This is a genomic window from Paenibacillus sp. FSL P2-0121 (genome assembly GCF_037975345.1).
GTDB lineage: Bacteria > Bacillota > Bacilli > Paenibacillales > Paenibacillaceae > Paenibacillus_AQ > Paenibacillus_AQ odorifer.
Map to the genome: position 1 here is coordinate 3,688,523 of NZ_CP150245.1, position 57,671 is coordinate 3,746,193.

General features: G+C 43.4%; 42 protein-coding genes (1 of these 42 cut by a window edge). 39 read left to right on the forward strand and 3 right to left on the reverse strand.

Translation table 11 applies throughout. The features are described 5' to 3' along the window. The first annotated feature begins 154 nt into the window (after positions 1 to 154). Together MKY54_RS16300 and MKY54_RS16305 are read left to right on the forward strand one after the other, a co-directional pair. Positions 155 to 748 carry a sigma-70 family RNA polymerase sigma factor gene (locus tag MKY54_RS16300; RefSeq protein ID WP_339187095.1) on the forward strand — a complete coding sequence of 198 codons (594 nt, stop codon included), beginning with the start codon at positions 155 to 157 and terminating at the stop codon, positions 746 to 748. 85 nt (positions 749 to 833) lie between these two features. Next, positions 834 to 1,658: a hypothetical protein gene (locus tag MKY54_RS16305; protein ID WP_076190278.1), complete on the forward strand. Its 825-nt coding sequence runs from the start codon at positions 834 to 836 to the stop codon at positions 1,656 to 1,658. Between the two features lie 202 nt (positions 1,659 to 1,860). Here MKY54_RS16305 and MKY54_RS16310 read toward each other — a convergent pair whose 3' ends face one another. Then, a complete protein-coding gene (locus MKY54_RS16310; RefSeq protein WP_076190277.1) occupies positions 1,861 to 2,883 on the reverse strand; it encodes an MBL fold metallo-hydrolase in 1,023 nt (340 codons plus the stop codon). A gap of 165 nt (positions 2,884 to 3,048) precedes the next feature. On the opposite strand from MKY54_RS16310, the gene MKY54_RS16315 reads away from it, so the two are divergent. The 32 genes from MKY54_RS16315 (at position 3,049) to MKY54_RS16470 (ending at position 50,218) form a co-directional block, all read left to right on the forward strand. Next, complete coding sequence (locus tag MKY54_RS16315; RefSeq protein WP_339187098.1) at positions 3,049 to 4,059, forward strand: fumarylacetoacetate hydrolase family protein; 1,011 nt, start codon at positions 3,049 to 3,051, stop codon at positions 4,057 to 4,059. 91 nt (positions 4,060 to 4,150) lie between these two features. After that, entirely contained in the window at positions 4,151 to 4,732 is a 582-nt protein-coding gene (locus tag MKY54_RS16320) for a TetR/AcrR family transcriptional regulator (RefSeq protein WP_076126541.1), read from the forward strand. A 462-nt stretch (positions 4,733 to 5,194) separates the two neighbouring features. Further along, the gene (locus tag MKY54_RS16325) at positions 5,195 to 6,142 is read left to right on the forward strand and encodes an ABC transporter permease subunit (RefSeq protein WP_036677080.1); all 948 of its coding nucleotides are present in this window, start codon (positions 5,195 to 5,197) and stop codon (positions 6,140 to 6,142) included. A gap of 13 nt (positions 6,143 to 6,155) precedes the next feature. After that, positions 6,156 to 7,025 (forward strand): carbohydrate ABC transporter permease, encoded by an 870-nt coding sequence (locus MKY54_RS16330; protein ID WP_036677077.1) that lies wholly within the window; start codon positions 6,156 to 6,158, stop codon positions 7,023 to 7,025. Between the two features lie 66 nt (positions 7,026 to 7,091). Then, positions 7,092 to 8,678 carry an extracellular solute-binding protein gene (locus MKY54_RS16335; protein WP_036677074.1) on the forward strand — a complete coding sequence of 529 codons (1,587 nt, stop codon included), beginning with the start codon at positions 7,092 to 7,094 and terminating at the stop codon, positions 8,676 to 8,678. A gap of 261 nt (positions 8,679 to 8,939) precedes the next feature. Further along, on the forward strand, positions 8,940 to 10,607 hold the full coding sequence (locus tag MKY54_RS16340) for a histidine kinase (protein WP_339187101.1): 1,668 nt from the start codon (positions 8,940 to 8,942) through the stop codon (positions 10,605 to 10,607). Positions 10,608 to 10,609: 2 nt separating this feature from the next. Then, the gene (locus MKY54_RS16345; protein WP_248548647.1) at positions 10,610 to 12,229 is read left to right on the forward strand and encodes a response regulator; all 1,620 of its coding nucleotides are present in this window, start codon (positions 10,610 to 10,612) and stop codon (positions 12,227 to 12,229) included. An 84-nt stretch (positions 12,230 to 12,313) separates the two neighbouring features. Continuing rightward, complete coding sequence (locus MKY54_RS16350; RefSeq protein WP_339187103.1) at positions 12,314 to 14,545, forward strand: FAD-dependent oxidoreductase; 2,232 nt, start codon at positions 12,314 to 12,316, stop codon at positions 14,543 to 14,545. Positions 14,546 to 14,562: 17 nt separating this feature from the next. Then, positions 14,563 to 15,771: an SGNH/GDSL hydrolase family protein gene (locus MKY54_RS16355; RefSeq protein ID WP_076302966.1), complete on the forward strand. Its 1,209-nt coding sequence runs from the start codon at positions 14,563 to 14,565 to the stop codon at positions 15,769 to 15,771. A gap of 295 nt (positions 15,772 to 16,066) precedes the next feature. Next, on the forward strand, positions 16,067 to 21,673 hold the full coding sequence (locus MKY54_RS16360; RefSeq protein ID WP_339187106.1) for a hypothetical protein: 5,607 nt from the start codon (positions 16,067 to 16,069) through the stop codon (positions 21,671 to 21,673). A gap of 341 nt (positions 21,674 to 22,014) precedes the next feature. Further along, entirely contained in the window at positions 22,015 to 22,956 is a 942-nt protein-coding gene (locus MKY54_RS16365) for a hypothetical protein (RefSeq protein WP_339187109.1), read from the forward strand. A gap of 108 nt (positions 22,957 to 23,064) precedes the next feature. Then, positions 23,065 to 29,862, forward strand: coding sequence for a stalk domain-containing protein (locus tag MKY54_RS16370; protein WP_339187111.1), 6,798 nt, complete (start codon positions 23,065 to 23,067; stop codon positions 29,860 to 29,862). Positions 29,863 to 30,069: 207 nt separating this feature from the next. Then, positions 30,070 to 30,747 carry a response regulator transcription factor gene (locus MKY54_RS16375; RefSeq protein ID WP_076126558.1) on the forward strand — a complete coding sequence of 226 codons (678 nt, stop codon included), beginning with the start codon at positions 30,070 to 30,072 and terminating at the stop codon, positions 30,745 to 30,747. Further along, complete coding sequence (locus MKY54_RS16380) at positions 30,744 to 31,751, forward strand: HAMP domain-containing sensor histidine kinase (RefSeq protein WP_076279713.1); 1,008 nt, start codon at positions 30,744 to 30,746, stop codon at positions 31,749 to 31,751. The genes MKY54_RS16375 and MKY54_RS16380 overlap by 4 nt, the downstream gene beginning before the upstream one ends. Positions 31,752 to 31,834: 83 nt before the next feature. Continuing rightward, positions 31,835 to 32,557, forward strand: coding sequence for an ATP-binding cassette domain-containing protein (locus MKY54_RS16385; RefSeq protein ID WP_339187113.1), 723 nt, complete (start codon positions 31,835 to 31,837; stop codon positions 32,555 to 32,557). After that, positions 32,554 to 33,327, forward strand: a complete 774-nt coding sequence (locus tag MKY54_RS16390; protein ID WP_076309489.1) for an ABC transporter permease — start codon at positions 32,554 to 32,556, stop codon at positions 33,325 to 33,327. Before MKY54_RS16385 ends, MKY54_RS16390 begins: the two co-directional genes overlap by 4 nt. Then, positions 33,324 to 34,082, forward strand: coding sequence for an ABC transporter permease (locus MKY54_RS16395; RefSeq protein WP_339187116.1), 759 nt, complete (start codon positions 33,324 to 33,326; stop codon positions 34,080 to 34,082). The genes MKY54_RS16390 and MKY54_RS16395 overlap by 4 nt, the downstream gene beginning before the upstream one ends. A 190-nt stretch (positions 34,083 to 34,272) precedes the next feature. Beyond that, positions 34,273 to 34,857, forward strand: coding sequence for a TetR/AcrR family transcriptional regulator (locus tag MKY54_RS16400; protein ID WP_249267693.1), 585 nt, complete (start codon positions 34,273 to 34,275; stop codon positions 34,855 to 34,857). A 156-nt stretch (positions 34,858 to 35,013) separates the two neighbouring features. Then, positions 35,014 to 35,883: an NAD(P)-dependent oxidoreductase gene (locus MKY54_RS16405; protein WP_339187119.1), complete on the forward strand. Its 870-nt coding sequence runs from the start codon at positions 35,014 to 35,016 to the stop codon at positions 35,881 to 35,883. A 63-nt stretch (positions 35,884 to 35,946) separates the two neighbouring features. Next, on the forward strand, positions 35,947 to 36,999 hold the full coding sequence (locus MKY54_RS16410) for an LLM class flavin-dependent oxidoreductase (RefSeq protein ID WP_339187121.1): 1,053 nt from the start codon (positions 35,947 to 35,949) through the stop codon (positions 36,997 to 36,999). 60 nt (positions 37,000 to 37,059) lie between these two features. Then, positions 37,060 to 38,001 (forward strand): alpha/beta hydrolase, encoded by a 942-nt coding sequence (locus MKY54_RS16415; RefSeq protein ID WP_339187123.1) that lies wholly within the window; start codon positions 37,060 to 37,062, stop codon positions 37,999 to 38,001. A gap of 306 nt (positions 38,002 to 38,307) precedes the next feature. Further along, positions 38,308 to 39,234: an ADP-ribosylglycohydrolase family protein gene (locus MKY54_RS16420; RefSeq protein ID WP_339167951.1), complete on the forward strand. Its 927-nt coding sequence runs from the start codon at positions 38,308 to 38,310 to the stop codon at positions 39,232 to 39,234. A gap of 44 nt (positions 39,235 to 39,278) precedes the next feature. Then, on the forward strand, positions 39,279 to 40,928 hold the full coding sequence (locus MKY54_RS16425) for a DUF6138 family protein (protein WP_339187125.1): 1,650 nt from the start codon (positions 39,279 to 39,281) through the stop codon (positions 40,926 to 40,928). Next, positions 40,925 to 41,137: a hypothetical protein gene (locus tag MKY54_RS16430; RefSeq protein ID WP_339187128.1), complete on the forward strand. Its 213-nt coding sequence runs from the start codon at positions 40,925 to 40,927 to the stop codon at positions 41,135 to 41,137. The genes MKY54_RS16425 and MKY54_RS16430 overlap by 4 nt, the downstream gene beginning before the upstream one ends. Before the next feature lie 397 nt (positions 41,138 to 41,534). Next, positions 41,535 to 42,215, forward strand: coding sequence for a nicotinamide riboside transporter PnuC (pnuC, locus tag MKY54_RS16435; protein WP_248548662.1), 681 nt, complete (start codon positions 41,535 to 41,537; stop codon positions 42,213 to 42,215). Continuing rightward, positions 42,212 to 43,222, forward strand: a complete 1,011-nt coding sequence (locus tag MKY54_RS16440; RefSeq protein ID WP_339187132.1) for an AAA family ATPase — start codon at positions 42,212 to 42,214, stop codon at positions 43,220 to 43,222. The genes pnuC and MKY54_RS16440 overlap by 4 nt, the downstream gene beginning before the upstream one ends. A 26-nt stretch (positions 43,223 to 43,248) precedes the next feature. Further along, positions 43,249 to 44,136 (forward strand): NUDIX domain-containing protein, encoded by an 888-nt coding sequence (locus MKY54_RS16445; RefSeq protein ID WP_339187135.1) that lies wholly within the window; start codon positions 43,249 to 43,251, stop codon positions 44,134 to 44,136. A gap of 2 nt (positions 44,137 to 44,138) precedes the next feature. Next, positions 44,139 to 44,690, forward strand: coding sequence for an NADAR family protein (locus MKY54_RS16450; protein ID WP_339187136.1), 552 nt, complete (start codon positions 44,139 to 44,141; stop codon positions 44,688 to 44,690). Between the two features lie 595 nt (positions 44,691 to 45,285). Continuing rightward, positions 45,286 to 47,241 carry an AraC family transcriptional regulator gene (locus MKY54_RS16455; RefSeq protein WP_339187138.1) on the forward strand — a complete coding sequence of 652 codons (1,956 nt, stop codon included), beginning with the start codon at positions 45,286 to 45,288 and terminating at the stop codon, positions 47,239 to 47,241. A 158-nt stretch (positions 47,242 to 47,399) separates the two neighbouring features. Further along, complete coding sequence (locus tag MKY54_RS16460; RefSeq protein ID WP_312149973.1) at positions 47,400 to 48,341, forward strand: iron ABC transporter permease; 942 nt, start codon at positions 47,400 to 47,402, stop codon at positions 48,339 to 48,341. Further along, a complete protein-coding gene (locus MKY54_RS16465) occupies positions 48,338 to 49,351 on the forward strand; it encodes an iron ABC transporter permease (RefSeq protein ID WP_339187140.1) in 1,014 nt (337 codons plus the stop codon). The genes MKY54_RS16460 and MKY54_RS16465 overlap by 4 nt, the downstream gene beginning before the upstream one ends. A 9-nt stretch (positions 49,352 to 49,360) precedes the next feature. After that, a complete protein-coding gene (locus MKY54_RS16470; protein WP_076126587.1) occupies positions 49,361 to 50,218 on the forward strand; it encodes an ABC transporter ATP-binding protein in 858 nt (285 codons plus the stop codon). Between the two features lie 545 nt (positions 50,219 to 50,763). Here MKY54_RS16470 and MKY54_RS16475 read toward each other — a convergent pair. Next, positions 50,764 to 51,675, reverse strand: a complete 912-nt coding sequence (locus MKY54_RS16475) for a YafY family protein (protein WP_076126589.1) — start codon at positions 51,673 to 51,675, stop codon at positions 50,764 to 50,766. 99 nt (positions 51,676 to 51,774) lie between these two features. Between MKY54_RS16475 and MKY54_RS16480 the strand changes: the two genes are divergently transcribed. From MKY54_RS16480 to MKY54_RS16490, 3 genes are all read left to right on the forward strand, one after another. Continuing rightward, on the forward strand, positions 51,775 to 52,716 hold the full coding sequence (locus MKY54_RS16480; protein WP_076179403.1) for an alpha/beta hydrolase: 942 nt from the start codon (positions 51,775 to 51,777) through the stop codon (positions 52,714 to 52,716). Beyond that, positions 52,692 to 53,282, forward strand: a complete 591-nt coding sequence (locus MKY54_RS16485) for a YdeI/OmpD-associated family protein (RefSeq protein WP_232061375.1) — start codon at positions 52,692 to 52,694, stop codon at positions 53,280 to 53,282. Before MKY54_RS16480 ends, MKY54_RS16485 begins: the two co-directional genes overlap by 25 nt. A gap of 226 nt (positions 53,283 to 53,508) precedes the next feature. Further along, the gene (locus MKY54_RS16490) at positions 53,509 to 53,697 is read left to right on the forward strand and encodes an alpha/beta hydrolase (protein ID WP_053781983.1); all 189 of its coding nucleotides are present in this window, start codon (positions 53,509 to 53,511) and stop codon (positions 53,695 to 53,697) included. Positions 53,698 to 53,717: 20 nt separating this feature from the next. Here the strand turns inward: MKY54_RS16490 and MKY54_RS16495 are convergent, their stop codons facing one another. Continuing rightward, positions 53,718 to 54,053 (reverse strand): hypothetical protein, encoded by a 336-nt coding sequence (locus MKY54_RS16495; protein WP_339187145.1) that lies wholly within the window; start codon positions 54,051 to 54,053, stop codon positions 53,718 to 53,720. A 328-nt stretch (positions 54,054 to 54,381) separates the two neighbouring features. Here MKY54_RS16495 and MKY54_RS16500 point away from each other — a divergent pair, with 328 nt between their 5' ends. Both MKY54_RS16500 and MKY54_RS16505 read left to right on the forward strand, forming a co-directional pair. Continuing rightward, positions 54,382 to 55,875, forward strand: coding sequence for an SMI1/KNR4 family protein (locus MKY54_RS16500; RefSeq protein ID WP_339187147.1), 1,494 nt, complete (start codon positions 54,382 to 54,384; stop codon positions 55,873 to 55,875). Between the two features lie 366 nt (positions 55,876 to 56,241). Further along, positions 56,242 to 57,671, forward strand: the 5' portion of a protein-coding gene (locus MKY54_RS16505) for a serine hydrolase (RefSeq protein ID WP_339187149.1). Its footprint extends 49 nt past the window's final position; only the first 1,430 of its 1,479 coding nucleotides appear in the window; its start codon is at positions 56,242 to 56,244; its stop codon lies beyond the right edge, outside the window.

Genomic DNA, 57,671 nt, shown 5'->3' on the forward strand with positions numbered 1-57,671 from the left:
TGTTTATTAATATTAAAGTTTGAAAAGCAATATGTGCCAGGGGAGATGCTAAAAAACGAGGGGTTAATAAAGAAGATTTATTCTTGAGATTTTTATTGCAGTCACATTTTAGGTTGAGCTCTTCGTTGTATAGAGTGAAAGGGGGGGAGACAGCTTGAATGATACGGAGTTAAATCAGATCATTGTAGATGTGTTGGATGGGAACACAGAACAATTCGAGAAAATCATGGAGATTTATCAAAAACCGATTTTTCTCTACTGTTATCACATGCTGGGCAATTATACCGAAGCCGAGGAAAACGCACAGGAGGTATTTTTGAAGACCTTCAGCACCTTGAAAAAATATACCCAATATCAGATGGATTTTGGTGCCTGGGTATACAAGATTGCCTACCATCAATGTATCGACATCATCCGTAAGCGAAAGTTGGTGAAATATTTGCCTTTCTTTTACCAAGATGAGAAAGAAAATAATGAAGTCGATTTGCATATTGAAGCCAACTATTTTGATGAATCCGTACATCAAGCCATGGCAAAATTATCGGCGGAAGAGCGTAATTTGTTAATCTTACGTTGTGTCGAGGATAAAAGCTACCAGGAGATCGGATTGATTCTCGGCAAAAACAGTGCCAGCCTTCGTAAAAAGTACGAACGTGCATCTGCAAAATTTCGAAAGTATTATGCTCAAGTGAAGGGAGTGGGAGTGTATGAATATGGACAGGGATCGGGATTTGAAAAGACTGTTTGATGACCCGAGCATTCCCGACGCCGACTTGACAGGAAAAGTAATGAGAATATTACATGCTAAGCCAAAAGAAAAGGAGAGGTTTTTTATGAAATATAAAGTTGTTTTGACTGCGTGTGTAGGGATGATGTTAATGGCCTCCACAGGTTATGCGGCAGTTCAATATCATTCTTTGACGAATAAGGATGGCGAAGTCGTATATGAGACTAAATCGACGAAAGATTACGGAAAAACAGAATCGAAAGATGAGATAGAGCGTTACAAGGCATTTTATGAACTTAAGGATAAGGTGCTAAAGAACGGGGAAGCTGGGCTGTTCTATATGGTTGCCAATAATCCGAATCATGAAACAATTCTTGGAACGAAGGTGACTATCTTCCAAGATCTTTCTCAATTGAGAGATAAGATTACGGATAAATCCATTAAGATCGCAGACAAAGTCAATGGAAATTATACATTCCAAAAGGCGGACGTAATCTTTAAAAATGCTCAGGAAGTGAATCCTCCTTCTTCGGAAGAAAAAAAGAAAATGGCAGAAAAGCTGAGAAGGCAGGCGGAAGAATCCAATCAGGGATATGCCATGATGCCGGTTGAAATGACAGATCAGTTTTTCCTTCTCTTTGCTACGTATCAAAATGGCGAAGATAAAATCGGGGTTAATATCACTAATCTGAGTGGAAAGAGCGATCCTACAATGTATATTGACGAGAAGGTTGAATTTAAGCAGGAGAAGGTTCAAGTGAAGGGAGTAGAAATGCTGCATACAGAATTTGCTCCTTCGCAGACGCACGAGCTGAAATGGGTATACGAGAGCCCAGACAAAAAGGTGAAATACGCCTATACTTTACGTGGAGACATAAATAAAGTAAGCAAAGAAACTTTGATGAAAATTGCAAAAGGCTATTTGGAATAATAAATATTAAAAACAACGGGAATCTTCTCCCATCCAATTGGGGGGATTCCCCTCTAGTAAACCATAGTCCTTCTTCATTTTTTATCATAATCGTTTCTAAGCACCGATTTTAATTCCGTGGAACAATGCAAAAGAACGGCCGCTGTTCGCATCATTTGCGACAGGGCCGTTTTTTTGTTTTTCATAGGTTAGCTGTAAATTGCTATTCTTGCCAAACACTCATAGGGTCCCATGGCTTGATCTGATTGTCATATTTTCCAGCCAAAAAAGCTTTCATGTCTTCCAGCTTAGCAGGCACCTCATTCCAAACTGGATGGGGTGGTAACCCTCGTTTGCTTTTCAATAGGATATCCACTGTAACATACAAGCGTTCTGGCTGAATCCAATGAAGGAAGCGGGAAATATCCATTTGCTTGGTCAGGGACAAGGAATCGATTTCGTCATTGTAATGCTTGTTGAACTCGCTGATCAGGTTCAAGAGGTAGTCTCTCTGCTCCTTCACGAAATCCAAGCCGCAAATGGCGCCATGCCCTGGAACAACGATTTCGGGTTTAATTTCATCAATAATGCGATCAAGCACTTTAACCCAATTGAGGGTTCCCTCTTCGCTGTATGCCGTACAACCATTAAACACGACATCGCCAGCGAACAGCACTTTTTCTTTTGGCATCCACAACAGTAAGTCACTATCAGAGTGGGCTGGAGCTACGTTGTGAATCATAACTTCTGTATCACCAAGACGGATGTTGATATCGTCCTTTATCTCAATATTCGGGAGCACCCATTCTACGCCTTCCAGGTCAAATCCTTCAAATTCCGCTGCAAAAAACCGTTCGCCCGGAGTCGATTCCGAAGAATTTTTTCCTCTTCTGATGACGCTGTCCATCCAAGCGATATTTTCGGTGAGACGCTCTCTGGAGGCTTCCTTGTGCATAATAATACAAGCATCTTCAAACACTTTGTTTCCCCAGGCATGGTCGCTGTTATAGTGCGAGTTCACCACATATGCGGGAGAGCCGCCATTGCTTACTTCCATAAAAGCCTCCCGCATTTCCCGCGCATGGAACAAATCGAAAAACGTGTCATACACCAACCCGTCACCCTTGTTGATGAATCCGGCATTGGCCCAACTGATCCCGCGATACGGCGAAATACCAGCAAAGACGCCATCTGCGACTTCAAAAAATTTAACGCGAGGTTTTTGGATAATACGTCCATACTTCATAAAAATTCTCCTTTACGTATATGTTTTTAGGATAAGGCATACTGACTATGGCTTTATTATAGAGAACGGAAAACATAAATGCAAGCATGTACTTGCATGCATTTATGCTGTACGATATGATAGTAACAGAACAACATCACACTACATGTATGGAGGCGCTGCAACATGAAGCTAGTAACCTTTCAAACCAAAATATCCCAGGAACCTTTGTTTGGGCTTGTAATTAACGAGAAATTTGTCGTGTCTTTTACCGCAATCATGAAAAAGCAGGGAACATTCGTTGACAGTCTTGAAAGTATGGACAGCTATCTTCATTATTTGCCGGCAAGTTATGATGCCGCTAAGGAGTTGATGCAATATGCTGTCGAACAGTCGCATCAATTTAATGAAAATGAAATCTGCCCGATTGTAGCGGTAAAACTGCTGCCGCCAGTTCCAAATCCGGCTGCGCTTATCGATTTCGGGCTGACGCCAAGACATCTGAGAAATGCTGGCGTAAATCTGCTGCAAAGAGAATATACAGGGCCGGAAAGAGAAGAGCTTAAACAAAAAATCGCTGAAAAATTCCAGCAAGATCCGAATAAAGTAACTTTCAGTTATTACAAATGTAACCATAATGCATTAATTGGCGATGGAGATACGATTCATTGGCCTTCGTACTCTTCCTACCTGGATATTGAGCCGGAGCTGGCCTTTGTTACAGGGATGGAGAACTGCATTGCAGGTTATGTTATTTTTAATGACAGTACTGTCCGCGATGTGCAATGGCCGGATTTCCAGGGGCTGACCGGACCGACGCGCTGCAAAGATTTTGATCGCAGCAAAGGCATAGGGCCATTTCTGGTTACGCCGGATGAAATCGACAATCCGCTGGTACTGGATGTGAATGTATGCATCGGGGAGAGACTGCACTGGAAGGGGAGCACATCCGAGTATTCTTCACACCCTGCAAAAGTGATGGAGGAGGTTCTCAAAGTTTTCACGCCGCTCCCGGGCACGATTATTGGAATGGGGACGATACCGGATTGCTGCGCAATCGAGACCGAAGAATGGCTGTTGCCCTCTGACCGAATCCAGATTACATTTGATAAATTAGGCACGCTCACGCAATTGGTGCCTGATCATGTCAAGATTACGGAACCAAGCCGCTGGGAAAAAAGAAGCGATTTGCCTTAAAAAACGTTTATCAAAATGATGAACCCCGACCCTGCTGCATATGCAGAACTTGTAGTAGAATAGGATTAACATATGCAAAAGGAGAACTACAATGCAAACTTCAGACAGAATCATTGAAGCCGCGACACAGCTCATCAAAAAGAATGGCTATCGGGGAGTAAGCACCAAAGCCATTGCAACGGAAGCTAAAGTCAATGAATCTACGATTTTTCGGCAATTTGGAAGCAAGCAAGGCATATTGGAAGCCATCATTGAAAGACATTCGGATATTCCGCAATTTGAGAAGCTGTTAAAAGAGGAAGCGACCGATAATCCGGAAGTCGATCTGCTGAATGTAAGTCAGCAGTACCGTTTGTTTTTCCATAAAAATGCGGACATCATTTTGATTGGCATCCGCGACAAAGGAATGCTTCCCGAATTAGACAGAGTGCTCGCCGATCCGCCGGCGAAGCTTCACTCCTTGCTGGTTGAATATTTTGAACGATTGCAGAAGAAAAAAGTTATCGCCAGACAGGATGAGCGTCTTGTCGCAATGTCTTTTCTCTCGATGTGCTACGGATTTCAGATGAGCGAGCTGATTCACCGGCAATATCAATCCCAATTCGTCACCGAGGAAGAGTTCTACAAGCATAGTGTCTCATTGTTTGTTAAAGGAATTTTAGCCCAGTCATAAGCATTATTGATTTATCCCATTCATCTAATGGAAGAGCATGCAGCGAGGGTTGATGATGTGGTAATTATTAAGCATGGAACAATCGTTGCAGATGGAACATTGGAGAAGTAAAAGGTAACCCTTCCACGATGGAGGATACCTTTTTTTTGCTCATGAATGTAGTTTTTAGTAATGGAAAATAAAATACGTGGATGCATTATATAAAAAACATGACTCATTAAATTAAGCCCAATTTTTTCTAGGGCTTTTTTTGTTTGGGTCCTCAGGATTGTATTTGGTCTATACTCAAACTTTCGAGCCAGAGTTATTGTACAGCTTTAAATCAAGACAATCATGCCTATTGCATTGGAATTATCCAGGGCTGTACTTACTTAATATCTTATAAGAAATTCTTGAAATTACAGAAATTTATCCAGTAGGGGGATGCTATTATACAAATACAAATAAAGACGAGGTGATGATATGCAAGCAAAATTGGCAGCGGACGCCATTCCCCTCCCCAAAAAACGGAACTCATGGATAAGGACGATAAAAAAGTATAAAGTGATGTACGCTCTCTTGTTCCCGGCATTAGTTTACTTTGCCGTATTCAAATACATTCCTATGGCGGGAATCATTATTGCCTTTAAAAACTATAATCTGGCTTTGGGACTATGGGATAGCCCATGGGTGGGATTTAGAAATTTTACAGATTTTATGAACGGCGTTTATTTCTGGGACATCATGAGAAATACGATTATCATATCCCTGTATAAGCTGTTGTTCGGTTTCTCAGCTCCTATCATACTTGCTTTGCTGCTCAATGAAGTTTATACCCAATGGTTTAAGAAAATCGTTCAAACGATCACTTATTTACCCCACTTTCTATCATGGGTCATTGTTTATGGAATGATGGTGGCATTATTAGCCCCAGGGGATGGTCTTTTTAACATGATATTGAAGGAAACTGGAGTTGAACCCATCTCATTCCTAACGGAACCTGCCTGGGGCAGACTGCTGATCATCTTATCTGAAATATGGAAGGATATTGGATGGGGAGCGATATTGTACCTTGCAGCATTAGCAGGAATCGATCCAAGCTTATATGAAGCGGCTAGAATTGATGGCGCTTCCAAGTGGAGACAGCTATGGCATGTAACACTTCCCGGCATTCGAGGCGTGATGATTCTGATGCTGATCCTTAAGTTAAGCCATATTCTGGATGCTGGTTTTGACCAAATATTCATGTTTGCCAACAGCTTTAATCAGGAGAAGATCGACATTATCGACACATGGGTATACCGTGAAGGGCTCGAGCGACTTAAGATTGGCTTGGCTACTGCTGTGGGATTATTTAAAGCGGTCATCGGATTTGTTTTAGTGTTGGCAGCGAATAAGCTCGCCAAAAAATTCGATGGGCAAATTTGGTGAGGTGGTTATCAAAATGATCAATTTGACAATCGGAGAAAAGGTCTGGCAAGCATTCGTTTATTTTATTCTTATTTTGCTAGCTCTACTTTGCTTACTACCCTTTCTATATGTGGTTGCTGTTTCAGTAACGCCAGAATCGGAAGTGCTAAGAAGAGGAATTGTTATTATACCAGAAACCTTTACCTTTCTAGCCTATAAAGAAGTATTCATTTCTCATGGTATTGGGCAGGCGTATAAAATCACATTGTTTCGAACGATTGTAGGCACTGCTCTCAATGTGTTCTTTACGGTAATCGCGGCATATCCGTTATCCAAAAAATATTTGCCGGGTCGCAGCCCATTTTTACTATTCATTGTCTTTACCATGATGTTTGGGGGAGGATTAATTCCGACTTATTTACTAGTCCGCTCTCTGGGATTGCTAAACAGTCCGTGGGTATTGATCATTCCCAATCTCATTAGTGCATTTAATCTGGTGATCATTAAAGGCTTTTTCGAGCAATTGCCTGCTGAAATCGAGGAATCAGCGAGGGTAGACGGTGCAAGTGAACTTCAGTCGTTATGGCGGATCATTTTACCTCTGTCCTTGCCCGTCCTTTCCACAATTTCATTATTTTACGCAGTCGGGCATTGGAATAGTTACTTCGATGCTATTGTTTATATCAATGATTCCAACTTAATGCCGCTCCAAGTGATCTTGCGCAACATCCTGCTTAACGTCGCAACACAAAGTGCTGATTCGCTTGCCAATACCGGAGCTGTTAGTACGTTCGCTATACAAATGGCAGCAGTTGTCGTGACTACAGTTCCGATTTTGATCGTTTACCCATTTATGCAAAAGCATTTTACCAAAGGTGTGCTCTTGGGATCGGTTAAAGGTTAAAAAGATATTCCAACCTGAGTTGTTACGGGGAAACCGTGATAATATAGAAGCAAAGGAGAGGTCATTATGCAACGTAAAGCGATTACATTTGCTATTCTGACAGCAATGGTCGGTGTGGGAACAGTATTGTCAGGCTGTGGGGAACAAAAAGAGGTTACATCGACAGCTTCGGGTAATTCACAAGGCCAGTCTAGTCCCTTTGAAACCAAATTGAAAATTTCGATGTTTAACCAAGGAACTTTCAATGCTGCTGCTCCGATTCCTCCCCGTGAAGAAGATATCCAACGCCAAATGTTGGAGAAAGCAGTAAATATCGACTTGGAAATGATGATTCCTCAATCAGGGCAAGCAACGACTAAATTAAATACGCTCATTGCTGGCGGAGATATTCCAGATTTGATCTTTTTGAAGAGCCGTGCTGATCTCGCGCAATATTATGACCAAGGCGTTCTTGCGGATTTGACACCGTATCTGGATCAATTTCCTGAATTGCAGAAACGTTTTAGCAACGACTCCTGGGAGGCGATGTCCTATCAGGGAAAAACCATTGGAGTTCCAGGTTATGATAATGTAAACGGTATTAGTCGAAGCTTCTTTATCCGTAATGATTGGCTGAAAAAGCTGAATATGGAAGTGCCAACAACACCTGACGAGCTATTTGAAGTTATGAAAGCCTTTACAGAGAAAGACCCGGACGGCAATGGCAAAAATGATACGTACGGATTCATAGGCGGTATGAATAAAGAAGGCAATCTGCAAACCTATGGCTTCGATAGTTTGATGTGGATGTTTGGAGTCAATCCTCCCTCAGCCATTGATGTGAAAGACAATGAACCGGTGTTCCTGTTTACCGACCCAAAAATGAAAGAAGCGCTCGCTTATATCAATAAAATGATGGAAGCTAAAGTTGTAGATCCAGACTGGGTGACGATGAATACTCCCGATTTATTGGACCAAAAGCTATTTAAGGGTAAAGTTGGCTTCATGATAAGAGATGCCCGCAGGCTGGAACCAGATTATCAGCAAAAAATGAAAGAAATCAGTGGAGAGGTGCCGGAATGGATCGTCATTCCTCCAATGACAGGTCCTTATGGTGATCAAATTGTAGAGAGAAAATCGTTCCAAGGCAATTCATGGGCCATATCCAAGAAAGCGGATAAGGACAAAATCATTCGGATCTTGTCCATGCTGAATTATCTCTTTACGGACAAAGAAGCATATCCGAATTTTGCATACGGAATTAAAGGGATTCATTGGGATTTGGTAGACGGCAAGATCAAAAATAAAACCTCCGAATTATCTAAGGAAATGAAAGAAAAGTACTTATGGGTCGATCATTATAGAATGCCGCGTCGTGGTGATGATGCTGAGTACTTCAGCTTCCAGAATCCTAAGACGGCAGAAGCTTTTGAGAACAATCAGAAATACGTGGCGGCTACGTTGCCCGGGAATTTATTGACTGAAGACCCGAACGATTCCTTGGCAGCTGACCGCCAACGTTACATTAATGAAAGCTTGGTCAAATTTATGACTGGCAAAGAACCTCTTTCGAACTGGGACAATTTCCTCAATACATTGGAAACTAAGTTTGACATGCAGAAGTATAAAGACTCAGTAATCAAGCAATTTAAAGAAGCAGGCTTAATCAAGTAAATCAAACGAAGAGAGCGGCTATAATTAGCCCCTCTCTTTATTGAAATATAAGAAAGTATAAGTTTTACTTTATACTTATCCTTCTATTTTTCGAAGAAACGCTTATCGTCCTTAAAAAGGACGCCGAAGGCGTTTCTTCTTATCATATGCTATTATTTGTTTATTACAGATTTAAAAGGAAGATGATCGATGCGAAGAAGAATCAGCTTGCCTTTAAAACTATTTTTTATCGTATTTGCATTTGTATTAAGCTGCATAATCTTGATAAGCCAATTGTCTTATCGTTATGTCCAAAAGGAAATAAGAACCTCTGACATTTATTACACCAACCAAATACTTGATAAGATTGATCAGTATTTCACAGTTAATTTTTCCTCCTTCCAGACGATGCTGTTCTCGGTCGAGTCATCGGTGAAAGCCAACATTGACAATCCGGACGTGATTAAAAAGCAATTAAGAGAGCTCTATGAACTCAACAGTAATTACGTCAGTAATATTTATTTGATCAAAAACGATTTATCTATTCTAGGCGGAAGTACACCTACCCGAATATTTGATGAACCTTTAGCTGAAAGAGAACCATTGTTTGATGCAGCTGACAAGAATAGAAGGATTACATTTGTCAGTGATCCTTACAAATCTAAATATTCCGGCTGGACAGTTACGATGGTCCGATATCTGAACAGTGCTCCGTTTCCTATGGCCATTGCAGTAGATTTAGATCTAAATGCCATTGAAGATACCTTGTTCAAGATTAATAAAAAAGAACAAATGAATTTGGCTCTAATCACCGCATCGGGAAAAATCATTGCCGGATTTTCGGAAAATAAAGGCCCCCTGAATGTTCAAGATCATACTTTTTCAATCGGTGAAACGTCAGCAGAAGAAATTCTGGATACTACAGAAACAAACCTTCAACTGCACACCAAGGAGGGGATTCAAGTTTCCCTTCTAAAAAAACCGACTGAAAAATTCAACTGGACCATCATCTCAATCAACGATGAATCACGCTTGAAAGCTGCTTTATCCAGATTGGAAACCTATTATATCGAGCTTCTAGCTGCTGGTTTTCTCTTAAGTCTGTTCGTTTCCTTCTTTATTGCCAAATATATAAGGAACCCGCTCTATGCACTCAAAACAAAAATGAAGCGGGTGGAGCAAGGCTCCCTCACAACTACAATATCGATTAACCGAAATGATGAGTTTGGAGATCTCTCCCGAGCATTCGATCGTATGCTGCAGCAAATTGTGGAACTGATTCGGGGAGCAGAGCTTCATAACGAACTTGAACGAAAGCTGGAAATTCAAGTGCTGCAGTCTCAAATAAACCCTCATTTTCTGTATAACACGCTTGGTTCTATCAGTAATGTCATACGACTCGGACAAATAGAGAAAGTAGATGTGGTGATCGAGTCTCTCATTTCAATATTGGAATATGGGATAGCTGACGCTTCGGAGAAGGTATCACTGCGTCAGGAATTGCAGAATGTATCAGACTATATCGCGATCCAGAACATCCGCTATAACCGAAACTTCCAATTAATCGAAAATATCGAAGCAGGGCTAATAGATTTTCCGGTTTTTCGAATGCTGTTGCAGCCCCTTGTGGAGAATAGTATCTTCCATGGTTATAACGGAGGGGGGATCGAAGGCCCTATTACTATTCATGCGTACAGGGAGGGTGGCAACGTCATCATAGAAGTAGTTGATCAGGGCGAGGGAATTCCAACTGATAAAATAAAGCATATTTTAATTTCAGAACCGGGGGATGTGGAATTGAAAAGGAAAAGAATCGGGTTAAACAATATTCATGACCGAATCAGACTTCACTACGGAGAACAGTTCGGGCTCCAAATCATAAGCATACCTAAGGAAATAACCCGGGTTCGCGCCTTATTCCCAGCAGGCTTGTTTAAAGGAGATGCATGATGATGAGAGACTACACCTGCTTCATTGTTGACGATGAAGATCTAATCATTCAGAGATTGGAATTGTTTTTTCACGAGCGCTCCCTTAGGGATAAGCGATTTCATTTAGTGGGAAAAGCGAATAATGGGCTGAAGGGGATAGAGGAGATCGTAAAGCTTAAGCCGGATATCGTAATATCTGATATCGTCATGCCGCGAATGGATGGGATTTCCATGATTGAGCAGCTAAAGCCAAAGCTTCCCCATACCCAATTCATTCTTTTGACCGCTTATTCATCCTTTGAATACGCCCAGAGAGCTATTCAAGCCAACGTATTGGAGTACATTGTTAAGGTTCCGCTCAGAGATGCGGATTTGGATCGAGCTTTAGATAAGGCAGCCGGGATTTTAAATGAAGTTAAGAAAAAAGAAGCGGAATTTCAATCTTTAAACGTATCCGTGCTTGAAAATAAATATAGAGTCCGCAAGCAATTTTTTAACGAGCTTATCAGAGGCGAAATCCCTTCTCATCGGGCATCAGATTTTGCCAATCGTATGCAGTTCCATTTCTTTCAAGCCAACTATCGCTGCTTTATTGTCGAAATGAATATGTATGAAAGTTTCCGAAATGATTATTCAGCGTCTGATCAGAACATATTGAGGTATGCGATTACAAATATAATCGAAGAAACGGTGATGAATGGTGGCAGTGGTGTAGCTGCGGATCTATCCGATAATCGGTTTATTGGCTTTCTATCCTGGGAAAATAATCGTAGTGATCTGGAAACGGAATATGATTGCCAGACATTGGGGGGGCAGATCGTCTCCCATTTGCATCAATATTTGAATCAAAGGGTATCCGTCGCTTTTGGAGGTCCACACCGAGGCTGGGAATCCATCAAACAAGCTTACACGGAAGCACAAAATGTGAGTGATGATTTCTATTATCATACAGAGAAAGTAGTAAAAACACCCATGCATCGGTTCCATTACCATAATGACAGAAAAGAAGAATTTCAGCAGAAATTGGCTGATTTTCTTGCTGGGGTGAAAAGAAAGGTTTCCAAGGAAGAGCTGGAGAAAGCATTTGCTGATCTGAACCAATTTGTTACGGACCATAAAATCCATAAGTCCATCATGGCGCCTATGTTAAGAGACTTGTACAGAGACATTATTGTGAAGTTTAAATCGGGAAACAAGTTGGCTACGGAAGTAGCAGAGTTTCCCATAGAATTTTTAGCTTTTCGGGAGCAGCTTGCCTATATCGGCGACTTTACCTTCGAATATGTACACGCCGGCCAACTTTTACATCGTATAGAAATCATGAGTGCTATGCGGTTTATAGAGAAAAACCTGAAACAGCGATTAACGCTCGAGGCGATTGCCGAGGAAGTGAATTTAGCTCCATCGTATTTTAGCAGCTTATTCAAAAAAACAATGAACGAAGGCGTTATCAGCTACATCAATCGTAAAAAAATCCAATTAGCTCTCGAGCTGTTAAATATTCAGGATTATTCTATATTGGAATTGTGCGAAGAAGTAGGAATTGTGAATGAAGGTTATTTTTGCAAATTATTTAAAGAATATACGGGTGATACTCCTAAGCAATATCGGATAAAAATGACACGGTATGAATCCAATTAAGGTTGCAAAAAATGTGTGATTTTTTCGCGAAATCATGTAAAAAAAAAGGGAGCAAAAGGATTACCATGATAGAAGGATCTAATCATGGAGGTTATCAAAATGGAGCTTATTAAAGGAGATGTAACCGTCGTCGGCGGAGGTATTGCTGGGATATGCGCTGCCATTGCTGCCGCACGCCAAGGGCTGCAAGTGTCACTTATTAATGATCGACCGGTTCTTGGGGGAAATGCGAGCAGCGAGGTCAGGGTTCATATCAACGGGTCGGCATATCTCGGAAACAGTCCATCCTATTATGCACGCGAAGGAGGGTTGGTGGAAGAACTCAAGTTGAAGATTTTCCACTATAATCCGTTATACAACAAGAAGCTGATGCTTTCGCTTTCGGATACGGTCTTGTTGGATATGGTCTATGCTGAGCCTAACATTTCTCTATTTCTGAATACATGCGTGCATGAGACGGGCATGGAGAACGGCAGAATTAAATGGGTGGATGGTCTTCAATTGGCTTCCGAAAGGAAATTTCGTTTTGAAAGCCGAACCTATATCGATTGCTCCGGAGATGGAGTTGTCGGATATCAGGCAGGTGCTCTCTTCCGATGGGGGAGAGAAGCGAAACATGAATACAAGGAAGAATTGGCTCCTGAAGTGGCGGACCATTACACCATGGGTGATACGATCCTGTTTCAAGCCCGTGACGTAGGGTATTCCGTTCCATACAAAAGACCTGGCTTTGCGTATGATATTACGAAGTTGGCCTTTTTCGATAGTATCAGAAAAGGCTTAAACCATCGGGCTTTTCCAAGAAAAATCAACGGGCTTGGCGGATTGTGGTGGCTGGAATACGGCGGACATATGGATATTATCAAAAATAATGAAGACATCGCGTTGGAGCTGCGGAAATTGGTATACGGGATTTGGGATTATCTCAAAAATAGCGGTGAATTTGATGATGTAGACAATCTCATTTTGGATTATGTATGCCCGATCCCGGGAAAGCGGGAGTCGAGGCGGTTTATTGGGGATCACATGTTGTCTCAGAACGATCTCACAGCAAAGCCGCATTTCGAAGATGCTGTATCCGTCGGTGGATGGTATATGGATTTACATGCTAATAAGGGCATCTACGATGAGGGACCGGCTACAGCTTGGAATTTCGTGCCTGGATTGTACAATATCCCTTTCCGCAGTTTATATTCACGAAATATTCCTAATCTCATGTTCGCTGGTCGCAATATAAGTGCTACCCATGTGGCTTTCGGATCTACAAGGGTTATGGCAACCTGCGGTTGTATGGGGCAGGCGGTTGGAACGGCTGCTTCGTTGTGCTCGAAATATGAGGTAGACCCCGCGGCCATAGTCGAAGCTCATATGGGGGAGCTGCAGACGCTATTGCTTCGAGACGGACAAACCATTGTAGGCCTTCAAGAGGAATTGGATCCTTACTTCGCTGACGGATTAACTATTCGTGCCTCGTCTCAGCGCAGCTATGACAATCTTCATCCAACCGAAGAGATTTCCTTGGAGAAAGGGTTATGTTTGGTCTTGCCGATTCAGACATCCGTGGCTGAAAGCGTACGGTTCAAAATTAAAAATAGCTCCAATCATTCGGAAACTCTACATGTGAAGCTTTTTGGCGGGGAATGGAAGGAAAACTACATTCCAACCAGCGAGTTGAGAGACTACCACTTGGTTATTACAGCCGGTCATGACGACTGGATTACGCTAGACTTGGACTGCAAGAAACCGGCTGACGACAAAATCTACATCATATTGGAGGGCACGGCGAGCCTTGCCATATACGGTAATGAAGAGAAATTGACAGGAGCGGTCAGCTTCCACTATAGGCCGGAAGAGCCGTCCAGGCTGAAGAAATTCAATAAGAGCATTTGCTTTAAGGACCTGGTGCCAGCTCAGAATATGTATAGTCCTGAGAATGTTGTCAATGGCTACTCCAGACCTTATGGCCAACCGAATGGCTGGATTTCTGAACATTCGGAAGGACAGGAATGGTTGGAATTCTGTTTTGCAAGCCCCAAAAATCTGGACGAAATCCATCTTGTTTTTAATTCGCAGCTGGATTTGGAGCATTTCAACGACCCGATTGAGTCCCTTATCCAAGATTATGATATGACCTTGACCTTAGAAGACGGAACCGAGAGGACAATCATAACTCGTGGAAATTATCTCACGTTGAATAAACATAAGATAGATGCGAACGGTGTAACCCGAATCCGGATTAATTTCTGCGCAACTTATGGTTCGCCTTATTTTGAAGTGTTTGCTGTAAAATTGTTTGCTCCTAAAATCGATAAATGAGGACAGGTGAAGTCACGATGAAGGAATTATTCCCTCGTAAAGGGCTCCCCAATATAATTCAAAAATTGGAAAATGGGGATACCGTAACAATCGTCTATTTCGGCGGCAGTAATACACGTTCTGAAGGCTACAGGGTTATGACGGCGGATTGGCTTCGTAAGCAATATCCTAAGGCGGATATCCGCTCTGTGAATGCAGGCATTGATGGGACAGGATCGGATTTGGGCTGTGCCCGTTTGGAGACAGATGTACTGCGTCATCGACCTGATCTAGTATTTGTTGAATTTGTCGGTAATGATGGCGGAGATCCCGAATCCAAGGCGCGGATCGAAGGGATTGTCCGTCAGATCCGCAAGCGGAGCCGGTTTACTGATATCCTGTTCGTTTATACGCTGAAGGAGCGGGATGTGGCCTTATTTCAGTCTGGAGAATACCAGAAGGGGGCTCTAATGCAAGAGGAAGTGGCCCACTATTACGGTATTCCTTCGATTCATCTGGGCGTAGCGGTCAGTCACTTGGTGTCGGAGGGAAAAATCGTTTTCACCTCAAGGGAAGACGTGTCCATTTCCGGAGCCGTTGTTTTTACACATGATTCGATCCATCCGACTATTCCCGAAGGACATCAGATTTACACGGATACGATCACCCGGTCATTTGAGAAAATTAGAGAACTTCAGGATCATCCAGGAAGGTCAGTACATCACTTACCTCAGAATCCGTTGGTCCCGGCTAATCCTTGGGAATATGCGAGCATGCTGTCATTGGATAGTCTTACCGATTTTTCCGCAGGATGGTCTTACATGACTCCCGATGATTGTGCTTTAGTACGCGAGTACAATTGGTTGTTCCCCGGCCTGTGGCGAGCAGTCGATCCTGGAGAGGCTATTACGGTGCAGTTCGAGGGAACTCATATCGGGTTATTCGATATCGGGGGGCCTGATTCTGGCAGATTGAAGGTGTCGGTGGATGGTGGGGAACCCTTTATTGTCGATCGATTCACACTACACAACGATCATAATCGTAATCAGTATGTATTCTTGCCGGAGCTCCCGAATGGGAAACATACGGTGCGCTTCGAAGTCGATACCGAAAAGACAGACAAAGCGGCTGTATTTGAGGCATGCGGCAATGAACGAAGTATTGAGCATGTTCGGCAGCATCCAGATTGGTATGATCAAACGGTGATCCAGCTTGGGAAGTTGTTATTGGTGCAGCCGCCATTATAATTAATCATAAGGTTTTCTCCAATTGAAAGACCTATATCATACTGACTGCAGTTGAGCAGCCAGTTATGATGTAGGTCTCTTTTTAAAGGAAGACAATGTCGTTTCTTCTTGCTTAAAATCTTATAAGAAATTCTTGAAATCAAAGAAATTTCACAGTTATGTGACATGCTATGATAAAAACGACGGAGCGGGATTAGCCAGAAGAATACGGCTGATTGCTACTTTATGATCTTCGAACAAAGGAGGGTTTTATTATTTTGAAAGCGTTATCAACTTAAGGGAGGCTGTGAGTTGTATGATAAAAAGGAAGCTGTTTTTCTTAATCGTTTTCATCGTGACGATATTAGTTCCTTTCAGCCTAGACGGAATAAGGACCGCTTATGCAGAGACCTTACCGTATAAGACGATTATTATCGATGACGGGAGCATCACGATCAATGATGTTGTGACACCTGATGTGGGTAATGAGAACAACGGATATTCGGCTCCGAATTGGACCACAAGTATAGGGGTGAAGGGGTATGATAACTCCAGCTCCAAATATACGAGTACAGCAGGCAGAACGATATCATGGAATCCACGATTGGAAGCGGGAACGGCGAAAATTTCGTTATACAAGCTTAACTGGGAAGATAAAGCGGATAGCAATGTAAAAATTGAAATCGTCCACAATGGAACGACGGATGTTCTTTTTATGGATTTCAGACCTTCGTTTGGCGCTTCTGTGGGATGGGTTGATTTGGGAGAGTACTATTTTTCCGGAGTTGGTAACGAATTCGTTAGATTAACTCGGTCTACCAGCACAACCAGCACGATACTTACTCGTGCAGATGCGGTCAAGTTCGAAGGGAATATTCAGCAAAAAGAGCCTCATAAGACGATCATCATTGATGATGGAAGCATCACGATTGATGATGTCGTCACTACTGATGTAAATAACGCAAATAACGGGTTCTCCGCTCCTGATTGGACTACAAGTACGGGAGTGAAGGGATATAATAATTCTAGTTCCAAATTTACCGATGCAGTAGGAAGAAGCATCACATGGAATCCGCGATTAGAAGCAGGGACGGCGAAAATTTCATTCAACAAGCTTGATTGGGCGGATAAAGCAGACAGTAATGTTAAAATCGAAATTGTTCACAATGGGATTACGGATGTCATGTTTATGGATCTGAGACCCTCGTCGGGGCCATCGGCCGGATGGGTTGATTTGGGGTCCTATTATTTCAGTGGTGATGATAGCGAATTTGTCAGACTGACTCGAACACAACCTACGACCGGAAAAATCATTACGCGGGCCGATGCGGTCAAATTTGAAGGGAATATACGGCAGCAAGCTCCGCCGTTGCCTCCGCTGCGCAGCCGTACATTGGCGAATCTCAGTTACACGGAAAAAGGCAGCATCGAGAATGCCAGCTATAAGGCTACCTTTTATGAAGCTGCTTGGGATGAAGGCAAAACCATCGTTCGTGATATGTTCTACAAGGATACGGATACGGGGAACTGGATGCCTGTTAATAATGTGGCGGAAAGACTTGAAGAACAATGGGTCTTATTGGATGGGAATGCGGGGAGTCGAACCAATTATTACGATACGATGAACAAACGCTGGATTACATTCGACGAGATCAATTTCCCAGACAGCCACACGGCGATATTAACCGATTCTTCACATGAAAGCGATTACGATTTACAAGTGAACTGGTCTATGTCAGGGGACAAACCTGATGTTTCCTTCGCCTTTACACCTCGCAAGGATGGCAATTATGTAATCGGTTATCAGTCCTTCACAACAGAGCAAATCTCAGACGTCAATGAAGTGTTAAATGGTTTCAGATCACACGCCAAAATGGTAGGTTCAGTGGAATCAACAAGCTTAAGGGAACTAAGCGCTCCGATGAGTCTAATTGAGAAGAATGACGGTTCGGGGAATCCATTGACATATGGGGTATTTGTACCGTCGGATGAGCTTCCGGTTGAATTTGAACCGACGGGAGGCGTTACGAAGCAAAGGCTTGGCATGAGCCTTGTCAACAACGAAGGCAGCGTGCAGCCAATCTTGTATGCTCCTCAATTAGGGACCTATTCGCAAATGAACGCAGAAAGCACTTATCAATTTCATATGGGACTAATCGCTCAAAAAAGCAAATTGTATGAGTCCTACGCGGATATTCTTCGCAAAGAGTACGGTTATTCTGCATACCGGGAAAATGTATCAGATCAGTCGCTTACTGACGCGATGTTCAATATGATAGATTTACTTAAGATAGAGCCGCAAGGGGATGACTCTGTTGATTATGTCCCGTCACCCAGCGGGTGGTGGAGCCGTGCCAAGGGCTTTATTGACATCGAAAACGAGGATAGCGTTCGAACAAGCTCGAATGCAGTTCTTTTGGGGGCTTACTATTTGACTGGGGATGACCAGCTCTACGATACGAGAGCATTGCCGTCCGTCCAGTATGGCTTATCGCGAAATGGTATAGGCTGGTCGCCTACGCAAAAGCCAGTATACGGTGTGCCGTCGTTATGGAAAATGGCAACCTTGCCGTTTGATTTTTCAAGCGTAACCGCTCTCAATCAGATGATGGGTACTTCGGCAGGAATTGGAGCACTGGCACAGGAAGAATACCTCGTGCGTGATCCTGACCAGAAAGACCGTGGTCCTGTCATTCAACCCCTGATGATGTATCGTATGACGGGAGATACTCAGTATTTACAGGCTGCCAAGGATGCAGCCGACAGCTATATCATGCAGCATATTGATACGCCTGCATCCGTCAATCTGAGTAAAAATGAGTTCATTTATTATTATAGCAAGCTGTGGATGAAGATCTTGGAGCTTTACGAGGAAACTCAGGATCCCAAATACTTGAATGCCGCTTATAAGGAAGCCAAACGGTATGCAACGATGTTTGTTGCTCGTCCGGTTCCTGAAGGTAGCGTTACGATTCCGCAGCCTGAGACGTATAATTACGCGGAGTCGTTCCATTGGCCGGAAAGTGGTAAATATCAATATCCTCGGATCAAGCTCCCAGAAGATCTAGCCGGAGGCGTACAAGCGGATAGTTGGCTTGTTTCTCCCAATGGATTGACGTTTGAAGCGGGAAGTACAACTGGCTATTATCGGATGAATGCTCAGGAAGCTCCATTCATGCTGAGATTGTCGCTCTATACAGGTGATAAACTGCTGCAGGATATTGCTCATAATGCAGTTATTGGACGATATTCTAGTTATCCAGGTTATTACTATAAGGGCTTCGCCGTTAGCCAACTTGAGCCAGAGTTTCCTCTGGAAGGCCCAAGCGGGGCTACATCCATCTATTATCACCATATCCCGGGACAGCTCGGGCAAACGATGGATTATTTGATCAGCGAACAAACGTTGAAATCGAATGGTAGTATTACATTTCCTTCTGTTTTTGAAACTAATTTTTTATGGTTCAAATATCACCTCTATGGAAATAAACCAGGGAATTTTTACGGTAATTCCGACGTTTGGCTCTGGATGCCCAAGGGGATTATCAAGACCAACCATCTTCAATTGAACTGGATAACGGGAGAGAGCGGGAATAAATTCTACATCGGGTTAAGCAACGAATCATCAGCTGAAGTCCAGACTCCGATCGAATTGAATGCGCAAATCATTGGGTTCAACCCGGCACAAGATTATACCGTAACCATCATCCGCGACAATGGCACACCAGAGCAAGCGGTTATGAGTGGTGGAATCATTCAAGCCACGGTTTCAAGCAAAGGAATAACCGCTATCATTGTAGAAGGACTCAACATTGATGTGCCGCTGCACCAGGTCAGAACTGCTGATACATCGGATGCAAGCTATTTCTTCGATATCCACAGTCCAATAGATGCGGTTAAAGGTATGCTGATCGTCAAGCCCGACGAAACGGCCTATGATGCTTATGTGCAGGCAAAAACGACAAAACCAGCGACGATCCATTATTCCTTGGATGGCGGAGTAACGTATACAACCATTCCAGATACGATCTATCCGATGGAATGGTCGATACGGGTAAACGATTTATCCCAAACCTTCACTTATTATGTGGAATCGGATGGGAAACAGACCCGCAAGCGGACACTCTATTTGCCTGATCAAGTACAAGAAACTCCAGTTCAACCGGATTGGCAGGAGAGTTCATCGATCATTGTGGATAATATGGAGGCAGAGACAGAAGGCGTCTGGATACGGGATACAACGGCTAACGACTATTACTATGATAACTATGTGTACGCCAAATCGACTGCCGGCACAGCGACAAGCAGAATTAAATGGCGGCCTGAGCTGCCGGAAAGTGTTACTTACAGTGTGTATTACAAGCTTCCGCAAATAACCGCTACAAGTGAAAATTGGGCAACGAATGCCTCATTTACCGTTTATTATAGTGGAGGCTCCGAGACGGTTACCGTTGATGAGACAACGGCCAATGGGACTTGGGTGCACCTGGGAGATTATCCTTTTGCAGCAGGCGATAGCGGATATGTCGAATTAACCAATAAGGCCAACAAGTTACGGGTAGTTGCCGATGCGATGATGTGGGTGGATCCAAACAGTATGCCGCAATTGGAGTCTGTGGTGATCCTGTCGGATCGGGGTGAACTGCAAATGACTCAAACCGCACAACTAAGCGTAACCGGCTATTTGGATAACGGTCTGATTGGTGATCTATCACAGGCAAATGTGCAGTATTTCGTTGATCGAACCGATCTGGCTGAAGTGGACAGTAGCGGTATGTTGACCCTTCTAAGTCTCGACGGAGAAACGGATCATATTGAGGTATGGGCCACTGTAACGATTGACGGGGTGACCTTAACAACACCTTCTATGACAATTGCGATCAGGGACTTAACGGTTATTGTCGACAGCACGAATACGACTGGGTTATACACGACAGAAGGATCTTGGAGCCAAAGCAATTTAGCTGGATACAAAATTGGGGTTAAGTCCCGTTATTCTACCGTTCAAGGTTCATCAGCGACGTGGAAAGGCCAGTTCCCAGAGGGGAAATATACGGTCTCCATTTACAAGCTCGTCCATACGACGGCAAACGATAACTATGTCAAAGTGGAAGTGAAGCATCAGTCGGTTACCGAGGTTACGTATATTGATGCAACCGTCGGCTCATCAGGTTGGGTTAATCTAGGAACGTTCGACTTTACTGGAGACGGCAGCGAGTACGTTCGTCTAACCAGGGTTACTCCGACAACGGTAGATCCGCCAACTCTACCTGTCGATATGATTTATACGAGGGCTGATGCAGTCAAGTTCGAACGGCATTCCGTTAGCCCGGAATTGCTTGCAAATGGGGTGCCAGGTAAACCGATACTTTCGAATAATAGCGGTGTTGCGACAGGTATAAATGATGGCAATTATGAGGTTACAATGAATATGTGGTGGGGAAACAATGGCTCACTGTATAAGTTATACGAGAATGGTCAATTGATCCAAACGAAGTCATTGGCCGATGTTTCGCCAGCCGCCCAGACTTCCATTATTCCTATTCAAGGAAAGCCGAATGGAACCTATGTGTATACATGTGAGTTATCGAATTTGTATGGAACGACTTCATGTGATCCACACACCGTCACCGTGACTGATGCGAAGCCCGGCAAACCTGTTTTGTCTAGTGACAACTGGGATCAAGATGGGGACTATAACATTACTGCTAATATGTGGTGGGGCACGAACGCAACACAGTATCGATTATATGAAAATGGCGAACTTATTGAAACGCAATCTTTATCTTCACAAACACCAAGTGCTCAATCGGCCACTACACAAATTTCAGGGAAATCTCCTGGCATCTATCACTATCGCGGTGAGTTTATGAATGGAAGTGGAACAACGGAAAGTGATACGATACAGATTATTGTAAAATAAACTTATGAGCTGAGTGGATGAGAACAATCCATTCGGCTTTTTTATTTCCTGGAATTTAGTATAGAGCTATACAAAAAGCTAATCTTTCAAGGCTCTCAACTGGGTGATATCTACATAATACTGCTCATGCTAGATTAGCAGGGCGTTTTCAACCAAACGTGGTAATTTGAACATGTCAAATTTGTTCTAATTCAGTCTAAATAAGCGCTTACATTAGGGGGTGGCTAAACTTACAATAATGTCTAACCATTTAAATTTGGGAACTTCTCCTGCAACGGCGAAGAATTTCACTGTCATGGCTTTCATGCAAAGCTAGGTTGAATATTGGAGAGGAGGCTGTCATGGGGATTACAAGACGAAAACCAACAGTGATTATCTTGTTTACCGCTCTGATTGTTCTTGCTTTACTCATGTTGGGCTTAACTAACAAAAAGGTGGAACTGCCTGAAAATTGGATATTTACAGTAGATGGATACGCCGTAACAGAGGAAGAATTTCAATCTTTTGTCAAAGAGCAGAGAGCTATAACGGTAGACTATTTCTTCAGAACTTATGGGGCCCAAGTAGATGAGGGCTTCTGGACACATCAATACGGCAAAAATCATGAAACCCCCTCTGAATACGCCAAAAATTCTGCGATGACAGCATTGCTAATGTCCAAGCAGGAGCAATTTATTGCAGACAAGCGAGGAATCGCCCCTTACCAAAGCTTTGATGAGCTTAAATCCGACATGGAAGAAGAAAATGTTAAGCGAGCTAAGATGGATGATTCAGGAGAGACTTACTATGGGTTGCCTCAGTTTGATTTATATCAATACATGCAATATTTAAGTGGCGCCCGTTGGCCGGATTTGATAGAAACCCAGGTAAAGAAAACGAAAATGAGCGACGCCCAGTTACAAGTTGAGTATGCATCAAAAAGTGCGGATTATATTCGTGTAGCTGATAAATTAACGGCTGCGTTAGCGACAGCGGGACAAGTCAAAGAAGAGAAAGTGCTAAATCGTTTAGATATATCCAAAGAAGATACCGAGTCTCTTAAGTTCTGGGAGTCTTTAGCTGCTGCTTCTGTAGGTGAGACAGTAATCGGTAAATATATGGGTGAGGATGTCGTTGCTACATTAACCACAAAACCGGAAATCACCAAGCTTAAACTGGAAGAAGTGAAAGATTCCATTCTATACGGATCGGCGGAGTCTGACTTGCGAGCGTTAATTGCAAATACGAATGAATTGAAGATCGTGTATAACGGTAATCGATTCAGTGAGTTAGTAGTGAACTAGAATAGTTAGTTTTTAAGTTTATAAAAATCTATGTCTATTGAGACTTCCATAGATACAGATTTTTTATAAAGTATAAATTTATTAATTTCAAAGGGAGGAAATTTTGGAATGATACGATGGAAATGGATGCAAAAAGCTTTGTCGATAGTTACAGCTACAACGTTGGCATTCCCTGGTCTGTTCAGCTTGGCGCCTTCATCCGAAGTGTCAGCTGCGGGAGGGAGCGAATCTTTTGACTCCGTTGTACTAGAATTGACACAAGCGGCAGGTCAAACAGGTAGGGTAAATCTTACGTATAAAGGTTCACCTTTAAGCAGTCTGGTTAAAGGACCGGTTATTGACGAGGTAAGTTATGATTCCAGCAATTCGCAACTTTTAACTGTTAATAATCAGGGGAACATTACTTTATCTAACGGTTATACATTTGCGTCGCCAGATGCTCCGGGCGTCCCGGTGACAATCACGGCCAGGGCGGGTTATTACCCTGACTCAGAAGTGTTATTCATGGAGGACTTCGAGAACAACAATGGTCCGATGACATCTATGAGCAAATTTGGCTCGTCATTCACGCTGTCCGACGCACAGTCCCGTTCTGGATTGAAAGCGATTACACCTTCGGATGATACGAATAATGAAAAGGTATCTCAAGATGTGGCATTGCCGGCTGGCAGCAATTATAAGATGACGGCATGGTATTTTGACCCGTATCCTAATGAGGAGAAGACTGCGACGGATAGAACGCAATTTGCTATTGTAGATGGTAAAAATGCCACCTTTGCCGGGACATTCTATCAAAGTTCAGAGGCAGATGTTATTCATAACCCAACGAAATATACTTGGGCTTATGCACCATCATCAGCGGGTACAGCAGGCAATCGTTGGAAAGATAGCGGGGTTTTACGTTCCACAGGCTGGCATAAATTCGAGTGGCTTTTTACACCGAATGGTGCGACGTTACAAATAGACGGAACATTAATATCCGATTCAGCGCAAAGTGATATTTACAAAGCTATGAAGAGCGGTACAACCATTCAGCCTAAAATAGCTGGAGGATGGAACAGCCAATTAGGGAATAAAGCTTATATTAAAAATAAACATCTAATCGACGATTTTTATGTTGTAAAAGATGTGGCTACAACAACAGGTACCAGAACATTAACAGTGAATTTGGTACCTCCCGGCGGATTGCCAAATTTAGAAATAATCACTCAGCCAACAAAGGCAGAAGTGAAACAAAGTGAGACAGCAACATTTAGCATTACGGCATCAGCCGCTGCTACTGCTTATCAATGGTATGTATCTGATGACGAGACTGGCTTGAGCGGGACAAAAGTCAGCGGAGCTGACAAGGCAGTATTAACACTTTCCAATGTGGACGCAGCTTCACAACAAGGCAATTTTTATTATTGCGAGGTTTCCTCGGCAGAGGGAGTTGTAGTGAAATCCCATGCTGTACCGTTGTTGATAACCACCAATACGCAGGTGAATGCACCAATTAATCCAACGCTTGACTCGGATACGGGTATTTATAATGGCGCTTCCAATTACGGGGATACCCTTGTAACACTGTTCAAAGACGGTGTACCTGTTGGTTATTATTTATCGAAAAATGGGGGACCCGACCAGCCTAACAATCATGAAAGGCATCATGTTCTGCCCTATGCAAGGGCACTGGGAGTGGGCAACTACACTGTTACAGCTATTGTCATAAATAATGCGGGAGATATCAGTGAAGAAGTTGCAGCATCCGGAATATTAAAGATCGAGAAATTGCCTACACCGGCAAATGCCAGATGGAACGGCACATACGCTACATGGGATCGCGTCGCTAACGCATCTGCCTATTCGGTTCAACTCTTCAGTAATGGAGTGGCTAAAGGAAGCCCAATTGCAGCAACAAGCAATGATGCGGCTTTGTCCCCGACTTTAAATGATACATTTAAAATAAAAGCAAACGGCAACGCAACGTCACGATTCTTAGACTCCGATGAGTCAGGGGAGAGTGCACAATATTCAGCGAACATTGCGCTAATTCGCCAGAACGATACATTACGGGCAGGAGATAGAACGCGGTTAATGGTTGACACAGCTGATGTGTTCGTTGCTGATAACATCAGCTTCAGTCCGGCGGATCAAGACAAGGATAAGATTGAAGTTGATGATGCCGGATTCGTGACGGTTAAGAAAGGTTATATTCCGACAGGGAACGAAGAAGTTACTGTACATGTGAGCGTTGATTACTTCAATAAGGCTGACACTAAGTTTTACGATGGATTTGAAGGGGAGAAGAAATTTTCAAATGGTGCGAACGGATATGTTCATAGCGATGTGATGTCCCGTACCGGAGGAAAGGCCGCGACATCAAGCGGCGCCGGTCAGGTGGCGACTGTTCCAGGTACCTATAATTATGCCCCTGCAACCGGTAAGACAACAATCGTTACTGCTTGGTACTATGATGATGGCAGAGCGGCTTCCAATGACCACGCTGTCTTTGGCTTAACCCCATCGTCCAATGAACATATCGCAATAAATTATGGCAATGGAGATGGTGACTGGGCGGCAAATCTGACCAATTACGCAGTCAGGCCTGGTTCATCCGGGAGATTCTATCCTGTAGATGTCAAGCGAAGCGAAGGTTGGCATAAATTTCAATGGTTCGTTACATCAACAGGAACAACCTATAAAATCGATGGACAAGACATTCAAAGGCAAACAACAGCTGGCGGAAATTTTGATACTCCAGTTAAGAACAATATTTCCAAGATCGATGCATTGCAGCTTGCTACGAACTGGGGCAACAAACCTGGAACGGTTAAGGATATACAGAACAGGCATTTTATCGATGACGTATATGTTATCGATAGTGGAATAGCAGCCCAAACCGGAACAGCTTCTATTACGCTAAAGCTCTTGCCTAAAGAGTATAGTCACTTGGAAGACAGCACATATGTTATTGGTCTGGATGACTATAATATCACCGTAAATCCTGATTTAACGGATCTGGCTGGAGTGAAGATCGGCGCTGTAACTCTGCTGCGGGATGTGGATTATACGGTTAGCGGTAATGTATTGAAGATTAACAAAGAATCATTCACAAGAAATAATATCGTGCCGGGAAAATATACCGTTAGACTTGATCTGTATCCTGCCGAAATCACCTTCGAGTTGAACATTGTACCCCTTGAAGTCCGTGATTATTATCTCTCCAATAACGGTGACGATCATGCAGATGGACGCACACCAGCTACGGCATGGAAATCAATCTCCAAGATTAATGAATATGTATTTATGCCAGGTTCAACTATTTATCTGGATGCGAATAGCGTATGGAACGAACAAATCAGACTGCGCGGCAATGGTGAGGAAGGAAATCCGATTACGCTTACAAAATATAATACGACCGACCCTAACCAACGCCCGGTAATTAATGGTGGAGGAACAGCGTCGAGCCCATCAGGCATTTCCTTAAACGGTACCATAGAGTTATATGACGTAAACTATTGGGTAGTCAGTGGAATTGAAGTAACGAACATCGGCAATGCGGCAGGTGACGGCCGCTCCGGTATCGCTGTAATGTCACGGATTTCCAAGCTGGGACAAGGTCAGTTTAATATTCAAGATTATGCTGATGCTCGTATGCAAGGAATCGTCATTCGAGATAACTATGTTCATGATGTTAATGGGCTGCACCAAGCAAATGGAGCAAGTAAGGTATCCGGCGGCATCATTATTAATGGTTATGTGGATATATTGGTTGAAGGCAACAAAACCCTTCGTTGTGATAACGAAGGTATTCGCAATAATGCCTACGGGCCAAGCAATCCTGGGACTAATAACACAGGCATTACTTGGAGTAATTCTAGCTATCCTTGGGCATCCAACGCTGTGTTTAGAAACAACTGGGTTTCTAGTTCGGTTGGAGATGGCATTGTCATGTCCGGCGGGAACAACTCCCTTGTGGAACGAAATGTGGTCACAGACAACGGTTATAGCTATTTAAGCGATAAGAGCGGCAATCTGGTTACGAACTGGGGGCCAAATAATACAACACCAACATATCTAGGTTCGCAAAACTATGCGGCTGCGTGGATTATGGCAAGTAAAGGCACCATCTTCCGCTATAATGAAGCTGTGGATAACCCTTATCATGCAAGTAATGACGGTATGGCTTGGGACATTGACAACTATTGTCAGGACAATGTGTATGAATACAATTACAGCCGAAATAACTATGGTGGTTGGTACTTACAGATGAATGCTGCCAAGGGCAATATCGTTCGCTATAATATTAGCGTGAACGACGGCCGCAGCCCCGATTTTAACAAGAGCTTTAACAGTCTAATATTGCTTGCAGGAGGTTCTTCAACGAGCGAGGAATTAAGTGGCTTATACTATAACAATGTCATCGTCACACCATTGAAGAATAGCAGTTCGTTAGTATTTGACCCGACAGCCTCCAACTTGCACATTTATTTCCAAAATAATATATTTGCCTACACTGGGGCAAACAACCAGGTTGGTCTGAAAGGCGGGGGAACATCAGCTCCATTTGCAGCCGGACGGTTTACGAACAACATTGTATATCCGGCTAATCTTTTTGGCAGTATGAACGCAGGTGGAGGCGGATATCTAGGTGCAGGCGTAACAGCAACAGACAACCGCTATGTAACGGAAGAGGAACTGAATTCTATATTAAAAGACTATAAATCTGCGCCTGAACATTGGATTACCAACAGTGGGACAGTGGATGCCAAGCTTGATTACGATGCGATGAACGGGTTCCGTCTTGCGGATGGTAATAACCTGGCCTATGGTGCAGGTGCCGAGATTGTAAGCCCATATGTGGATCGGGCGAATGCTCTGCCTCATATGACGGAGAGAACAGACTTCTTCGGCAATTCACTTAGCGGTAGAACGCCTTCCATCGGCGCGCACAACCCTTATGCGGTAACTTTTGATTCCAATGGGGGCAGCGAAGTTGCGGTGAAGTTCGCTGACATGGGCGGTACAATTACCGAGCCAACAGCGCCGACAAAAGATAAAACTGTTTTCGGCGGTTGGTATCAAGATAAAGGATTAAACGATGCTTGGAATTTCGATGCTGATCCTGTTACAAGGGATATTGAATTATATGCGAAATGGGCTGAAGACGCAGGTACGGCACCAACGATAATGACGAATTCGCTTGCGGATGGCAAGGTAGGACAACCTTATTCGGCAGTTCTTACCACTGATGGCGATAAGCCGATCAAATGGGCTGTTGTAGAGGGTCAATTACCATCAGGATTGAGCTTGGATGAAGATGTTGGTGTTATCTCTGGTACACCGGATCAATGGGGTCAATTTACGTTCAAAGTTCAAGCAAACAATGACGTTGGCAGTGACACAAAACAGTTCAATATAGTGATCACTGAAGATGTCTCAGTTGATACAGCTCCGGAGGTTATCACTAAGAATTTACCAAATGGCAAAGTTGGACAACCGTATACAGTAACACTAGCGGTATATGGCAGTGAACCGATTTCTTGGAAGGTCCAGGGAGGAGATTTGCCAGTAGATTTGAACCTAGATGAAGCAACAGGCGTTATCTCGGGTACGCCTCTAGAGGCGGGATATTACGAATTCACTGTTGCAGCAACGAATGATTTTGGTAGAGATGAGCGAGCATTGAGCATCGAGATTAAAGAAGATAAGCCAGTGGATACAGCTCCGGAGATTATCACTAAGAATCTGCTAAGCGGCAACGTTGGACAACCGTATACGGTAACATTAGCGGTTTACGGCGACAAACCGATTACCTGGAAAGTGAGTGATAATTATTTACCTGCTGGACTGAATTTAGAAGGAGCTACGGGCGTTATTTCAGGCGTGCCTACTGAAGCGGGAACTTACAAATTCAATATTACGGCTTCCAATCATGCTGGCATGGATACGATAGAGTTAACTATTGTAATTACTACAAATGACAGTGGTGGCAATAATGGCAATAACAATGGCGGCAATTCAAATGGCCACAGCAGTACGCCGACTCCTTCGCCAGAGTCATCAGTAACGGAGCGTATTGATGCTACAATCAAAGAGCAGCTGAAGAAGGGAAATTCCATTAAATTGACGATGTCAGCCGGAAAAGATGAGCTTGAGATTCAAAGCGATACGATCGGTGCGATTATTAATGCCGACAAACCGCTAATCGTTACGAATGACACCGTATCTGTTAAATTGTCCGCTGAATTGTTGAAGCAGTTGAATACAGGAAAGCGGATGAAGGTTGTCATTATACCTGTAGATGAAAGAGGCGGAGCTATAGGGCGGGGATATGAATTAAAGATCTTCGTGGATAGCCGGGAAGTAACGGATTATACAGGGCTTATACCCGTAACCTTCGATCTGTCAAAAGAGAAGTTGTCGACAAACGAGCTTAACTTGTTATGCGGTGTTATGCTTCAATTGAACGGTAACATGGAGCGTTTAGGCGGCAACTATGAGCATGAGACAGGTAATTTTACCTTCACGGCAAAAGGACTAGGTTATCTCTTCGTTACAGCCAAGCCTGAACCTGTGAAATTGGAATTCACTCTAGGAAAGACAGGATATAGATTAAACGGAATCGAAATGAGTATGGACGTTGCTTCAACGGTAGTTAAAGGCAGAACGTTAGTCCCACTGCGCTTCGTTGCCGAGAGCTTAGGAGCAAACATAAGCTGGGATAACGTTACGAAAACCGTAATGATTACTTTGAAAGGTCAGACTTTGTCGATTAAGATCGGTGAACTTGCACCAGCGATGGATGTAGCAGCTGAACTTGTAAACGGTCGTACTATGCTCCCATTACGTTTCATTGCTGAGTATTTTGGTGCAAATATATTCTTCGATAATACTTCGAAATCCATTAGTATCATGAAGTAGTATTTCCTAAAATTAGCAGCTACGCTCGAAACCCTCTAACATGCACTGCCATGTTAGAGGGTTTTCTAGTGTGCGCCCGGCATAGACGATAACTTGGCGGTGAATGTCCTCTATTAACGAACAATAAAATTGTCTTAACTGGAAACAATTCTTTAGATTGTGTTAATCTGTCTAATAGTGAACTCGGTTTAGAAAGAGGGAAGTTACTTGAAAAGAAACGTGTTATATATTGAAGATAATGAGAAGATCGGCAGTTGGGTAAAGGAAGAATTGGAACAACGAGGATTTTCAGTACAGTGGCTGCTTTCTGGTGAAGGAGCTGAAAAAGAAGTAAATCAGCATGAAATCGTTATTTTGGATATCATGTTACCCGGTTTAGACGGATTTACTGTGGGGAAACGATTAAAAAAGGCAGCTCCTGCTGTTCCTATTTTGCTGTTAACTGCTCGAACATCGATAGATGATAAGGTAGAAGGGTTACAATTTGCTGATGACTATTTAACGAAACCATTCCATACGGATGAACTAATTGCTAGATTAGAAGTATTAATCCGTCGAAAGGGCGGAACACATTCCGAACGCATTTCATTAGGGAATTATATTGAAGTAGATCCAGACATCCAAATGGTATTTGATAAACACACAGGAGAAGAAATTATATTGACAGGGAAACAACATCATATTTTGATGTACTTCTTACGCCACCCTAATCAAGTTTTACCAAAAGAACAAATCTATGAAGCCATCTGGGAAGAAGCTTATATCACAGGTGATAAAACATTAATGGTACATATTCATCGACTGCGTCAAAAGCTGGAACGCCATCCAGACTCCCCAGAGATTATTGAAACGTTGAAGGGAATAGGCTATCGGGTGAAACTATGAGACAGACTAAATCACTATTTCGTCGTTTTCTAAAAGGACATTTTCTATTTATCTTTTTACCTCCGATCGTACTTATTTTCTTATCTGCGTTCATTGCGTCTCCTTTTAATGAAGAAGAGCTGAATAAGTTAAATTATTTTTACATTGTACTTCTTGTGTTTGGTTTTATTATTGTCGCATTTGTGGTAATCTCTTGGATTTTCTTCTTGAGACTTCGTAAACGTCTCACCTGCTTACAGGAAGTCATGTCATTTTCAGCTAATCATAACTCATTTCCTAAACCAATAGCTGTTCAAAGTGATCGTATGGATGAAATAGACCAGTTAGGAAGTTCCTTTAATTGGATGATTCAACAGCTTGAAGACAGTCGCAAGCGAGAACATGAAGAGGAATTGTTACGACATCGACTCATCGCGAATTTATCTCACGACTTACGAACGCCGCTTACCATTTTGAGAGGACATGTCACCCGATTAAATAAAGAATCAATGAGTCTAGAAGGACAAAACTCATTATCAGAGATGAACCATACGATTACTAGAGTCGGAGATCTAATGGATGATTTACTTTCCTATACATTGCTTACATCAGGAAAACATCCTTTTGAGCCCACTTCAACAGATATTGGACGTTTAGTAAGAGCATCTGTTGCTGCGTGGTATCCTGTATTTGAAGAAAAAGAAATCCGGATCGAGGTTGATTTACCGACAGAGAAGACTTTTTATTGGGAAGCAGATCCTAAATGGATGACACGTGTTCTGGATAATTTATTTCAGAATATTCTTCGCCATGCAGCAGAGGGGAAATATGTAAACATTGTGGTTGATGTAGAAAAAGAACAGATCATTGTTGCAGACAGAGGTCCGGGGATGGATAACTCTTCCTATGAGCGTGGGGCGGGGATAGGTTTATCGACTTCAAATTATATGTTGAATAAAATGAAGCTTAAAGCTGACTTTACATCAAATGAAAACGGCACAACAGTGGCTATTGGTAGAGCTTAACCTAAAGTTAAACCAGAAGTAAACAGCAGAATAACCGAGATGTAACTTTGCTTCTTTATAATTAGAACCATAACAGAAAGGAAGTGTTATGGTTGCTTACAATTAATAACTTAGTCAAACATCGCGGAACTGGGAAAATCTTATCAGGTATCAGTTTTAAAGCTAGACCTGGCAGAGTAACTGGTTTTCTAGGTCCAAATGGAGCAGGTAAAAGCTCTACACTTCGCATCCTGCTTGGATTAGATCGTGCTACCTCAGGGAGTGCACTAATCAATGGAAAGCCATTCGCAGAATTACATAATCCTGTATCCACAGTAGGTGCCGCACTTGATGGATTCGGTGCTCATCGTATGCGAACAGGACGGGCACACTTGCGTTGGATTGCTCGTGCCGCAGGATTGTCTAACTCACGTGTCGAGGAAGTTCTGGAAATAGTAGGTCTTACTAATGCAGCCGGAAAAAGAGTTGGGAAGTATTCTCTTGGTATGGGGAGGAGACTTGGAATAGCAGCTGCGCTACTCGGTGATCCAAAAGTATTGATTTTAGATGAACCCGTAAATGGGCTCGACCCAGAAGGAATTCGGTGGATTCGGACATTTTTACGTGAACGTGCTGAGTCTGGAAATACGGTGTTGTTATCCAGTCATCTAATGGGAGAGCTTGCAGAGACGGTTGATGATGTGGTGATTATTAAGCATGGAACCATCGTTGCAGATGGAACATTGGAAGAAGTAATAGGTAACTATTCCACGCTGGAGGAAGCCTTTTTTGCCCTGACATCTGAAAATGCGGGTGAAGTTGTATGAGAGCATTCAACGCGGAACTATCTAAATTGTTCTCCTTACCGGGTATTTGGCTTGCTTTTCTCATTGGAGCGTTTGCCCCAGCGCTTATTTCTGCCTTGGACAGCATAGCACAAAAAGAGGAGATTATAGCTGGAGTTAGCACGCGGCTATCGGAAGTTGGCTATATCGGGTTAGCTCTTGGTGTGCAAGGCGTTATTATTCTTGGTGTGCTTGCTGTCAGCAGTGAGTATTTGACAGAGAGCAGTGAATCTGGTGGAGGACAACAGATTACAACGAGTTTAACTGTTGTTTCATCCCGAATTCATTTTTTATTGGCAAAAGCAGGTGCTGTGACTGTGATCAGCATACTGCTTTGTATTGTTGCTATTATGACAACTGTGTCTGCAACGCATCTTATTCTTGGTGAATATGCCCCTGCATTTGAATGGTCCAGACTTATCGGTGCCATTTGTTACTGGACATTCACTGCTCTTTTAGCACTTGGAATTACTTTTCTAACTAAGAATGGCATCCTCCCGCTTGCTGTGCTCATAATAAATTCATCCGTTGTATCATTTAGTGTCCTGTTGTATAGGGTTACAAAGTTGGCGTTTTACTTACCAGATAGGGCTGGCGCTGAAATGTTTATGTTTACGGACAACACGTCCACAGGCAGTTTATTCGAGAGGTTTCACACCCCCTTCACAGGCGGTTTAGTCATGTTTGCCTGGGTAGTCGTTGTTTTCATTGTTGCAGCTATTGTATTCCATAGGAGGGACGTTGCAGCATGAGTGTCTCATCTAGTAGAAAGATAACACAAATCCTGGGTGCTGAACTGGATAAATTAGTTACATTACCATTGATAGGGCTCACTCTTTTGGTTACATTCATTCTTAATTTAGGTTTAGCCGCTGCTTTTACTTCTGTTGATCTACAAGGGGCAGCAGGAACGCAAAATATACTGAATACAGGACTTTCTTCTATGGGATATCTTCAAGCAGGATTCATTATTCTTGGTATCTTAGCTACTTGTTCAGAGTATACAGGGGGACAGATTCGAACTACTTTAACTACGATACCTTGGCGAGGGTTTCAATTATCCACGAAGTATTTGGCCTTGACCATTATAACCATTCCTGCGGCGTCTTTTACTACTGCATCAGGTGTACTATATACCTTTATCATGATGAAAGACACAGCAGTAGTGATTGAAATAGACGAAATGATAAAATCATTAGCAGGTGCAACAGGCTATCTAACTTTAACCACACTTCTCAGTGCAGCTATAGGTGCTTTATTAAGACGAACTACTCCTGCTTTAGTGGTACTGCTTGGCTATTACTTCATTGTCAGTCCATTGTCGAAAGATTTTCTACACAATACTAAATATTTTTTTCCGGATACAGCAGGATATTATATGTATATGCCGCCTTCCTCCGATGAAATAAATGTCCTTACACCAATGGAAGGGACAGGTATTTCCCTGTTATGGACACTGATCTTTATTACAGCAGCTATTAAATTTTACCGTAAACGAGATGCCTAACTCTGAACTAGCTGATTTGATCATTAAACTAGAACAATATGCAACAAACATTGATGTTTGGATAAAAGATGTTTATGAGCAATTCAATGACTAAGTATTTGCTCTTAAGAACGGACACCAATATGAGTGTCCGTTTATTTTATAAATCTGGACTGATCAGTTCAGATATGTTATATTTCAATGACGGGAGGTGTTACTTATCGCTAGGACAAAAGAATTTAACAAAGATCAAGCGCTGCATCAAGCCATGCTGTTGTTTTGGAAAAAAGGATACGAAGCGGCTAGCATACCGGATTTACTAGAGGTGATGGGCATTAGCCGATCCAGCCTTTACGATACGTTTTCCGACAAGCAAACCTTGTATACAGATGCCCTTGAGCATTATAAAAAGGGGAATTTCAATAAGCAGGCTATTCTTGAACATGCATCTAGTGTTAGAGATGGAATTCTTCAATTTTTTGAGTATCATATTGCTTCAGCATACGATACCAGCCTGCCGGGCGGGTGTTTTGTTACGAATGTAGCTACAACATTGGAGTCGCCAGATGAAAAAATTAATGAGTTGATAAAGACTAGTTTTTTGGAATTAGAGCAAGCTTTTTGTGACCTTTTAGAAAAGGGCCAGCAACGGGGAGAAATTGATAAAACGACTGATATCAAAGCGTTGTCTTATTTATTGTTGAATTTACATCAAAGCATTAATATTATGGCCAAAGCAGATCAGAATCCGGAACGTGCAAAAGAGATGATTAGCTTTGTAATAGCAGGAATCTAATTTTTTTTAATTATTTCGGAACGATCGTTCCGTTATCATATTTCCCATATTATGAAAGTGATAATTGAAGAGTATATGTTAGACTATATTTTTTTGATTATTTCGGAACGATCATTCCGTTATTGAGAAACCCATCAAAATAAGGAGAGGTGTCTAATGAAAGTATCGTTTATTGGGCTTGGAAATATGGGGCTCCCAATGGCCCAAAATCTATTGAAAGCGGGTTATGAATTAGTCATCTTTAATCGGACCCCTGAAAAAGTTGAACCCTTAATGAAACAGGGAGCACGATATGCCAAAACACCGCTAGAGGCAGTGAAAGAAAGCAATCTTGTAATTACCATGCTTTCTGATGATGCTGCTTTGAAGGAGGTCGTCGAGGGACCAGATGGTGTTCTGAATGGATTGTCGGAAAATGGAATTCACATCTCTGCCAGTACAATCAGCGTAGATCTGGCTCGAAAATTATCCGTCTCGCATGCGGAGCGAAAGCAACACTTTGTGTCTGCCACGGTGATGGGGCGCCCAGATGCCGCTAAAGAAGCTAAATTGCGTATTATTTTAGCTGGTCCGGAACAAGCAAGACAACGGGTACTTCCTGTTTTAACAGCATTGGGTCAAGAGATAGTAGAGATTGGGGATCACGGCGAAGAAGGGAACGTTGTGAAAATTGGCGTTAACTTTCTAATTGCTTCAATGCTGGAAGCTTTGTCGGAAGTGCAGCTAATGGTAGAAAAGCACGGTATTGATTCGTCCCAATTTATGAATGTCGTGAATGCTCTTTTTCAATCTCCAATATATCAGAACTATGGAGCGATCATGAGCGAACAACGCTTTGAACCGGCCGGTTTTAAAATGAAGCTTGGGTTAAAAGATGTTGCATTGGCTATTGAGGCAGCGAAGTCCGTTCAAACTCCTCTACCTTTAGGTCAGCTTATCCACCATCACTTGTCTGAAGGAATTGCCAATGGTTATGGTGAGTTGGATTGGACGGCTTTAATCCGTTGTCTTGAGCATTCTTCTTAAAAAATTGGGTTGCACCGATGATGTCGGGCGAATTGCAAGAGAAAATATAAGGAGAGATTAACTATGGAAATAGGTGTTACTTCGTTCATAGAAACAAAGCCTAATACTGAGACCGGAGTTGTGATGAGTCACGCACAGCGATTACGAGAAGTCGTCGAAGAAATCGTCCTTGCGGATCAGGTAGGACTTGATGTGTTTGGCATAGGTGAGCATCATCGTGAAGATTATGCAGCTTCATCACCAGCAGTGGTGTTGTCTGCTGCAGCCCCCCTAACAAAGCGGATTCGATTGACGAGTGCTGTGACGGTCCTTTCATCAGCTGATCCTGTCCGTGTGTTTCAGGATTTTGCCACGCTTGACGGCTTATCCAATGGACGTGCCGAGATTATAGCGGGCCGGGGTTCCTTTGTTGAATCCTTTCCGCTTTTTGGGTATGACTTGCATGACTATGAGGATTTATTTAATGAAAACATCGAGCTGCTTCTGAAAATACGGGAATCTGAGAAAGTTACATGGAGTGGAGGACATCGATCAGCGATAAATAATCTGGGTGTATACCCGCGCCCTGTTCAGCACTCTTTACCCATATGGATTGGTAGTGGCGGTACCCAGGAGTCTGCCGTGCGTGCAGGACTTCTGGGCCTGCCATTAGTCCTGGCGATTATCGGTGGAAACCCAACCAATTTTGCACCGCTTGTACAACTGTATAAAAAGGCGGCAGCTCATGCCGGACATGATGTATCGCGGCTTCAGGTAGGTTCACATTCCATCGGATTTGTTGCAGAAGATACGGAACAGGCGGCAGAACTCTTTTTTCCGTCTACCCTGTACGGTATGAATAAGCTCGGCAAAGAACGGGGGTGGGCGTACTACGATCGTTCCAGCTATGATGCTGCCCGACGCTTTGATGGTGCGTTGTATGTAGGGGATCCGGAAACAGTCGCCCAAAAAATAATCCATCTGCGTAAGCATGTAGGGATTACACGATTCATGATGTATGTTCCCTTAAGTACGATGCCGCATGAGTTGGTTATGCGGGCTATAGAACTGCTCGGTACAGAGGTTGCGCCGCGAGTACGAGAGGAAATTGCCAAGTGGGAATCTCAAATGGGATAAGGATTATCTATGAATAAGACGTAAACGAACGAATTCATTATTTTATTTGGAGGGATTATTATGAGTGTTGAACCACGTATACTACCAGAATTAAGAGAGGTTTATTCACAATTTCCTGGGTTTGAATTGGAGAAGAATTTAGAGTGGAGCAGGAGCTTAGTGTCAGCTGCATCCGTGGAAGGATCAGAGCATGTAAACACAACCAGGCGCAAAATCCCGAGGGATGGAGGCGAGATGCTGGTGAAAATTTATGAGCCTGCCGGGCGAACCAATGACTTGTTACCTGCCATGCTATGGATTCACGGGGGCGGATACGTGTTAGGACATCCGGATATGGACGACGAATTATGCGAACGTTTTGTTCAGACAGCTGAATGTATAGTCGTATCGGTTGATTATAGGCTTGCTCCCGAGCACCCTTATCCGGCGGCGATCGAAGATTGTTATGCTGGATTGGTATGGATGACGGAGGAGGCAGCCTTGCTAGGCATTGATGTGGATCGGGTTGCAATTGCCGGTGCTAGCAGTGGCGGCGGACTGACAGCAGCACTCGCGCTGATGGCGCGTGATAAAGGAGGACCGTCTCTTATTTTCCAAATGCCATTATACCCGATGCTTGACAACCGAAACATCACACCGTCCAGTCATGAGATTACGGAAGCAGGCGCAATCTGGAACCGAACAGACAACATAGCAGCTTGGAACATGTACCTGGGCGAGGAGAGCGATGTCAGAGGAGAATCTACTTATGCAGTACCCTCGAGAGAGGAGAACTTGGCAGGTTTGCCGCCAGCCTATACTTGTATAGGTCAGCTCGATCTATTCCGAGACGAGACAATGGAGTATGTGGCACGACTTGCACAAGCAGGTGTAGATGTTGAATTCCACCTGTATCCCGGTTGTTTTCACCTTTTCGAAATTTTCGCTCCAGAAACAGAAGTGAGTCAGCGCGCTGTTCAGGGCTATATGGATGCGATGGCCCGGGCACTTCATCCTAGCTAATTATAGGGACTAAAATAAACTGCGAATACGCAGAAAAAGTTGATTGGTTATTTAAGTAGAGACACGTAATTATTCGGGAAGTATTCAAAAAAAAGATGAGGTTGTTGATTTTAAAAACAGCCTCATCTTTTGTTATATATTATTGATTTCAAAAAGGGCTTAGATTACTATCGTATTGTTCATTGGAAGCTTATTTCTTCAATTTTTATTTACATGATGCAAAACAGTTTAAATATTGATAGGGTAGGCTTATATATTTGTAGACAGCTTGATCCAAATTATATCTAGTGATAAGGAGAATACAACATGTGGGATAAGATTAAGGGTGGGCTTTACGGCTTATTGATTGGAGATGCTCTTGGTGTCCCCTATGAATTCAGATCAGCGGAGCAGCTCCCACCTCTGGAGCAGATTGAGTTTACTCCTCCTGTGGGCTTTCAGCCCACCTACCGAGATGTTCCAGCCGGCACCTGGTCGGATGATGGTGCGCAGGCACTATGTCTGCTGGAGAGTCTGATCGATAAAGGTACACTGGAGCTAACTGATTTTGCTGACAAATTGGTCGACTGGTATCATGAAGGTAGATGGGCAGTAGCCCAACAAGTTTTTGATGTTGGAATACAAACCAGTCGTACGTTGTCTACTTATTACCAAGGAATGTCCCCTTACGAGAGTGGCAATACAGTTCCTGATGGGAAAGGGAATGGGGCGCTAATGCGCGTGCTACCACTTGCCTTGTGGCACAAAGGAACAGATAAACAACTCGTTCAGGATGCACATACTCAATGCCTTGTAACTCATGCACATATCTGTAATCAGGTATGTTGTGCCTTCTATGTGTTAATTGCACGTGAACTGTTGCAAGAGCAAGACTTCAATCTGTGCTACCGAACTGCTCTTAGCAAGCTTCGAACGATCTACCAGCAGATGCCTGAGCATGAACGGGAGCTCGAAGAGAACATTCATCCAGATAAAGTATTCTATGGCGAAGGATCTGGTTATGTCGTAGATTCCTTGTTCAGTGCGTGTATGATCCTCCAAACCTGCACTTCCTACGAAGATGCCGTCAAACGAGCAGTTGCCTTAGGCAACGACACGGATACAACGGCCTGTATCACAGGTGGTCTTGCCGGAATCCGATATGGCTATGAGCATATCCCTCAGCGCTGGATCAACCAGCTGCGAGAGGCAGATCTGGTTGATCAACTGCTTCTCCGTCTTCAAACTGCATGAGGTGTACTAAGTTCTATTAGCATTAACAATGAGGAGGAGTGGGAATGAACGCAGCAGTACAGAGGTTTTTAGACGATGTGTGGAGCGAGATGATAACCATATACAACAAAGAGACTATAAGAATAAATGAATTCATAGGAAATCGTCCGCTCCAGGCAGGGATAAAGGATTATCTTCAGGTAGCTTGGCGTGACGGAAAAATACATATTGATGTTGAAGAACCGTTTGATTGGACAGACAGCTCTTATAAAATCGAAGCAGGTCCTTATATCGCCGAACTCACGGATGAATTAATTAGATCTGAACTTTACCCGGCTTTATGCAAGAGAGTGGAGGAGCTTTTTTTATCAGAGAAGTTAGGTCCTCGTTTTTTTGATTACCGATTCCAGATCGTACTTTCCTTTGAAATGGAGGACGAAGACTTAACACTTTGCGTGCATCTGGTTAACGAAGAGAAGCTGAACGAACTCCGCAAATCATTACAGAAGTTTATAACATCCAAAATCATGTCTAATCTTCCCGTATTGCCGAGTGTTGATGACCAGTTTTTCTTTTCTCATCACTTGATGAACCCTGATCTTATGAAGCAAGAAGAAAATACGGTTGGCCCATTAATTGAGCATTTATCCGACAAGCTCAGAAGTAATAGGCGACGCTTAGACGAATGGACTGGCCAGTATACTTTGGCTATGGATAATTGGATTCAAAATATTTTTCTTCCACGCTATTTTGTGCGTACAGGCAGCTTTAGAATGGATTGGATACCTAAAGAGGATATGGCGCTTATGGATCCGAATGCAGATCAACTTTCCTTTTTTGTATATGCCGCTCTGCAAATTGGAAAAACGAAACCGGACATCCGGGAACAATATTTGAAACTAGCTGTCCAGCTTGGTTCAAAACACGCAGCGGAGTATATCCAGGGGGGAAGCGGGAAATTCACTCCAGTATATAAAGGGACCCGTGTTGAAGTTGATAATAATGATGTAACGCAGAGCATTGAAGTCCGGATTTTGAACGAGGAGGAAGCAGCTTATGGAGAAGCATTGGATCACATTACCCAATTGCTGCAGCAGGGATTCCCGAAGGAATATAACCTGAAGCTGAAAAGCAAACAAAAGAACTATCTTCCTCTAAAAAAAATGGCTAAATCAGGTCTTCATCAGTTTTTTGCTGGTGCACTAGCCTATCCGTCTCTTTTTCCTAAGCTGGCTGCGTATGCGGATATCGCTATGGAGCCCTATGCGTGGTACAAGGACACGGAACCGGGTGAAAAGTCGGTCATGCCTAGTACCTATGCTGTACTCGGATTAGGATTATATAGCAAGGAATATTTCTCACTCGTCTCTCGTTATATGGAGATGGTAGATTCGGAGCACCAAATGATACAGGATAGTTATGCGGAGACCTTTATTGATGCGCACGGCGTGGAGGCTGAGCTTATGCCAGTCCTAGTAGACATCCTGCTAGCAGGAAATGAGGAAGCAAGATCTGTCAAAAACTTCGTGATCGATCGGGTCGAGCTTGCAGAAGCGCTGCTTCAAGAGCTGTCGCCTAAAGAAATATATGAACGGGAGCAGGTTATATATCGGATATTCGGAAGCCGTGCAAAGCTGGAAAAAGCCGTGAAGTCAGAGCAGACGGAACTTGAGCTTAGTGTTATTCTCTCGGAGCTGCTGACTCTTATAAGTTGATTACGATATGTAAAAATGGAATTCTCTATTGGTTCGGGCAGGAAGAAGAAGATGATGTTTTTATTGTGGCTTCAGTGGAGCCAAGTGGTTTATCATTTTATGCACAGATGAGTAATAGTGATTGGAGTTCTTGGATAGAGAGATTTAAATTGGAGGCGACAAAAGTATTAGGATTTGATGTTGGTGAACCCGAAGACGGGTTTATGTAATGAAGTGCACAATTTAATTGTGGGGATGATTTCGTGTTTACTGAAATGGTAGCTCAGTATTTACCTCTTCTCTTAGAAAAAGAGGGTGATTATTTATTTGAGTAGAAAGACGGAATAGTAAACCTTAAAAAACAGTCCACCTATTGGTACGTTAGTTGAACAAGATTAGAGGAAATCCCTTTTAATAGGGGTTTCTTTTTATTTTTACAAATTTAAAGTTAGTTCTGTTGAGAAGCCTTAAATAAGTACCTGTCTGTGGAAATAGGAAAAATTTGCTTGCCCTTCGCAGAATTTTCTGTTACTTTTGATAGTAACAATATGTTATTATCACAACGATACTAAGTACAACTAATTTTTTTCGCTCTATGAATGAGTGGAAAAAGCGGAGGGATGCAAGATGAAAAAGGTGGCGGCTAACTGGAATCTGTTCGAAATTACGTGGTTGATACTATTTACCTCAATCGCTGTCGGGTTTACAGTGATTACAAAGGACTCTTTATTCGGATTCACGGTATTTATTACTGGGGTGTTATGCGTGGTGCTTGCAGCGAAGGGCAACCTGATGAGCTATGTTTTCGGCATGTACAATACCATCGGTTATGCTTATTTGGCCTATATTAACGGTTTGTTTGGAGAGGTTTTGCTGAATCTGCTATTCTTTGTTCCAATGAATGTTATTGGCTTCTACATGTGGAAAAATAATCGCCAAAAAGACGGTAGACTGACCATGCGGCAGATGGATCTTAGAAGACTGCTCCTCGTTGGGATGGTCTGTGTAATCGGCTGTTTGCTGCTCGGATTTGGGCTTTCGTTCATTCCGGGACAGAATTCGCCTTACATTGATGCCACTACAACGGTGCTGTCTGTTGTGGCGACCTTCTTAATGGTTAGAAGATTCAAGGAACAATGGCTGGTCTATATCGTGCTAAATCTCTTTACGGTGCTGCTGTGGGCGATTCGCATGCTGGAGGGCAGCGGGGAAGGCCTACTGATGATCGTGATGTGGAGCGCGTATCTGGTCAACGCAGTTTACGGGTACTATATTTGGAATAAAGGGGCGAAGGAGGTGGCGGCATGAACACGCTTGGACTAACACTGGGGAAGTTTGCCCCGCTGCATAAAGGTCATCAGTTCATGATTGAAACGGCGCTACAAGAGGTCGATGAATTGATCCTAGTCATTTACGAAACGACAGTCACTCCGATCCCGCTTCATGTCCGGGCAAATTGGATTCGCAGGCTCTATCCGGAAGTCCGGGTAATCGAAGCTTGGGATGGTCCGGATGGGTATTCGGATGACAGGGAGCATGAGGTTCGGGAAGAACAGTATATACTCGGTTTGCTGAACGGAGAGCAAGTAACGCATTTTTACTCGAGCGAATTCTACGGCAAACATATGAGTCTCGCTTTGGGTGCAATAGACCGGCGGGTGGATGAAGCCCGAGAACGGGTCCCGATCTCAGCAACGATGGTCCGTTCCAATCCATATCAGTACAGGGAGTTCGTAAGTGATATCGTGTACCGGGATTTGATCACGAAAGTGGTGTTCGTTGGAGCAATGTCGACGGGTAAGTCGACGATCACCGAAGCGCTGGCACGGCGATATTGCACGACGTTTGCGAGCGAATACGGACGTGATTATTGGACCGAACATCAGGTGGACCGCCGAATCGGCTTGGAAGCGTTCGATGAAATCGCAGTGGGTCATATCGAGCGCGAAGAACAGGCAATGCATGCGGCGAACCGGGTTCTGTTCGTCGATACCAATGCGATCACGACGTATATGTTCGCCCTGGATTACCACGGCCGGGCCCCCGAGCTGTTAACCCGCATCGCTCTGGAGAACGCGCAACGTTATGATCTGTTCTTTTTATGCGCTGACGATATTCCTTACGACGATACGTGGGACCGCAGCGGGGATCAGAAGCGGCATATCTTTCATAAACAGATTATCGCGGATTTGAAGGAGCGGCGGATCCCCTATATTACGCTGCGGGGGAGTCTGGAGGAACGTATTCGCAGGGTTGATGAAGTGTTGGCGAAGTTCGAGCCCTACGGGAACTATTTCGGAGAGCTGAACGGTTAAATCAAATATAAAGGAGGCGTACCCACTTGGATTTGTTGGATAAGGATGGACTTATGGAACGCGAATTTTTGGAGCAATACAGAGCAGGGGATTACGAGCGGCCTTCAGTGACAACGGATATGGTTATCTTCACTGTGACGGAAGACGAGGCTGACAGTTATCGCAAACTACCAGAAAAAGAGCTACGCGTCCTACTAATTCGCCGGGGGGCTCACCCCTTCCTGGGCAAATGGGCGCTGCCTGGCGGTTTTGTCCGGCCGAATGAGACGACTGAGCAGGCAGCAGTAAGGGAACTATGCGAGGAAACCGGCGTGGAAGATGTTTATCTGGAGCAGCTGTATACGTTCAGTGATATCGGGCGCGACCCACGAACCTGGGTAATAAGCTGCAGCTATATGGCTCTGATTAACAGCGACAAGTTGGAGTTAAAGGCAGGAGATGATGCAGCAGACGCCGCCTGGTTCAAGGTATCCTATCGGCCGCTGCGGGAGCAAAAAGAACTGATTGTGGACGGATACATCAAGACGCTGGAGTACGAACTCAAACTAAGCAGTGAAGAAGAAGTACTTTCGGCGGTCGTGGCGAGGACTATGACAGCGAAGACTACATCGACTGGCACGGATTATGAGATCGTATCGAATGACGGATTGGCCTTCGACCATGCGAAGATCATAGCATGCGCTATTGATCGGTTACGGGGAAAAGTGAATTACACCGATATTGCACTGCACTTGATGCCGAAGCTTTTTACCTTGACGGAACTGCAGCAGGTTTATGAGGTAATTATGGATAAAGAGCTGTTGAAGGCGGCCTTCCGGCGTAAAGTAGCCGATCTTGTAATGGAGACCGATCATTATACCGAAAATGCGGGGCATAGACCATCCCGCTTATATCGGAGAAATTTGGAGGGTTAACGATGATTTACAATATCGATGAGTTAAGAAAAGCATATAACGAGGGAAAAAAGTTCAAATTCGTGTTTTTTTGGGGACATACACCGCCTAAGGACGGGAGCGTTGATAAAAGCTGCTTCAGCCAATGGTGGATGTGCCCGTTCACGGTAGAGGGAACGCAGTACTCATGCGCCGAGCAGTTTATGATGGCCGAGAAGGCAAGGTTGTTCGGCGATGACGAAATGCTGGAGTCCATCCTTAAAGCTAAGCATCCAAAGGAGATGAAGGCTTTTGGACGTGCGGTCCAAAACTTTGACAAAGATATTTGGGATAAGGAATGTTACAGCATCGTCAAAAGAGCCAGCTTGGCCAAATTTTCGCAGAATCCGAAGCTTAACGATTATCTTAACTCGACGAAGAACCGCATCCTCGTCGAGGCTAGCCCGCGGGACCGTATTTGGGGGATCGGCATGGGCCAGTCCAATCCGGATGCTGAGAATCCCATGAAATGGCGGGGCAGAAATCTGCTGGGGTTAGCACTGACGGAAGCGCGGGACGAGTTGCTGCGGAGTTAGATTTATACAAGATTAAATTAATGGACTTGAGGAAATCAATGACAGGATGAGGGATGACCGTGAAATATACCGATTATATCTGCCTGAAAACAGGAAGATACCAATCAGTAGGAAAGTTTGGCGATAATATTATGCATATGAGGTCCTTACGGGGGTAACCGACTCCCCGGAGTACCATCAAATTTCTAAGGCGGAATTCGATTCTTTTGAAACTTGGAGCCAAGAGTACATTTCGGATCTTAAAAAAATGTATGAAATCATTAACCGCCCCGTTATCTGCAGCGGCTACTTAGGGAGAGCGGAACTAAATCTTTCACTGCTTCGGAATATTTAGCTGTAAATAATATCTTCTACTGAGAGTATAGAAACAATTCTTCGCTCAGAGGACAAGAACATAGTCTCACGGGATGCCGCGCTGTGCGCGGCTTTTTTTATCGGTACAAGTGCTTGTCTTTTGTTTAGGGCAAGAACTTGTCCCCAATGTCACTTAATGATGATATACTTACCTCATTAATTATGATATTGATAATCAATATCAATTGAATTGATAGGTGATATATAAATTGCAAAAGGTGAGATGAAGGAGCGCAGATAGATGCAAGACGAAGCAGCAGCAAGCCAGGTATTTACACCGGAGATGATCGATACGATGGCCCACATTTGGACACGTTCGATCATTACATTAATAGATGTACGTTTTCAGAATGTAGCGTCCCAATACCCGTTGGAGCAGTATAAAATGCCTAGTAGCATGTTTATCTATGCATGTGGAGGAGAAGCACAAATTCAACTGAATGAAACCACATTTGGAATGGAACGCTTTGGTTTAGTTCACGGAGGGAAGGGGAGCCTGCTCAGTATTTCGCCTAAAGGGGAGAATGTGAAGACCTTTATGGTATTTTATAAAGCAGAATTACCTCTTTTTTTCAAGAGGCACCTGCAGCAATTACTCGAGGAAGTAAATCCATTTGTTCAACAGTATGGTTATACACCAAGTAATCCTATCTTGCTACTCGATTGGTTTCAACAGATGATGAATGGCTGGAACCGCGGCAAAGCGATGGATCAGTTGCAGGCCAAAAGTTTTCTATATCAATTGATACATGGGGTGTACAGAGATTTTGAGAGTGGGGAGATTCGGTATCTCCAGCCAGATCCAGCCTGTTCTGCCAAGATATATCTCGATAAACATTACATGCGGCCGATTATGTTCCAAGAAATTGCCGATATGTTTGGGATCAGTGGCGGGCAATTGACGCGGCTGTTCAAAAAAAAGGAAGGCATCAGCTTACAGGAGTACCTCATTCAGAGAAGGATTGAAGCTGCCTGCCATGACTTGAAACATACAGAAGCAACCATTAAAGAGATCGCAACAGGATCTGGTTTTGCAGATGAGAAAAATTTGTTTCGGATGTTTAAGAAGTATTACAAGATGACGCCAAGTGATTATCGGAAAATAAACGCACTATCTATGCAGGTTGATGGTATTGATAATGATTCTCATTTTCTTTACTATGAGAGGGAACTAGCGGGTCTAGTCCAGTCTTATAGAGAAGGGGAATCAACCATGTTTGGAAAAGTAAGAAGTAAAGAAATGATCTTGGCGGCGACGATGAGCTTGATGCTGTTATTGTCGGCATGTGCGTCGGGAACGCCATCGAATAACGGGGGAACGGTGAATTCAAACCCTGCGCAGACACAACAGACGACACAACCGGAAGCTTCAGAAGCAGTCTCGCAGACGAGAACGATATCCACAGTAAAGGGTGACGTTAAGGTACCGAACAACCCTCAGCGTGTTGTAGTCGATTATTTGGTTGGTGATGTGGTGGCCCTAGGTGTAACTCCTTTAGGGGTGGCGAGAGCGGCAAGGGACGGGAAAGAGGCTGTTTTTGCTAACCAGATTACAGACTCTATTAAAATAGCTATGGAGCCGGAAGATGTCATGACTCTTGAGCCTGATCTGATCATTTTAGCATGGGGCGATGAAAATTATGAAGATTTATCCAAAATTGCCCCGACAATTTATGTCCCTTATGGTGATATGACTACAGAAGAGCGGATACATTTTATTGGTGATGTTTTGAACAAGCAGGAAGAGGCTAAGGCTGTTCTGAGTGCTTATGCCGGAAAAATAGAAGAAGCGAAGCTAGCCCTTCAGAATGCAGGTCTTTCAGACGTGACGATTACTATGGGGGAATTCAGTGATAAAAGTAACTACATCGCTGGAGCCAAGCATGCGGTTGGCGAGCTTGTTTATAATGGACTTAAAATGAAGGCACCTTCAAAAGTTCAAACTGATATTATTGACACAGATAAATATTGGGGAGATATCTCTATGGAGGTCTTGGCTGCTTACATAGGGGATTATCTAATCGCTATAGGAGATACGGAAGTCCCTACTGATAATGCGGTCTGGAAATCGCTACCTGCTGTGCAACATAATCGGATCATATCGGTGGGTACATCGCTATCTTGGTCCACGGATATAATGACTTCCAGTGCATTGATTGATCATATTGTAAATCAATTGCTGGCTATGGCTAGATAAGGATTTTGACGAGGTAAAAAGAAGTACTCCAATTTGTAAATATGACTATCAGTAGGTAAGGAAAGGAAAGCGTAATGAAAAACAAGCCTGAACAAAAACGCCGTGGGGCGGTGAATTTCACCATGTACATGGTGGTAGGGCTTGGATTAACGGTTCTCATGTCGGCGGCGTCGATTAGCTTCGGCGCCGCCGACATGAGGTTAGCGACTGCATGGGAGGCTATTTTCCGATTTGATCCAACGCTCACTGAGCATCAAATTATACAAACCCTACGTCTTCCGCGTACCGTAGCCGATCTGATCGTCGGATGCAGCCTTGCGGTATGTGGGGCTATTATGCAGGGAACGACGCGAAATCCGCTGGCTGACTCCGGGCTGATGGGCATCAGCTCTGGTGCAGCATTCGCGATTGCTCTTTGCCTGGCCTTTCTGCCGGGTTATTCGTATGGGCATATGATGCTGTTTGCTTGTCTGGGAGCAGCACTCGCGACCGGGATCACTTACTTCATCGCGTCACTGGGCAAGCGCGGGATGACGCCTCAGCGGCTGGTACTGGCAGGACTGTCCATCTCTATGCTATTTGGCGCACTCAGTCAGTATTTAGCGATCAATTATAATCTGGGTCGAGCATTAGCATTCTGGACGGCAGGCAGTACAGCGGGGGTTAAGTGGGGGGAATTGCTGATCATCTCACCGCTATTTGTTGGTGGTGTACTGCTGGCGCTGGCGCTATCTCCTTCTGTTACACTGCTCAGTTTGGGGGATGATGTGGCAAGTGGACTCGGTATTCGTAGCGGACTGGTCAAAGGTTTATCGACGATTATCGTGCTCGTGCTGACTGGATTGGCTGTTGTCTTAGTTGGTCCGATCGGGTTTGTTGGTCTGATTACCCCACATATTGTGCGATACATGGTCGGTGTCGACTATCGTTACATTATTCCGGCAGTTGCACTATATGGTGCGTTGCTGACCGTGTCGGCCGATCTGGCTGGCCGCTTGATCAATAAGCCGTTCGAAACACCGATTGGTATTATATTTTCTATCATTGGTGTGCCGTACTTTCTCTTCCTGGCTCGCAAGCAAAGGAGGGAATCTGAATGATCAAGCAGCGTTATACGGTGCAAAGGGGCATTATCGTCAATATAGTGCTTATGGTGCTCATCCTTATGTTTGCTGTCATTAGCATGAATTCTGGCAAAATGAATCTTTCACCGCTAGAAGTGCTGAATGTTCTCCTCGGAAACGGTACAGATAAGCAAAATCTGATCGTGTTCGATTTTCGCCTGCCACGAATCACACTGTCGATCTTGGTAGGTCTGGGAATGGGAGCGGCTGGGGTCGTGATGCAGAGTTTGCTGCGTAATGACATGGCTAGTCCAGGGACGCTGGGGATTAGTTCGGGATCGGGTTTGTTTGTCCTGTTCTTCGTCGTATTCATCGCATCGACAGGAAAGGGCTCCTTTATTGCCCTACCACTACTGGCCTTTGTTGGCGGATTATTGGCGGCGGGATTGATCTTCTTATTATCGTATCGCCGTGGGCGAGATATTTCGCCAATCGGTTTGATCTTAACCGGGGTCGCACTCGGAAGCGGGTATGAAGCGCTGACCACCTTCCTGACTCTCAAGCTGAATGATTCGCAGATGGATTTCATGCTGCATTGGCTGGCGGGAAGCTTATGGGGCGCTGATTGGCGTTATATTTCCGTACTGGCACCATGGGTCTTGATTTTACTCGGCTATATTTTCTACAAGTCTCGCATACTCAACACCCTCCATCTGGGCAATCAGACGGCAGAAGGGCTGGGTCTTGCCGTGAAGCGGCAGTTTTTTGGGTTGTCGGTCGCTGCGGTTGCTTTATCCTCTGGCAGTGTGGCCGTGGGCGGAAGCTTCTTTTTCGTTGGCTTGATCGCTCCGCATGTGGCAAGAAAACTGGTCGGGCCCGATCATAAATTGCTCGTTCCGGCTGCCAGCCTGACCGGAGGATTAGTCGTGGTGCTGGCTGACACGATTACGCGCACGGTTAGCTTGGGGGGAGATGTGCCGACGGGAATCGTCATTACGGTCATCAGTGTTCCGTACTTTCTTTATTTACTATCGAAGGCCAATTAGGAGGACGTCATGGAAAGTATTACAGCGCAACAAATCGATATTGCCTATAATGACACACTTATCGTACAAGAACTGGACTTGCAGATTCCGCGTGGACAGATTACCTCGATTATCGGTCCCAATGGATGCGGCAAATCAACCGTACTAAAGGCAGTTGGTCGGCTGCTCAAGACGAATAATGGTACGGTTTATCTGAATGGTGCCGATATCCGCACGCTGTCCACCAAGGAAGTGGCCAAGCAGATGGCGATTCTGCCGCAGACGCCGACCGCCCCAAGCGGTTTGACGGTCGGTCAATTAGTCGCCTATGGGCGTTTTCCACATCAACGGGGCTTCGGCAAGCTCTCCAAAGAGGATAAGCAAGTAGTAGCCTGGGCCCTATCGGTTACACAGCTTACAGCGTTTGAGCATCGTGAGGTCGATACGCTATCTGGCGGTCAGCGTCAGCGCGTATGGATTGCGATGGCGCTCGCCCAGCAAACCGATCTGATCCTGCTGGATGAACCCACCACCTATCTGGACCTGGCGCATCAGCTTGAAGTGCTGGAACTGCTCTATGAACTAAATCGCAGTCAACAGGTGACGATTGTGATGGTGCTGCATGACCTGAATCTGGCAGCACGCTTCTCCGACTATATGGTGGCGATTCGTGAGGGTCAGGTGGTGGAGCATGGTTCGCCAGAGCGTGTAATGACGGTACGGACGCTGCGTGAGGTATTTGCCATTGATGCCGAGATTATGCTGGAACCACGAACAGGGCGACCGGTGTATGTGACGTACGAGCTCTTGCGTGATAATCGTAGAGAACAAGGTGTGGATCAAGGATTCCCAAAAGCTAAGGAACAGAAGGAGGCGATTGCCACTTGAAAACCGCATGGCGTGTCCTGCGTGCCCACGGAAATACTGGTGCAGTTAGGCATTGGATTTGCCGGTGTCATGATAGCCACGATTCAACGAGTATAGCCTTTGGTGTAGCTTCCACAAGCAACTAACTCCATGAAAGTGGGCTAAGGCTTGTTGCAGAGGGGAGAGATAATAATAAATAACAACATATCCTAAATTCAAAGCCGCAGGTAACTAGCTTGCGGGCTTTTTTTATTATTCAGAGCACTAGATTACGTGATTAATTTGAGAGAACCAGTATATATAACTCTAAATGAAGCAAGGAGGACTATTGAAGGTATCAGAGGAATGCGCAACAAGCAGATTGCCCGGAAACTGCAGATGGGGACCGCAACACAGCAGTTGAGAAGATTAGCTGGTTCAGACTCAGGCGCACAATCACAATAGAATCTAAACGTGGCTGAAATCTTGGAACAGATGTATCCCACGGTGAAGACAAATCGGGCTGAACCGTACCATAAATAGGGTGAAAAGTTGAGTTGAAGGTTGAAGCTTTAATGCTAAATATATCAGGAATAGTTCTCCATCATTTGATATAAATAATTTCGAAAGTCTTCAACATAGGTTTTGGGCTCTACAACTTTTAGATGAGTGCCGAAGCTTGCTAAAAGTTGAAATCCCATACGATTTTGTGGGACATAAATGGTTGCTAATAAAAATCCAGAATTATGGTCTTCAATACTTCTTCGACCATACCTTTCGATGATTTGATCTTTTATGCTAGGCGATATCCAGGCCTTAATCGTGACGAATTCAGGTAGATAATTTGCTTCGTGTACTTGCTCTGACCAATCGTCTCTAGGATGAAACGCGCGTTCATCCATAGTAATATGATCGATCCGAGATAACTTGAAAGTTCGATATCCCTGTCGATGTAAACAGAATCCTTTCAAGTACCAACTCGATTCGCTAAAATGCAGCTCATAGGGCTCGACCATTCTATTCGTTACAGCCCCGTCCTTATCTGTATAATCAAACGAAACCAGCCTCTTTTTTGAAATGGATTCTTGATATGTCTTTAAGGTTTCAAGAATCTCGGACCGACCTTCCCAATCATAAAACGACAGTTGAATGGAACGATTTAGAGACAATGGACTAACCATTGCCTCTATTTTTTTTATCGTTCTTTCAACTTCTTCAGTACGGAGGATTTGTTCCAATCCGCCGAGCGCAGTTAATATATTCTGTAAATCGGAGCTGCTTAAAAGGCGTTTATCAACCTTGTATTCATCCATTATGCCGTAGCCCCCTTTGACCCCATTGACAGAGTAGATCGGGATGTTCGATAAGCTCAATGTTTCCATATCGCGAAGGATCGTTCTTTTGGAGACATTGAATAGTTGTGAGAATTCCGTTGTAGAAACAACCTCTTTTTTCAGCAATATCATGATAATCGAAATGAGTCTCTCCACTTTGTCCATAATTGCCCTCTTTTTTTACATGATTTCAGAAAGGTGACACCTAGATGTCACCTTTTATTCATTATACTACAAGTATCACAAGAAGGAGGTTTTAATTCAATGTTTAATCCAATCGATTTTCCCAAGCCCACCCTTATTTCAGCCAACGGTGTGGAACTCGAAGTGTTTGAAGCAGGCCGAGAAAACGCAGGAAAACCTATTGTACTCTGCCACGGCTGGCCAGAGCATGCCTTTTCTTGGCGCCATCAGATGGACGCACTTGCCGCAGCGGGCTACCATGTCATCGTCCCCAACCAGCGGGGTTACGGCAACTCATCCCGTCCGACCGAAGTAACAGACTATGACATTGAACACTTGTCGGGTGATCTCATCGCGCTTCTCGATCACTATGGATACGAGGACGCTACCTTTGTCGGTCATGACTGGGGTGCATTCGTCGTTTGGGGACTGACCTTGTTGCATCCAAACCGCGTCAATAAAGTGATAAATCTGAGCTTGCCTTACCAAGAGCGTGGAGAAAAACCCTGGATCGAGTTCATGGAAGAAATACTTGGCGGCGATTTCTATTTCGTCCACTTCAATCGACAGCCAGGCGTCGCGGACGCCGTATTCGAAGACAATACATACAGGTTCCTTCGCAACCTGTACCGGAAGAACGAGCCTCTCAGAGCACCTGAGCCAGGTATGGCGTTGATCAATCTCGCCAGAGCAGAAACACCGCTCGGTGAGCCCGTATTGAGCGAAAGCGAGCTGGCTGTTTACGTCTCCGCTTTTGAAACATCAGGGTTCACGGGCAGCATAAATTGGTACAGGAACCTTGACCGCAACTGGCGCTTATTGGCGAAAGTGAACCCAATCATCCAGCAGCCGACCCTCATGATCTACGGCGACCGGGATGTGGTTGCGAAGTCTGAAAACCTGACAAAGTTCGTGCCCAATGTGGAAGTGGTCAATCTGGATTGCGGTCATTGGATCCAGGAAGAAAAGCCGGAAGAAACAAACCAAGCGATTTTAAAATGGCTGGAACAATGGGAGATGTAGTTTTTTTCAACAACCAAGAAGAGTTTAACGATTGGTTAGAAGAACATCATGCTGAAGCTAGTGAAATTTGGGTGGGCTATTTTGGGATAAGTACAGGTCGTGCAAGCCTTACTTGGTCTGCATCAGTAGATGCCGCTCTTTGTTTTGGGTGGATTGACGGTATACGAAAAACCATTGATAAACAAAGCTATAAGATTCGCTTTACTCCGCGCAAAGTAAATAGTGTATGGAGTGCTGTGAACGTAAAGAAGGTAAAAGCACTAATACAGTTTGGAAAGATGAGACCAGAAGGAATGCACGTCTTTAACAACAGAACCGATGCACAAGGCTATTCCTCTGAACAAAGAAACGTGGAACTTGCCAAAGAATATGAAGAACAAATCAAGGCAAATCAAACAGCCTGGCTATTCTTCACTAATTTATCACCATCCTATAAAAGAGATTCAATCTGGTGGGTAATGAGCGCCAAGAAAGAAGAAACACGATTAAGAAGGCTTGGAATATTGATCGCTTCATCTGAAGAAGGGCTAAAATTTCAACATTGCAAAAAATATATTACAGAATAAGGAAATATAAATAACAAAAGAATGGTTAAAAGGATTTTTGGTACTGCATAAATCTGGGTCTATTGTTTCCCTGATCTATAGGAGAGAGGAGCTACTGTATTTCTCAATCAATTAGGGTTTAATTCTCATCAAAAGTCAGAACGTTTTAAATGCGAGGCATAAATCAAATCGCTAAATGAAGAAGGGATGAAACAGCTCATCCAAAATCGCAACCCCCTTCATTTTCATGGTACAGCCGACCCTCATGATCTATGGTGACCGGGATACGGTCCAGAGGTCTGAAAACCTGACAAAGTTCGTGCCTAATGCAGAAGTGGTCAATCTGGATTGCGGTCATTGGATCCAGCAAGAAAAGCCGGAAGAAACAAACCAAGCGATTTTGAGATGGCTGGAAGAGCAGAATGATGCTGAATAGAGTCGCTTAGCAAGCAAAACTTAGAAAAACAATAAGGACACCCAAACAGGCAAGGTCATTAAGTTAAGCTCAAAGGTAAGAACGGGAATAAAAATGGAATTCAAAACGGCATGGGAAAGCCCCGTGCCGATCGCTGTCAATACGAGTCCTGAATGAACTTCATTAACAATCTCTTGAATTTCAAGTACTGTCCATGGAGATGTCTCGTCCACGCTCAATGCATAATCAACATAGGTTAAGTTCGACGGAGTAACATCTGTTACTCCAGTAGTGTCAAATATTGAGTGGTCAGGCGCATCGCCAGCTTGCTGAACGTAGTAAGCATTAATCGTACCCAACGCGGCTTGTGGAGACAATGGTGCAGGTGTTTGTGTAGGTGTCTGCGTTCTATAGATGTTACGCTGAACCGTACCATTAAATAGGGTGAAAATTAGTTGTGAATGAAGTTTATATAGAGATAAAATTAACCCCTAAGATGACTCTTAGTTTTTTTCATATGACTTAATACAACAATATTTACAAATTCATGATACGATATTGCTAAATCGGGAAATAGATGCTCCATATGTAAGATAGAATTAATTATTTATGGAACTGTTGAAGATGAATCATAACAAAATGATAGATGATCAACCAAGGATGTTTACTGAAACTATTATGACTCTGTAGAAGGGGGGCCACTATATGTCATTAGCTAATAAAAAAGAAGAGTGTTTACTTATCGAGACATTAAAATCGCATATACCAAATGTAGAGGAATTACTGAATCCAGCAGTTGAGGAATCAGAAATAAATCTTTTCGAGAGCAAGATGAACTGCAAATTTCCAGAAGATTTCAGAAAGTTATACATGAATTCTAATGGAGAAGGAGAGCAGATTTTTGGCGTTATGGCTGGTCTTGGTTGGATGAACATTGAATCGATAGTAAGTAACTGGAAGTCCCTTTTGGAATCAGCTTACGATATTATATCCAGCAAATCAGATGTAATAAAAGACGGGAACTACAGAGAAGGCTGGATTCCTTTTGCTGAAGATGGTGGTGGCTCATTTTTGGCAATAGATTTAGACCCCGGAGAAAAGGGCGTTTATGGGCAAATTATCACGATAGATCATAATTCTCATTTTTCCTATGTTATTGCAGAAAGTTTGGGACATTTCTTTGAATTTATCGATTCGAGTCTCAGAAATAGTAGTATTGGTATTCGTGAAGAAGAAGATGTAATCATATTATCCCGTGAAAGTGGAAGTTTGTTAGATGATATTTTGGCTTTGACTAATTTGAATATCGAAGAGAACAGCCTTATCCCTGTAAGCGGATTTTGGGAAGAGTATTTTAAAGACGATGTTGAAAGTGGTTTTGTATCTTCAAAAACATTGAAAAAAAAGAGACTGGTATTTATTAGAGCGGATCAAGCTCAAAAATACGGAGCAATATCTTTGGATATTTTAACCCATATGGTTAATCTTAAAGAACTTATTATACATGCGGATGAAATTACTAATTTTGATGTACTTCAACGCTTGGCTTCTTTAGCAGAACTTGTGATAGGATCAGAAGCTTTTAAAGAGTCTGATTTGAAGTACTTGGTTTCTTTAGATGGGTTAAGGAAGCTAACATTAATAGGACTTCCATTAAAAGATATACATACACTGAAAGATATAAAGAAATTAAAGAGTTTGAGATTATGTAGAATGAACTCAATTGATAGGGGATTAATAGGAACTATAAAAAATTTGAAGGAACTAAGTTTAGAAGAAATGGAGGTTGGCGACCTGCTTTATATTTCAAACCTTAGTAAGTTAATAAAACTAGAGCTCAAACAAGTGACAATACCACATTTATCATTCTTAAAAGCTTTAAAAAATCTAACGGTTTTTGAGACAGATAGCTGTGCAATAGATGAATCACATATAGAGGTTATAGGAGAATTGAAGAAATTAAAGCAGTTCACTTATCCGGTTGGAGATTTAACAATACTCAAAAATTGTATGAGTCTAAAGCAGATTGGAGTAGATGCATCAAGACTTAAAGGTTTGGAGGAAATTTCAGACTGTAATATAGTCGATATAACTATATTTCATGCAACATCGAAAGAGAACGCGAAGTCCGTAGTTGCGGAGTTTAATAAATACTTTAAACTTCAGTCATATGGATGGCAGGTAACATGGAAAGATTAATGAAGCTTGCCTACACTGAGCTTTATCAAAATAGGGTGAAATTTTTATAAAAGAAAGGAGACTAGCCATTTTGGTTAGTCTCCTTTCTTTTTGCCGTTAGACCAACGCTGATACCTAATAAAATAGTAATGATGAAGCAGAAAAATTGTAGACATAAGATTTAAACCATTGACCTTTCCGCTAAGTAATCAGAGGGGTCTTTTTTGCGAAACAAGAAATAATATACATGGGTCTGTGAATTTTACAATAGTAATCCAATCATTGAACGTCTAGCATTAAGTATAATGGAGCGACGCATTAGGCAGATAAGGCGTACTACTGGTTGTTTATATTATCCTCGCTTAATTTACTCGAAATGGAGAGCTTATGAAAAAGACTATTGTTTGTGTAATAGCGATACTTATAGTATTCTCAGGATTCGCAACACAAAGTTATGCGGCGTTGTCAGATACGCAATCTGCGGCAATACACGCGTTGCTGGATGATGCCCGTCGTATATCAGGTGTGCCGGGAATGTCAATCTCGATACTAGCTGATGATGAAATTTTCTACTTTTCTTCCGGGTATGCAGACCGTGAAAGTGGGTTGTCTGCAAGTGAGAACACACTATATGAACTGGCCTCGGTCAGTAAAGCCTTTACCGGCATGGGTATTCTGCTGTTGGAGGAACAAGGGCTGCTGTCAATGACTGACACTGTCCAAAAATATTTACCTTGGTTTACGTTAAAGTATCAAGGAAAACCTGTTGATATGCAAAGCCTTACACTCAATAACTTTCTTCACCATACTAGCGGCCTAACAAATGGTAAGCATTCTCAAAATATTCCACAAGGCAATACACCAGATTTGCTGCAAAAGACTGTGGAAATGCTGGTAGATGTTGAGTTGGCGTTCCCTCCCAGTGAACAGTACAACTATGGGACCGTTAATTATGACGTATTGGGTTTGGTTATTGAGATTGTGTCGGGACAAAGCTATGAAGACTTTATGAGGGAACAGGTATTTCAGCCGTTAGGTCTTCACCAGACGTATGTTTATAAAGAAGATGCTCAAGCCACCGGACAGTTGGCACAGGGCTACCGTTCTTCCTTTTTTATGACAACTCCATATAACGCGCCGGATTATTCCGGGAATAAACCCGCAGGCTACATCATTTCTTGTACAAAGGATATGGCGCGTTGGATGGGCATACAGATGGGTATTGTGAAGGACATACCCGAAATATTCCATACGGTTATCGAAAAATCACATCAGGGTGATATGTCTGTTCCGGCTGTCAACGAAATGTATTATGCGGCGGGCTGGACGGTAAACGCCAACCAAACGATTATAGAGCACCCCGGGGGAAATCCTAATTTTGGAACCGAAGTGATCATACTGCCAAATGAACGAACAGCCGTCAGCTTGCTGACCAACGGTGCAAATATCAATAGAAGCATGGTACTAAAAGTTAAAGCTATATTAGACGGCAATCTAACGCAGTCATATGAAATAAGCGGCACACAGCTTTTGGACATCATTTTATCGTCTACCACAATTATTTTTTGCCTATTGGCCGTTCTGTTCTTTCTCTTAGGATTACGCAGAAGAAAAATGAATGGGCGGCAGCCAATGACAAAAAAGCGAATAATCGTAACAGCTATTTTGCTGATGGCTACGATTGCCCTGTGTATAATGTGCTGTGCATTAGATTGGCCAACGATACTTATTTGGCAAACATATAGTGTTCTTACAGTCTTGATTTCTTCAGCATTATTAACAGCAAGCATTACATGGTTTGTATACACTCAACGGTA

Coding starts and splice junctions, on each gene's coding strand:
- MKY54_RS16390 (WP_076309489.1), top strand. CDS start 32,554: ATGAGAGCATTCAACGCGGAACTATCTAAATTGTTCTCCTTACCGGGT.
- MKY54_RS16480 (WP_076179403.1), top strand. CDS start 51,775: ATGTTTAATCCAATCGATTTTCCCAAGCCCACCCTTATTTCAGCCAAC.
- MKY54_RS16315 (WP_339187098.1), top strand. CDS start 3,049: ATGAAGCTAGTAACCTTTCAAACCAAAATATCCCAGGAACCTTTGTTT.
- MKY54_RS16410 (WP_339187121.1), top strand. CDS start 35,947: ATGGAAATAGGTGTTACTTCGTTCATAGAAACAAAGCCTAATACTGAG.
- MKY54_RS16355 (WP_076302966.1), top strand. CDS start 14,563: ATGAAGGAATTATTCCCTCGTAAAGGGCTCCCCAATATAATTCAAAAA.
- MKY54_RS16335 (WP_036677074.1), top strand. CDS start 7,092: ATGCAACGTAAAGCGATTACATTTGCTATTCTGACAGCAATGGTCGGT.
- MKY54_RS16490 (WP_053781983.1), top strand. CDS start 53,509: ATGGTACAGCCGACCCTCATGATCTATGGTGACCGGGATACGGTCCAG.
- MKY54_RS16320 (WP_076126541.1), top strand. CDS start 4,151: ATGCAAACTTCAGACAGAATCATTGAAGCCGCGACACAGCTCATCAAA.
- MKY54_RS16450 (WP_339187136.1), top strand. CDS start 44,139: ATGATTTACAATATCGATGAGTTAAGAAAAGCATATAACGAGGGAAAA.
- MKY54_RS16425 (WP_339187125.1), top strand. CDS start 39,279: ATGAACGCAGCAGTACAGAGGTTTTTAGACGATGTGTGGAGCGAGATG.
- MKY54_RS16405 (WP_339187119.1), top strand. CDS start 35,014: ATGAAAGTATCGTTTATTGGGCTTGGAAATATGGGGCTCCCAATGGCC.
- MKY54_RS16370 (WP_339187111.1), top strand. CDS start 23,065: ATGATACGATGGAAATGGATGCAAAAAGCTTTGTCGATAGTTACAGCT.
- MKY54_RS16500 (WP_339187147.1), top strand. CDS start 54,382: ATGTCATTAGCTAATAAAAAAGAAGAGTGTTTACTTATCGAGACATTA.
- MKY54_RS16485 (WP_232061375.1), top strand. CDS start 52,692: ATGGCTGGAACAATGGGAGATGTAGTTTTTTTCAACAACCAAGAAGAG.
- MKY54_RS16325 (WP_036677080.1), top strand. CDS start 5,195: ATGCAAGCAAAATTGGCAGCGGACGCCATTCCCCTCCCCAAAAAACGG.
- MKY54_RS16420 (WP_339167951.1), top strand. CDS start 38,308: ATGTGGGATAAGATTAAGGGTGGGCTTTACGGCTTATTGATTGGAGAT.
- MKY54_RS16310 (WP_076190277.1), bottom strand. CDS start 2,883: ATGAAGTATGGACGTATTATCCAAAAACCTCGCGTTAAATTTTTTGAA.
- MKY54_RS16380 (WP_076279713.1), top strand. CDS start 30,744: ATGAGACAGACTAAATCACTATTTCGTCGTTTTCTAAAAGGACATTTT.
- MKY54_RS16350 (WP_339187103.1), top strand. CDS start 12,314: ATGGAGGTTATCAAAATGGAGCTTATTAAAGGAGATGTAACCGTCGTC.
- MKY54_RS16330 (WP_036677077.1), top strand. CDS start 6,156: ATGATCAATTTGACAATCGGAGAAAAGGTCTGGCAAGCATTCGTTTAT.
- MKY54_RS16365 (WP_339187109.1), top strand. CDS start 22,015: ATGGGGATTACAAGACGAAAACCAACAGTGATTATCTTGTTTACCGCT.
- MKY54_RS16415 (WP_339187123.1), top strand. CDS start 37,060: ATGAGTGTTGAACCACGTATACTACCAGAATTAAGAGAGGTTTATTCA.
- pnuC (WP_248548662.1), top strand. CDS start 41,535: ATGAAAAAGGTGGCGGCTAACTGGAATCTGTTCGAAATTACGTGGTTG.
- MKY54_RS16475 (WP_076126589.1), bottom strand. CDS start 51,675: ATGGACAAAGTGGAGAGACTCATTTCGATTATCATGATATTGCTGAAA.
- MKY54_RS16305 (WP_076190278.1), top strand. CDS start 834: ATGAAATATAAAGTTGTTTTGACTGCGTGTGTAGGGATGATGTTAATG.
- MKY54_RS16440 (WP_339187132.1), top strand. CDS start 42,212: ATGAACACGCTTGGACTAACACTGGGGAAGTTTGCCCCGCTGCATAAA.
- MKY54_RS16470 (WP_076126587.1), top strand. CDS start 49,361: ATGGAAAGTATTACAGCGCAACAAATCGATATTGCCTATAATGACACA.
- MKY54_RS16345 (WP_248548647.1), top strand. CDS start 10,610: ATGAGAGACTACACCTGCTTCATTGTTGACGATGAAGATCTAATCATT.
- MKY54_RS16465 (WP_339187140.1), top strand. CDS start 48,338: ATGATCAAGCAGCGTTATACGGTGCAAAGGGGCATTATCGTCAATATA.
- MKY54_RS16360 (WP_339187106.1), top strand. CDS start 16,067: ATGATAAAAAGGAAGCTGTTTTTCTTAATCGTTTTCATCGTGACGATA.
- MKY54_RS16460 (WP_312149973.1), top strand. CDS start 47,400: ATGTCGGCGGCGTCGATTAGCTTCGGCGCCGCCGACATGAGGTTAGCG.
- MKY54_RS16395 (WP_339187116.1), top strand. CDS start 33,324: ATGAGTGTCTCATCTAGTAGAAAGATAACACAAATCCTGGGTGCTGAA.
- MKY54_RS16455 (WP_339187138.1), top strand. CDS start 45,286: ATGCAAGACGAAGCAGCAGCAAGCCAGGTATTTACACCGGAGATGATC.